The following is a 56,483-nucleotide window of genomic DNA, read 5'->3' on the forward strand; positions in this document are numbered from 1 at the left end:
CCGACGGGGATCGGAACGTCGCGCGGTATTTCAGGTTTCAGGAATTGGCATCAGATTCCGTTCCTGAACGGTATGCCCGACCGCAAGCTTGATGCGATGGGTGATCTTATGTCTCATTGGGTAGGCGAAGGCGATTACGTGTGCGAGACGGGCTGGCCGAATATGCGGCTGACGATCACCGCCGACGGTTGGATGGGAATTGCCCCCCCGAACAAAGAGGTGCTTTTACGCAGCCTTGATTTTTGGCGGCTAGAAAATGGTCTAGTCCGCGAAAACTGGGTGTTGGTTGATCTGTTGGACCTCTACAATCAGGTTGGTGTCGACGTTCTGGGCCGCATGCGTGAATTTAATAAGGCGCGGAATGTAGGCGCTGTCGCTGTGCCTAGTGGTATGTCCTAATAGGCAGACGATCTTCGTCCAGAAACTATGCTTAGACATCACCGACTTAAACATTAAGGTGTCTCAAAATGACGGAGACAGCTGGTGACAATTCCAAATCACGTCCGCAAAATGGTGCAATCCGTGCGGGACAAATTCGAACTGAAACCGCTTCAGGATCGGATGTTGCCCAGCGACGATGACTTCACGACGTTGCGCCCGGTTCGCAAAACAACGCAGGCGTCGATCGCGAGATATTGGGCAAGGCTGATGTCGGACAGCTCTGCGACCGACGCGGACAAAGCGGCAATGCAGACCGGTTTTGATGCGGATAGGCCGGATATCTTCAATGGCAATATCGAGAATTTTATCGGGACAGTAAACGTCCCCGTCGGCATCATTGGTCCCCTTCGGATCAATGGTTTGAACGCGCATGGCGACTATCATGTCCCGATGGCCACAACCGAAGCGGCGCTTGTCGCGTCTTATGCGCGGGGGGCTTATGCGGCCACAAAGGCCGGTGGAATCAGTACCGCCATGCTGTACGAAGGGGTAATCCGTTCGCCCGCGTTCGTCTTGGGGTCATTGCTGGATTCGGGTCGCTTTGTTGAATGGATTGTCAACAATGTCGACGACCTTAAGGCCGAGGCGGAAAGCACCACGCGATACGGAAAATTGTCTTCTATTGAACCTATGGTCGATAATAATGTGGTATTTTTAGTTTGCCGTTACACAACTGGCGATGCTGCAGGCCAGAACATGGTGACGATCGCGACGGATGCGCTGTGTCGCATGATCATAGATCGTTGCGACGTTCCAATTGCACACTGGTACATCGAAGGAAACTTTTCGGGTGACAAAAAGGCGTCATTTTTGGGTCTCGTGACAGGGCGCGGGCGCAAGGTCAGCGCCTCTGTCACGCTGTCGGCTGAGGTTGTCGAAAAAACGCTCGGCACGACGGTGGAGGATATGCTTGCTTACGGGCAGGTCGCTAATCTTGGGTCGCACTTGTCGGGCCAGATGGGGGCGCAGGCGCATTTTGCCAATGGTCTTGCCGCGCTATACATCGCGACCGGTCAAGACGCGGCTTGTGTAGCTGAAAGCGCGATGGGCATCACGCGGATGGAACCGCGGGGCGATGATCTGTTCTGCAGTGTCACCATGCCCAATATCTTGGTAGGGTCTGTTGGTGGTGGGACAGGTTTGCCGAGCCAGTCTGCTGGGCTGAACGTGCTGGGACTAAAAGGCGAAGGAAAAGCCGCAGCGTTGGCAGAAGTCGCCGCGGCAACCTGTCTGTGCGGCGAGATCTCGATTGTTGCTGCCATCGCCGCAGGGGATTTTACCCGTGCACATGAATCATTGGCACGACACCGATGACACAATCTCGCCTGAAGCGGATGTGGATCTATCAGTCTGAACGCTTCCCTTTGAAAAAAACGGCCCCGCTCTTGGGTATCTTTTCGGCTGCCAGTATTTGCGCGTCAGCCACGTTAAGCGGGCGGGAGATTCCTGACTTTGGCGTCTTCGTCGTAGGTTTCATTGTAGCGATGGCGTTGTTTTTCCAGATGCGGGTTTGCGACGAGATTAAGGATTTGGATGACGACCGACGGTTTCGTCCCGACCGTCCAATCCCGCGCGGGCTGGTGTCGCTGCGCGGCGTAATACAGGTCGGGCTTGCGACCTTGCCCATTGCCGTTTTAGCGGTTTGGGCTTGGCATCCACCCGTTCTGTGGCTGCTTCTTCTTGTCTGGTTATGGTTAACGGCGATGACCTTTGAATTCGGTGTGCCGGTCTTTTTGAAAGCGCGTCCGGTTCTTTACCTGCTCAGCCACATGGCGATTATGCCGCTGATTGATGTGCTGCTTACCGGACTTGAATGGGTACCGGGAGGTGGGGCGTCACCGTTCCTGTGGTTGTTTATTGCATTGTCGTTTGTGAATGGCTGCATTCTTGAAATCGGACGCAAGCTGTGGGCACCCGAAAGCGAAATCGATGGCGTCGACACCTATTCTGGTCTGTGGGGCGCGCGGCGCGCAAGCGCCATTTGGCTTGCATGTGTAGGCGTCGCATTTGGCCTGCTTTGGGGGATCGGGGGCGTGACGCAATCAGGGTGGTTGGTCGCACCTATGGGGGCGGTTATGGTTGGGCTTTGCGTTGTACGCGCGCTTGCCTATCGCGATGAACCAACAGCAAAGGCAGCAGAAGGCATGGATACAATTGCAGGCCTGTGGGTGTTTACATGTTACGCCACCGCGGGCTTTGTACCGCTAGCGCTGAGGGCCTTATGAGTTTTATTGTTGAACAAGATCAGTCGGTTGACGCTAATGTCGTGGGGGGGAAAGCCGCCGCGTTGTCTGCGTTGGCCCGTCTGGGTTTCAATCCGCCGCCATTTTTTGTGATCAAGCCCGCCGCATTTGATGACGGTGCGATGGATGACAAGCTTGTTCCTGAACTTGAAACTGCATTAAACACCTTAGGCTCCGGTCCATTTGCGGTACGCAGTTCTGGTCGCGCGGAGGATGGCGTCGCGCATAGCCACGCTGGGCAGTTCGAAACAGTGTTAAATGTCGATCAAGCCGACGTAGAAAACGCGGCTTTGACGGTCTGGCAATCGGGTTTTTCTGATACGGTAAAAACCTATCTCAACGCGACATCAGGGGGAACGTCCGAAGCCCCCGCAATCATCGTCCAACGTATGATTAATGCGGATTTCGCGGGCGTTGCGTTTTCGGCCGACCCCGTTTCGGGACAGCGTGATCGCGTCGTAATCTCGGCTGTGGCGGGGTTAGGCGACGCGCTGGTCGCGGGCGAAGTTGATGGTGAAAGTTGGTTAATCGACGCGGAGGGAAACATCATCACGACACCGCGTGATGCCGTCTTGTCGCAGCAGCAAGCGCTAGAAATTGCGGGGCTCTCGCGGCGCGCTGAAACAGTCTTCGGATGTCCGCAAGATATCGAATGGGCGATTGATCGCGATGGGCTGCACATTCTGCAAGCTCGCCCGATCACCACACCGTTGTTGCCGAAACCTGCTGTCGATCAGGCGCTGACAATTTTTGATAACTCGAACATCGTGGAAAGCTATCCAGGGATGGTCAGCCCGCTGACCTATTCGTTTGCCGTTCATGTTTATGATCGGGTTTATCGGGCGTTCGTCGACTTATTAGGAGTGCCGGATGCGACGACCCAAACGAACGGCGCTGTGTTCGCGAATATGCTGGGCCGGCTTGATGGGCGCGTCTACTACAATCTTGTGAATTGGTATCGCGCTTTGGCGCTGTTGCCCGGATTTTCGCTCAACCGCGCGTACATGGAAACGATGATGGGGGTGTCCGAACCCTTGCCTGACGAAGTGACCGACGCGATTGGGCCGCCGCCAGCGACGGGAATTGCGCGTTATGTCGAATACCTGAAATTGCTACGGGTTGGGGCCGGACTTGCGTGGCAGGCAATGATCTTGCCCCGCACGCGACGTCGATTTTATGCGCGGTTGAATGCCGCGTTGCATGATGATTTCGACATCGCAACGGCAAACCCCACCGTATTGGCTGCACAATACCGCAAGATCGAAAGCACGCTTTTAGATCGCTGGGATGCGCCTTTGGTCAATGATTTCCTATGCATGATCGCTTTTGGTGCGTCGCGGAATTTGATGCAGAAATGGTTGGGCGACCGCGGTTTGACCCTGCATAATGATGTGATGATCGGGCAGGGTGACATCGTGTCCGCAGAGCCTGCCCAGCGTATCGCAACGATGGCCGCGATGGCGCGTGAGGCTGGGGTGACAGATCCCGCTGGCCTGCAAAAGAGACCAGAAATAGCTGCTGAAATTGAAAGCTATCTTGCGAAATTCGGTGATCGATGCACTGGAGAGTTGAAGCTGGAGAGCATTCCGTTGACGAACGATCCGCGACCGCTTGTGAATGCGATTGCGGCACAAGCATCTTTGTCTAAGCGAACGAAGCAGGCCGACCAAGCGCCTGATTGGGAGACGCTTTTTCAGGGTCATCCAGTCAGAAAGAGGGTTGCAAAAGCCGTCATTAGCTGGACCAAATCCCGCGTGCGTGATCGTGAAAACCTACGCTTTGAACGGACGCGGTTATTTGGCTACGCGCGGCGCGTGTTTCTGAGGCTTGGTCGCGAATTTGCGGCGCGCGGGATCATTGCTACGCCCCGCGATATCTTTTTCCTGACCAAAGACGAAGTGTTAGGTGCTGTCGAAGGCGCGGGTATATCACATGATCTGAAAGCAATCGTCACGATGCGGCAAGCAGAAGATCGCGCTGCGCAGGATCGTCCTGATCCACCTGAACGCGTATCTCTGCGTGGACCAGCGATTGCGCCAGTCTGGCAGGCGGATACGGCGACCTCTGTGACCTCGGATATGGTGCAAACTGCGACCGGATGTGCCGCAGGGCAAGTGACGGCGACAGCGCGCGTGATCCGTGATCCGCGCACACAAACGCTGGCCCCCGGAGAGATTTTGGTCGCGCGCCACACTGACCCCGGTTGGATCGCGGTCTTTGCGCAAGCGTCGGCCATCGTGGTCGAAAGGGGATCGTTGTTGTCGCATTCAGCGATTGTGGCAAGAGAATTGGGTATCCCCTGCGTCGTCGGTCTGAAAGGTGCAACGCAGTGGATCGCGGATGGGCAAGAAATCTCGGTAGATGGTGCAACGGGGAGGGTAGAAAAGCATGACCCAAAGCTCTGAAATCGCAGAAAAAGCGGCGTTTGATTACATCCGCTACGCCCAGCTTTGGGAAGACGCTGATGTTTTGACGGCAGCGTTGGGTGATGTGACGGGCGGAACGCTGGTTTCCATTTGTTCCGCTGGGGATAACGCATTGGCGATGCTCACCTTGGATCCTGCAAAGGTAGTCGTCGTCGACCTATCGCCTGCGCAAATCGCCTGCCTGCATTTACGGATTGGCGCGTTCCGAAACTTGTCGCATCCAGAATTTCTTGAACTTATGGGGGCCGTACAAAGCGACCGGCGCGCTGCATTGTTGGAGCGTGCAATTGCGAATTTGGACGCTGTTACGATAGCATTCTGGGCTTCGCTTTCGGATGACGTAGCGCAGCACGGCGCAGGCGGTGTTGGTAAGTTCGAACGCTATTTCCGCATTTTCCGGACCCGCCTTTTGCCACTGGTCCACAGTCGTCGCACAATTGACGACACTTTTGTTTCCCGCCCGAAAGCTGAGCGTCAAAAGTTCCTTGATACGCGTTTCAATACATGGCGCTGGCGGCTGCTGTTGAACGTGTTTTTCTCGCGCTTTGTGATGGGGCGCATGGGGCGCGACAAAGCCTTTTTTGATCATGTCGACGGCAGCCCAGCACAGCATGTCGCGCAGCGTATCCGGCATGCGGCTGTTGACTGCGATCCGGCAGAAAACCCCTACCTGCACTGGATATTAAAGGGCAGACACGGTGCTGCCCTTCCGATGGCATGGCGTGCGGAGCATTATGACGTGATCCGGTCGCGATTGGATCGGTTGGATATTCGGTCAGGATCGTTAGAGGCTTTTGTGTCTACAGGCGAAAAGGCCGATGGTTTTAACCTGTCTGACATTTTCGAATATATGTCGCCCGATGTTTTTGCGCAGGTTTATGAAAGTATCCTGTTGGCCGCGTCACCGCATGCACGGCTGGTTTATTGGAATATGATGGCGCCACGCCGTGTGCCGTCTGACTTGCAACACCGTGTGAATACACTGACCGACGTTGAAGCGGCACAGAAACGGCACGACAAAGCCTTTTTCTATTCAGACTTCGTAGTCGAGGAAGTCGGCCCGTGACCGTTGTTACGCAGATGGTCCTCGCATTCGGGTCGGTCTGCGTGCTGCTTGGTCTCATGGCCGTCGTGAAACGTATGGCCGGCGCTTATGGCCTGTCGGCGGAAATACAGCGCAAGATGGTTCACATCGGGACTGGTATGTATGCGTTAACCTTACCTTGGCTGTTTCCTGATCGTTGGCCCGTATACGTGTTGGTTGGTGTGACCCTGATTGTGATGCTGGCGCTGCGATTGCCACGCGTGGCGTCGGGCGGGTTGGGATCAACGCTACACGGCGTGGACAGGCAAACCTACGGTGACATTCTGCTCGCGATTGCCGTTGGGCTGTGCTTGTTCCTATCAGAAGATCAACTGGTTTTGTACGTTCTCCCTATTGCGTTGCTGACGCTCGCGGATGCGGCCGCCGCACTGGCTGGAACGACCTATGGCCGCCGCTTTTTCAGGGTCGAGGATGGCCAGAAAAGCCTTGAGGGCTGCGTTGTTTTCTTTGCGGTCGCATTGTTGTTGTCGATGGGATGCTTGATGGCGATGACACCTTTTCCGCCCAGCAACGTTATCCTGCTTTCGCTGATGGTGGCAGGCTTTGGGACCTTGGTCGAAGCGGTCAGTTGGCGTGGTTTTGACAACCTTTTCCTACCGCTTGGAATTATGGTTTTCCTCGCCAGTCACGGTGATCGCGATATTGGCGCGTTGATTTCCCTAGCAGTTCTATTCGCAGCAACGCTCATCGGGTTCCGCGCGGTGGCGCCGCTTGTTGGTCTGACCAATCATGCTGGTCGGGTATACGTGACAACCGTCTTTTTGCTGTTGGCGGTCACGTCTGTCCACAATGCATTGCTGCCGATATCTGTTTTTCTGGCCCACGCATGGAGCAGATCGACGAACCCTGACAAAAGCGCCTATCCTGATCTGGATGTCGTTGCTGGGATCGTCATTCTTAGCCTTTTCTGGCTCACGCTAGGAAATGCCACGACGTGGAATGCCGTGTCTTTTTACGGGATTAGTGCGATGGGGATGTCCTTAGGTTTTTGCGTCATCGCGTTGATACCTGCGCCCGCAAGAGTGCGTCTATTCGGGGCCTTCTGCGTCGTCGCCGCGCTTGTTGTGCTACGGATTGTGAGTGTGACGCTGAACGATCCGGTTCAAAACTGGAACGGTCCGATGTGGGGCGTCGTTATGGTAAATTTGATCTTTATTTCCACTATGACATCTAGATTTACTTACCTATTCAGTCGTTTCAGGGTGACTTTACTGGCCGTTGTGTCGACTATGACCCCAGTAATAGTGTATTGTGTTGAGACTGACTTGGGAGGGTTACTGTGACGGCCCCGACGCTTTTTAAATCGGCGGATGCGAAGATATCTGTCTACCTTGATGGCCCGCAATGGTCGGGCGAAAGAACGGCCGCTGTAGGCCAGTTTTCGTGCAAAACGAAAGAAGCAGGTGCCGAAGTCTTAACCAGCGCATTAGATTTTATTCGCTCGAAGAATATTCGCCGCGTGATTGGCCCGATGGATGGGGACACTTGGCATAGCTACCGGTTTGTAACTGAAACCGATGACAGTCCGACGTTCATGTTGGAACCTTCCAATCCGCAGACAAATGTCGACGTGTTTGTTGCTGCGGGTTTCCAATCGGTCAGCGACTACTTTTCAGCACGGGTTGCGCTGAAAGACACAGCGACGACCGCACCACCACCCTCTGAGGATCTGTATGTCGAACAGTGGGATGGCGAAGATCCCGAAGAGCTGTTTCAGCAGGTCTACGGGTTATCGATCGCGGCGTTTGAAAAGAACGCGTTTTACAAACCTGTATCGCTCGATGTTTTTCTGCAAATGTATATGCCGGTGCTGCCAGTCCTGAAGAAAGAACTCATCTTTTTTGCACGGACTTCTGCAGGGCGTCTGGCTGGCTTTCTGTTTGCGATTCCCAATTATAACGAAGGCCCTGCGCCGAAGACTGTCATTCTCAAAACCTATGCGAGTTTGCACAAGGGTGCAGGTCAAATGTTGGCGCATGCCTTCCACGAAACGGCCCGTGAACTTGGTTATGAAACAGCTGTTCACGCGTTGATTCACAACGACAACCTGTCGGCGGTGCGAAGTGCCGCCGAGGGGGCAGAGATTTTCCGAAGATATACGTTGTTCGGCCTCAAATTAGATGGCTGATCTGATCAGTCATTTTACGCGGACGGTCGCCGCATATCCGGATCGCGCGGCTATCGTGAACGCTGACGGATCGTCTGCATCTTTTGCCGCCCTTCACGCACGCGCGGCAAAGTTGGCCAATACATGGGCCAAGGCTGGCATCGGTCAGGGCGACCGCGTTCTGGTGGCCATGGGGATCAGCAGCGATCTATACGCGACCCTTGCCGCACTTTGGTCGCTTGGTGCGACTGTTGTCCTGCCAGAACCAGCATTGGGATTGGCAGGTGTGCGGCACGCGGTGAAGACCGCAAATGTAACGGCCTTTTGCGCGACGGGATGGTATGTCGGGCTTCGGGTGGTCGTGCCCGAATTGTGGTTCATCCAGCGATTAGCGCTGCGCGAAGGCGATCATGGTGAGTTACGCAACGCCAATAACCCAACCGATATCGCATTGATTTCATTCACGTCAGGCACAACGGGAGCGCCGAAAGCGATCCCGCGCAGTCATGCGTTTTTGATGGCGCAGCATGACGCGGTCGCCCCTCTATTAGAAAGCGATATGCAAGAGCGGGACTTGGTCGCCTTTCCGGTTTTTGCGCTGATCAATTTAGCGGCTGGCCGCACATCTGTTCTCCCAAATTGGAAAATGTCGCGTCTTGCTGATCTGGGCTCTGATCAGCTGGCAGATTGGATCAAAGATCAAAACGTCAGCCGTGCATTGCTGCCGCCCGCGTTGTGTACGACGTTGTCACAAACGCAACGCCTGCCGTCCTTAAGAAAGATTTTTACCGGTGGCGGTCCGGTGTTTCCTGACATGGTTGCGGCCCTGCGTCAGGCGCATCCTGATGTGCGCGTTACATGTGTGTATGGGTCTACCGAAGCGGAACCGATTGCGCATCTTGATCAGGTGCAGGTTAGTGATGCCGATCAGGCGGCCATGCAAGTGGGGCAGGGGCTATTGGTTGGGAAACCTGCTGCGACGACTTCGGTTCGGATTGTTGAAGACGAAATTTTGGTCGCGGGCGATCACGTGAACCAAGGATACCTTGATCCGCGACACGACGCCGAAAACAAGCTGCATGAGAATGGCCAGATTTGGCACCGCACCGGTGACGCTGGCCGGTATGATGATCATGGCCGGCTTTGGTTGTTGGGTCGCATAGGAACCGACGTTTGCCTGAAGGGGCAGCCCACTTTTCCGTTTTCGGTGGAGGTCGCGGTGCGGCAATGGCCCGGCGTTGAATCCTGCGCATTGATGAGCGCAAATGGAACGCCGACGCTTGTTATCTGCGGGGACAAAACAGATTTTCAGGCGTGGGTAACGTCTGCTAGCGCTTTAAGAATCTCCGAGATCAGGCACGTGACAGCGATCCCCATGGATCAGCGCCACGCATCAAAGGTGGATCGAAAAGCACTTTTGCTTCAATTGAAGGCATAAATCGGGCGGTTCAACGGCTGATCAGACATTGCCGCCAGTGGCGGGGTGTGGCATCACCAACCTTGACATATTTCAAGAGAAGAGTGTTCCCCGTGGTAGACTACAGCAACCGCCGCACGATGATGGTCGACACACAAGTCCGCCCATCAGACGTCACAAAGTTCCCAATCATCGACGCGATGTTGTCCGTTCCGCGCGAGGTTTACGTGCCAGATCAACTGCGCGAAGCAGCCTACATGGGCGAACATGTTGTGCTAAGCGCCGATCGGGTTGTGTTGGAACCACGGACATTCGCGAAGATGCTGGAAGTACTTGATGTCCAGCCAGACCACACAGTGTTGGATCTGGGTTGCGGTCTTGGGTATTCCACAGCGGTTCTGGCGCGATTAGCAGATTTTGTTGCTGGCGTTGAAGACGATGAAGATCTGGCGAACGAAGCTCAGTCCATTTTGTCAGAAAACGGTGTCGACAACGCAGCCGTGATGGCCGGTGACCTGACAAAAGGTGCAGCTAAATCTGGCCCTTACGATATCATCATCGCGCAAGGTGCTGTCGAAGAAATTCCTGCAACGATCCTTGACCAATTGCGCGACGGTGGGCGAATTGCGGCCATCTTTGCTGAAGGGTCGCTTGGCGTTGTGCGGGTCGGTTACAAGTCAAACGGTGTTGTAAGTTGGCGCTTCGCCTTTAATGCGACGGCGCCGACACTATCTGGTTTTAAGAAGGCCGCCGCGTTCAGCTTGTGAACCGCGTTCGGTCCGATCTTCGGCGAGCGCAGAAAGCGCAAAGGGAGCGATCTTAATGAAGAATTTTGCGGTACAATTGAAAACCATTGCTGCTGTTTGCTTTGTTGCATTTGCCCCTGCGGCTTCTGCCGAAACGCTTGCTGACGCATTGACGCATGCCTACGATCATTCTGGACTGCTTGAACAGAACAGGGCGCTTTTGCGTGCGGCAGACGAAGACGTCGCACAGGCTGTTGCGTCACTTATGCCGGTGATCAACTGGTCCGCGACGGCATCGTCGTCCGCACCACGGGCACCCGGTGCCGATCTGATTTCCGCAAACGCAAGTATTTCTGCAAGTTTGACGATCTACGATTCCGGCGCGACGCAATTTGCAATTGATGCGCAAAAGGAACTCGTTCTGGGGACACGTCAGTCGTTGGTTGGTGTCGAACAGCAGGTGCTTTTGCGCGCAGTCGAAGCCTACATGAACGTACGTCGCGACAGCGAGTTCTTGGCATTGCGGCAAAACAACGTGCGCGTCATCACGCAAGAATTCCGTGCAGCCCAAGACCGTTTCGAAGTCGGCGAAGTGACCCGCACCGATGTATCACTCGCCGAAGCACGATTGGCAGCGGCGCGCAGCTTGTTGGCATCCGCGCAAGGCAGTCTTGCCCAGTCGCAAGAAGAATTCCGCGCAGCCGTAGGGCGCGCACCGGGCCAACTTCAACCGGTATCGCCTGCACCTGCGTCCCGCAGCGTTGCAGAAGCAAAAGCCTACGCCGTCCGCAACCACCCGACGATGCGTGAAGCCCAGCATGGCGTATCCGCCGCTGAATTGAATATCCGGCGCGCCGAAGCCGCGAACAACCCGACTGTCAGTTTAAGTGCGCAAGTTGGCGTCGATGACGAAATCAATTTTGGCCGCCAAGTCGGCGTAACTGTCTCTGGTCCGATTTACCAGGGTGGTCGGCTGTCTAGTCAGGTCCGTCAGTTCATGGCGCGCCGTGACGCTGCCCGTGCTGGACTGCATGTGACCCGTCATGGGCTAGAGCAACAGGTTGGTAACGCTTATTCTTTCCTCGAAGTCGCGCGTGCGTCACGTCAAGCATCCGAAGAACAGATTCGTGCATCGACCGTTGCATTCCGCGGTGTCCGTGAAGAAGCGACATTGGGCGCACGGACGACTTTGGATGTTCTAAACGCTGAGCAGGAATTGCTGAACGCGCGTGCAAACCAAATCTCTGCGCAAGCCGATGAAGTGATTGCATCTTACACGTTGTTGTCTGCGACGGGCCTTTTGACTGCCGAACACCTGCGCTTGCCTGTGCAGCAGTATGACCCTGCCGCATACTACAATCTGGTCAAGGATGCGCCGACGTCGACATCTGATCAAGGCGCTGCATTGGATCGTGTTTTGCGGGCCATCGGCGATTAACGCCGAGTTGATCCAACATGTTGTTTGATCGGGCCTGAGTGGTTACACTGTGGCTGAGGCGAAAACAGGAACTTTCAATGTCCGATCCGGTCAGCAATCACGATATCGAGGATGTACTTTCCTCCATCCGCAGGCTTGTTGCGCAAGGCAATCAAGAGATTAAGCCGGAAATAGTTGAAAAACCGCTGCGTTCAGTCGAATCCGAACCGATTGATCGGTTGGTTTTGACCCCGGCATTCCGCGTACCTGACACGGTTACCGATTCGCCAGAATCCGACGTTTTGAAGATGCCGCCCGATTTCACACCGCAGGACGACACACAGAACGACAAAACCGTGCCGGGTTTAAGCACGCTAGATTTTCCGACAACACTCCAGCCAAGCATGCACGCTGAAGACACCGTCGACCGCGCAAGTTTGGAAGCAACAATTGCCGAACTCGAAGCCGCCGTCACCGAAGCCGAAGACGAATGGGAACCCGACGGAAGCGAAACGCTGATGGAAAGCAGCGTGACATCAGCGTTTCTGCACAAGCTGGACGCGCGACAGTCCAAATCGCCAGAGGACACCGTCACGGATGCAGTTACCGATCACATCGCAGACACGATCGCTGATGAAGTGGCGCAAGGGCTAGCCGATCAAGCGGAGCCGGTTGAACTGACTGTTGATGTCGATGCCGTTGATGATGTGGCCGTTGCGGAGGACGATGTGACTTTTAGTCATACGCGTTTTGACGAAGTCTACGATCCGGTCGCAGAAGCGACAGCAGATGCTGCCGAAAAAGAACCTGGTGATGTGTTCGGGGATGAATTGGCCCCAGACGTTGACCCAACTTTTGGTGCGGTCGCGACGCCAGCAAATGGTCAGTTGGTTGATCCTGACGCATTACGCGCGTTGGTCGGTGAAATGATCCGCGAAGAACTGCAGGGCGAAATGGGCGAACGCATCACGCGCAATGTGCGCAAACTGGTGCGTCGTGAAATCAACCGCGTGATTACAGAACAAGACGTCTGATCAGACTTCAGCAGCGCAGCTCAGAATCGTATCGACATCCATGTGTGTCTCGAGATGATCGGCAAGCGCGTCTAACGTGCGCTCAACGCTGTCTTCGTAGCCATACGTTGCAGGCGCTGCACCCAAAGTGGTTAAGAATGCGGTGCGAAACGCATCTGCGCTGAACAATCCGTGCAGATAACACCCCTGAATGCGCCCGTCGGCGCTGGCCGCACCTTCGCGACGGCCCGCAACGTCAAGCCATGCGTTGTCGGTATCCGGACCATCAGTGACACCGATGTGGATTTCGTAACCTTGCAGCGTCGATCCTGTGTCCAAATGCGTTGCGGTCACTTCGGTTAATCGTTTGTCATCTTGCATCGTTGTGACGACATTCAACAGTCCAAGACCTGCAACACGGCTTGGCGGGCCTTCGATCCCCTCGTCATCGATGATTTCAGTGCCAAGCATCTGATAACCGCCACAAATCCCCAAAACAAGTCCACCGCGTCTGACGTGCGCCAACAGGTCAATATCCCAGCCCTGCGCCCTGAAATGCGCAAGGTCCGCGATTGTAGATTTTGATCCTGGGATCAGGACCAAATCCGCGTCACCGGGTAAAGGACGGCCCGCTTCCACGATTTCAACGGTCACTTCCGGTGTTGCAGATAGCGGGTCTAGATCGTCAAAATTAGCGATCCGATTGAGTTTTGGCACCGCGATCTTTATCGGGCCGCCTTTACGGGATGCGATGTCCATGACATCTTCGGCCGGTAATCGCCACGCATCTGCGAACCAAGGGATAATGCCGCAGGGTGCCCATCCTGTTTTGTCAGCAATGATGTCCATACCTTCGGAGAACAGAGTCGTTTCACCGCGAAATTTGTTGATCGCAAAGGCTTTGATCAGTGCATTGTCGCCGTCGGGCAAGACCGCATGCGTACCCACCAATTGTGCTATCACGCCACCGCGGTCAATATCACCGATCAGCGCGACAGGGACACCAGCAGCAGCGGCAAAGCCCATGTTCGCGATGTCACCAGTACGGAGATTCACCTCAGCTGGGCTGCCCGCGCCTTCAACAATGATCAGGTCTGCTTGTGTTTTCAAACGATCAAAGCTTTCCAAAACGGCGGGTAGCAAGGTCGCTTTCATCTTGCCATAGTCGCGGGCTTTCATCGTTGTCAGCCTTTTGCCGTGCACAACGACTTGGGCGCCAACTTCAGATTCCGGCTTGAGGAGAACGGGATTCATATCGGTATGTGGTTGAAGCCTACAGGCTCGGGCTTGTAGCGCCTGCGCACGCCCAATTTCACCGCCGTCGCGTGTAACGGCTGCGTTGTTCGACATGTTCTGAGGTTTGAACGGAGCGACGGACAAGCCGCGACGGGTCGCGGAGCGCGCGAGACCCGCAACCAAAATGGATTTGCCAACGTTTGAGCCAGCCCCTTGGATCATGATCGCCTTGGTCATCGCGTCCTCCTGCGCTACGTGTCTAGAAGCACTTGTGGCGCAGGGGAAGAGCATGAACACACCAGCCCATTTGATTTTTGGCCTAACAGCGTTTGGGCGGGTGAATAGACCGGCTGTCACCTGCGCTGCCTTGGCAGGTGCGATCATCCCTGATTTGTCATTGTATCTGATGGCTGGCGCACATCTCATTGTGCTTGGGACCGATCCCCAGATTGTATTTGGTCAACTCTACTATTCGGACGCGTGGCAAAGCATATTCCGGATCGATAATTCGATGATCTTTTGGGGCATCGCGCTGGTGCTCGGGATTATGGCGCGATCACAAGTGGTTATCGCCTTGTGTGGGGCGGCCTTGTTGCACTTGGTTCTCGATTTTGCCTTCCATCACAACGACGGGCGTGCGCATTTTTGGCCCATCTCAAATTGGATATTTGAAAGTCCGCTGAGCTACTGGGACCCAAGTCATTATGGTAATCTCGTTGGTCCGATTGAAGTATTGGCGTCGTTGGCATGCTGCATAGTGCTGTGGCGGCGGTTCGTTGGAAAATGGATGCGCATCTTCATTGTCGCCTTGGCTGGAATGGAAGCACTGCCGGGGATCGTTTTTGCAATTATGTTTGCTACAAACGGATCGCCATGAAAAAACGCCGCCCCGAGCAGAGGACGGCGTTCTGAAAAGTCGGCCTGGCAGGGCCAACATAACTTTTGGTCTGGTCGTTTAAGCGGCGCGTGCTTCTTGCTCGGCTGCGTTGCGACGTTCGCTTTCCTCGCGGGACAGCGCGACAGAGGTGCGGACACCTTTGCCAACAAATTCCATCAAGCCTTCGACCACACGTTCGTTCGGGTCGATGCCAGCGCATGACAACACTTCGCGCCCATCGCGCGAACGTGCCCAGCGGGCGATTTGTTCAGGACCGTTACCATACTTCTTATCGTCCGCGATAGCGTCGTCCAAAGCGGCGAGGACGACTGCAGCAAATAACTTGCGGGCGCGGTTGCCCTGTTCGTTGTTAAAAGCTGTTCCGTCGACAAAATCACGCATCGTGCATCCTTTTGGTTTTTGGTCTTGTAGTTCTCGCGTTCGACTGGTTATGCCCGATTGAATCCGATTCGGGTGGTCTCTTTTGGAATGGCAGCCATGCAATTTCCGCATGGCTGAAACAATCAATTGGGCTTATGTAGTCATCTTGCAAGGGTTCCTTCACCCAGATATAGGGTCCTTCAAGGTTTCATCAACCTTTTGCCGCAATTCTGACACGAAGAGAATCATGCCAAAAATTAACGGAAACGAAATTCGTCCAAGCAACGTATTGGAACATGATGGCGGTCTTTGGGCAGCTGTGAAGGTAGATCACGTAAAACCGGGCAAAGGTGGGGCATTCGCGCAGGTTGAGCTTAAAAACCTACGTGATGGTCGCAAACTGAACGAACGGTTCCGGTCTGCCGATAAAGTAGAACGCGTGCGCTTGGAACAGAAGGATCAACAGTTCCTGTTTGAAGCAGACGATATGCTTACTTTCATGGACAATGAGACCTACGATCAGATTGCACTTCCAGCTGACATCTTGGGCGATCTGCGCCCATTCTTGCAGGACGGCATGATCGTTAAGATCGAATACTATGAGGAAGAAGCGCTGAACGTGACGCTTCCGACCCGTGTCATCTGCAAAGTCGCCGAGACTGAGCCTGTTGTGAAGGGCCAGACCGCCGCGAACAGCTTTAAGCCTGCGACATTGGACAACGGCGTTCGCGTCATGATCCCACCGTTTGTTGGCCAAGACGAAGATATCGTCGTGAGCACGGAAACGATGGAATACGTCGAACGCGCGTAAACGAGCGTTAGAATTAGAAAAGCCGGCCCACTGTGGCTGGCTTTTGTGTGTCTGGTCATCAGATAGGTATTTTAGGCCGACGAAACGGGCGCGGTATCCAGTAGAGTAAGCGTCGCGTTCTGCGTCGCCATGTCCTTTGCGCGGTCGAACCGCAAATAAGCCAAGCCAGTATCACCTGCCACGCTGTGGAGCGTTCCGGCGGGTTTGCCGTTGCTCGTGATTTCATCGCCGGGCCGCGCGGACCCGTCAATTGCGACCTGCGCCAGCCCTTTTTTCAATTTGGTTTTGTGTTTCATGCGGGCCGCGATTTCTTGGCCGACGTAGCATCCCTTTTTGAAATCGATGCCGTTCAGCCGTTCAAACCCCGCCTCAAGAATATAGCTATCCGGCAGCAGTTCGACGCCAGTTTCTGGGACCATGTTTTGAACCCGCAGCGCGGTCCAGTCCGTTTCGTCGTTGACATCCGTGTCGCTGTAGACCCGCCAGCCTAGGTCTGGATGACGTGGATCAGGCAGGGCACCATCTGGTGCAACTGTCGTCCCAGTTGAAACGACCAATGGCGTTTCGGTCAATTGCACATCCGCGCGCAGCCGATACATGTTTAATCGTTGCGACAGTGCTGCCGCATGGCTGGTCGCGACATCAATCAACAGCTCTTCGGCGCGGCCAATGACAAAGAAGTCTGCGATAAATTTGCCTTGGGGGGTCAAGAGAGCGGCGTAAACGATTCCGTTTTGCGCTTTATCGACGTCATTGGTGATCAATCCTTGCAGGAATGACACGCGGTCCGTTCCGGTCACCGAGAAAACTGTGCGGGGCTGGGTCATTTTGTGGCCTGTGATTGCGCAAACTGGAGATTGTATAGATCGGCATAAAGACCGCCACGTTCAAGAAGCGCGTCATGTGTCCCTTGATCCACAACGCGCCCTTGATCCATGACGATAATGCTATCGGCGTTGCGGACGGTTGATAGACGGTGTGCGATGACAAGCGTCGTCCGGCCGACCGATAGCTTTTCGAGCGCGGCTTGCACAACGGCCTCTGATTTCGTGTCGAGCGCGCTTGTCGCTTCATCAAGCAACAGAATTGGCGTGTCGCGCAATAGCGCACGGGCAATTGCGACGCGTTGGCGTTGTCCGCCTGACAGGTTCGACCCACGCGGTCCTGCTGCACTGTTTAGCCCATCAGGCAGTTTCGCAAGGAAATCGCTGACGTGTGCGGCATCTAAAACCTGCTTCAGGTCCTGATCTGATAGGTCGGTGCGTCCTAGCAAAATGTTGTCGCGCAGACTTTCATCAAAGAGTGCCGCGTCCTGCGCCACAACCGAAAACAGGCTGCGCAGATCGGACAGGGATAGGTCTGCCGCAGGGGTGTCGCCAATGGTGACGGTGCCGTCTTTGGGATCGACGAGCCGCGTGAGCACGTTGAAGATTGTGCTTTTGCCCGCACCCGACGCCCCGACAAGGGCGGTTGTTTTGCCTGCTTCGGCTCTAAACGTGGTGCCGCGCAGAACCGGAAGATCGCCGTAATCAAGGGTAACGTCGGAAAAGGAAATCGCAGGCGCACCCGTCGGCACGGGCCGCGGTGACGCAGGTGACGTTAGGGTTGGCGTTACGTTCAGAATGGCTTGGATGCGGTCAATAGATGCGGCAGCGGCCTGCCACTGGCCGCTCATCGCGCCAAGGCGGCGCAGCGGTTCAAAGGTCAGCGACATCGCGGTGAAGAACGACATGAACTGGCCAACCGTTTTTTCGCCTGCAATGATCTCGGAGCCGCCGAAAACCAAAACGCCCAAGAAACCGATGCCAGTCATGATGTCGATCAATGCCGGCACCGCTGCCTTGCCTGTGGCTGATTTGACCTCTGCTGACACGCGATCTTTTTGCAGGGCAGCATATTGGTTCGACTGATAGCTCTCGAGTGCGTTGAGCTTGATCGGGTTAATCCCGTGAAACACTTCGTCCAGACGGGTGGACATACGCCCCGCTAATTCGCGGGCGACACCTGTTCTTTTACGCACGTACGCTTGGGCGGCAAAGGACGGCAAAACCAAGAACGGAATGCCGACCAAGGCGATCAAGGTCCATTGCCAATCAACAGAGATTGCGACGCCGAACAGCGCAACAAGCGCAATCAGATCTCGTCCCAATCCTGTCGCGATACCCGCCCAGATTTGGTTCACGGCAGTCACATCACCCTGAACACGTTCAATCAACTGGCCGGGAGGGTTTGACTGGTGGTAACTGCTGTCCAAGTCCATCACGTGGCGCAGCAAATGGTTGCGCATTTCTGCTGCAGATAGCTGGGTTAGTTTCGTCATCAGAATTTTTTGTCCAGTGCCGCTGATCGCGCGGACAAAAAAGATGATCATGATGCCAATGCCGACCCACCACAATGTGCTGGCTTTGCCTTCAACAAACACATCGTCGAACATGGGCTGGATCATCCAGCTCAGGAACCCAAGCATCGATCCTTCGATCGCCATCAAGGCCAACGCCCCAATAAATAGGGCCTTATGCGGGCGGAGGTAGTCGCGCCAAAGCCAGGCGAACAATCGGGATGCTGATGTTTCGGACACTGGGGAATTCCTGTAGTTGCCCAACTGATCTAAGCCGGAAGTGGGGACGGGGCAAGGCAAGCGCTTGACCTCTTTGATGATGGGCGTAGGGTTCGCGCATTACTGTCTCACCGCGAAAGTGTTCTCATGTCTCTTGCAAATGGCCGCGCCTATCTGGCGATCCCTGGTCCTTCTGTCATGCCTGATGCTGTGCTTCAGGCCATGCATCGGGCGTCACCGAATATTTACGAAGGTGAATTGCACGATCTGACTTATTCGCTTTTCCCCGACCTGAAATCTATCGCGGGCACTGCCCATAACGTTGCCATCTACATTGGCAACGGTCACGCCGCATGGGAGGCGGCGCTCGCCAATGTTCTCAATCGCGGCGATACAGTGCTGGTGCTTGCGACCGGGCGGTTCTGCGTAGGCTGGGGCGAAATGGCGACCGGTCTGGACGTCAACGTTCAAACCATCGACTATGGAGACAAAGACCCCGTCGATCTTGACCAATTAGCCACAACGCTACGGGCGGACACGGATCACAAGATCAAGGCGGTTCTGGCCGTGCATGTGGATACTTCGACTAGTGTGAAGAACGAAGTGCCGGGGATGCGGCGTGTATTGGACGAGGTCGAACATCCTGCACTGCTGATGGTGGATTGCATCGCTTCATTCGGGTGCGATCGTTTCGAGATGGATGCTTGGGGCGTGGACGTGATGGTAACGGCTTGCCAAAAGGGGCTGATGACGCCTGCAGGCATTTCGTTTGTCTATTTCAACGAAAAGGCTAATGCGGCACGGGGCGATTGTGTCACGGGGTATTGGGATTGGCGGCCGCGCATTAATCCCGAAGTCTATTATATGAACTTCTATGGGACAGCGCCAACGCATCACCTTTACGGGCTGCGGGCTGCGCTTGATATGATCCTCGCTGAAGGGATCGAGGCCGTTTGGGCACGCCATGCAACTTTGGCTCAAGCCGTCTGGGCGGCTTTCGACGCGTGGTCGGTGCCGGGGGGGATCGGTCTGAACATTGCCGATCCGGATCATAGATCCCATGCAGTTACGTCGTGTTTTGCGGAATCTCCTGACGGGGACCGTTTGCAAAATTGGTGCGAACACCAAGCGGGTTTGACGCTGGGCATCGGTTTGGGGCGTACGCCTGCGGATGCCTATTTCCGGATTGGGCATATGGGGCACGTGAATGCACATATGATCATGGGTGTACTGGGTACTATCGATGCGGGTCTAAAGGCGCTTGATATCCCGCATGGCGATGGCGCCTTATCAGCTGCCGCGACCGTGATTGCAAAAGCTACTCGCGGCGGGGCGTGAAACGGGACAGGCCTTTGTCACAGACATAGGCCGACCCGATCGCCCAAAGAAACCCGAACACAATGCTGATCGTCCACAGCATGATAAACACGAGCACCCCGAAACTGACGAGAAAAGCGCTCGTGAAGTCTTGAACGCGTCCGGGGGGCTGGTGCTGGCTCATGCTGGGAATGCAGTTTCCGCAGCTTGTAGTGCCGCGGGCAGCGCTCGAGCAAAGGCCAGCATGTCAACCGTCGGGCCGCAGCTGACACGGATGCAGCGGTTTTGAGGTGCAACAAAAGGCATACGAACAAAGATATCGCGCGCGGACAACGCTTCAAGTAACGCTTTCGCGAACTCGCCGTCGCGCCCGCAATCTATCGTAACAAAATTGGTTGCTGATTCCAACGGAATAAGACCGTTATCCAGTGCGGCCGCGGCGATTGCTGCCCGCGAATCTGCGACCATTTCACGTACCGAAGCGATGTAGTCCTGATCCTGTATCGCGGCCAAAGCACCTGCTTGCGCGATGCGGGACATTCCGAAATGATTGCGGACCCTGTTGAAGGCGTCAATCACGGCAGGATGCCCGATAGCATAGCCGACCCGGGCACCAGCCATGCCGTAAGCCTTTGAAAATGTGCGCATCCGGATGACGCGAGGGTCGTCTGGGTCAATTTCGGCAAAAGCGGTTTCAGGAGCCAGTTCTATGTATGCTTCATCCAAGACCAGCAATGTACCGTCCGGTACGGAACTGACCATGCGTTTGATGGTCTTCGCGTCGTGGCAGCTGCCCATCGGATTGTCAGGGTTTGAGATATAGACCAGTTTTGCGTTCACTTCGGCAGCCTTGACGATCAAGCGTTCCGGGTCTTCGAAATCACCGGTGTAAGGAATTGTGTGCAATTCACCGCCGAAACCTGCGACATGGTAGTTGAACGTCGGATACGCGCCAGCAGAGGTGACAACTGGATCACCTTTGTCGACGTAAAGCCGCACGACGAGGCCAAGCAGCGTGTCGATACCTTCACCAACCATGATATGTTTCGGATCCACATCGTGGTGGGCTGCAATCGCTTCGCGCAGATCGTGATTTTCAGGATCGGCGTACATCCACGCCTCTGACGCGGCCTGCTTCATCGCGTCAATCGCGTTGGGCGACGGGCCAAACCCACTTTCGTTTGCCCCCAGACGGGCGACAAATTTTGCACCGCGTGCACGTTCCTGTGCTTCGGGCCCGACGAACGGAACGGTTGCGGGCAGGCTTGCGGCGAGGGCGGTAAGGCGAGGATCATGTGTCATACCAATAGTTACGCGTGCAGGGACGCCCCTTGCAATCGTCTTTTTCATGATTACATGAGAATGGTTCGCAACTATTTAAGAGGTTCGCAGATGAAGCTAAGTAGACGTGGATTTTTGGCAAGCGCCGGTGCGGCGACGGTCATCCGTGCGGTGCCAGTTGTTCAAACAACAGGTGGGCGCCGGATTTTGACGCTAGTCTATGACAAAACGCTCGGGATGATGCGCGCCGTGGAACGGGTCGTCTATTAATACGGTTTTGTCGCCAGAGGCATCTTTTCAGGATGCCCCGGCGGGAGTTTTTTGGCTCAGAAAATCAGCCTAGTTCTTGGAGCCGCGCGATTGCCGCGTTCAGCTGTGCTTCTTCGTCTTCGCGCAGGCGTAGGTTTTCGCGGGTTTCCGCGATCACCTCTTCAGGAGCGGATTCCACGAATTTCGGATTCTTAAGGCGTCCACGCAGGCCGCCCAGTTCTTTCCCCAATTTTCCTAGCGATTTTTCCAAACGCGCGATTTCAGATGGCACGTCGATCAACCCTTCCAGCGGAATGCCGAAGGTGCCGCCGTCCATTGGGATCGTGACGCAACCTTTCGGGAAATCCGTGACCGCTTCAAGGCTTTCGATCCGCGCGAGCCGTTGGATCAACACCTGATTGTTGTCCCATGCGGACTGACCTTTGGCGTCCAGTCCTTGCACCAACAGCGGTACTTTTGCCCCCGCAGGGACGTGAACTTGGGCGCGGTTGGACCGCACGGTTTCAATCAGGTTGATCACCCAGTTCATTTCGCGATCGGCGTCAGCATCAACCAGATCAGCCGCCGTGTAGGTCGGCCAGTCGGCGTGGACCAACATTTTGGCGCGGCTGTCGGCGAGGCCCCACAGTTCTTCGGTGATGAACGGTTTGATTGGGTGCAGCAGGATCAAGCATTGGTCGAGAACCCAGCGTAGGGTTTTCTGTGTTTCCTCTTTCGCGGCTGCGTCGTCGCCCTGTAGGATCGGTTTAGAGAATTCCAGATACCAGTCGCAGACCTTGCCCCATGTGAATGCATAAAGTGCATTGGCCGCGTCGTTGAACCGGTAGTCCGTCAACGCTTGGTCCACGGTTTCGCGCACCTTCGCCGTCTCGCCGATGATCCATTTGTTGAGCGTCTGGGACGCCTCCGGCATCGGTGCATCGCCGGGGTTCGGAATCTCGTAATGTTCGGCAAAGCTGAACGCGTTCCAAAGTTTGGTACCGAAGTTGCGATAGCCTTTGATCCGGTCCTCGGACAGTTTCAGCACGCCGCCAATCGCCGCCATCTGCGCCATGGTAAAGCGCAGGGCGTCGGCCCCGAATTCATCGACAACCACCAGCGGGTCCACGACGTTGCCTTTGGTCTTCGACATCTTCTCGCCCTTCTCGTCGCGGACGAGTTGGTGGAGGTAGACGGTGTGGAACGGGTTTTCGCCCTCAACCGCTTGCGACATCATCATCATGCGTGCGACCCAGAAGAACAGGATGTCTTGGCCGGTAACGAGAACATCGCCGGGGAAGTATTTCGCCAGTTCGTCGGTCTGTTCCGGCCAACCAAGCGTGCCGAATGGCCACAGGCCGGAAGAGAACCAAGTGTCGAGGACGTCGGGGTCGCGGTATAATACGACTTCATCGCCATCGGAGATATCGTCTTCGTCCGTCGACACGCGCACCGGTAAGTCGTAGTGCGCAGCTGCCATTGTGACGATTTCGGCTTCAGTTGCGGCACAGAAAACCTTGTTGTTGCCGGGTTCGTAGGACGCGTCGATCCGAACTACACCAGCATCGTCAATCGCACCGGTCGCAGTTGCTGGACCATACCAAACCGGAATTTGATGCCCCCACCACAATTGCCGCGAGATGCACCATGGCTCGATGTTTTCAAGCCAGTGGTAAAACACTTTCTCGCCGCTTTCCGGCATAATCGTCACGTCGCCGTTTTTCACCGCGTCCAAGGCAGGCCCGACGATTTTGTCGGTGTCCACGAACCATTGGTCGGTCAGGGCAGGTTCGATCACGACCTTTGATCTGTCGCCGAACGGCTGCATGATCTTTTTGGCTTCGACCAGTGGGACCAGTTCGTCTGCGTCTGTCCGTGCCTCGCCGCCTTCTTCAGGGGCGAGTGGGGCTTTGACCGCAGCCTTTCCGAGCCGCGCATCAGTGGCGACGGTCATGATCGCCAGCCCTTCGGCGGTGATGTCGGCCACGACCTTCTTGCGCGCCTCGAACCGATCAAGGCCGCGGTATTCTTCGGGCACGAGGTTCATCGCGGCGATTTTCGCTTCGCCAAAGGTTTCTTCACCATTCGCGATGGCCTGCGCGGTCGCGGCTTCTTCGGCGTAGGGGCGTCCGTCTGCGCGCATCGCCCCTTTGGTATCCATGAGGGAATACATCGGGATGCCGCCGCGTTTGGCGACTTGGTAATCGTTGAAGTCATGCGCGCCGGTGATTTTAACCGCACCAGAGCCGAAGTCTTTGTCCGGGTATTCATCCGTGATGATTGGGATTAGACGGCGCTGCGCCTTGGGACCCACAGGAATTTCGCAAAGCATCCCGACGATAGGGGCGTAACGTTCGTCGGACGGGTGCACCGCAACCGCACCGTCGCCGAGCATGGTTTCGGGGCGTGTTGTGGCGATAGAGATGTAATCGCGCTCTTCCTCCAGCGTGACATTGCCGTCTTCGTCTTTTTCGACGTATGTATAGGTCGCACCGCCCGCGAGCGGGTATTTGAAGTGCCACATGTGGCCGTCAACTTCGATGTTCTCAACCTCAAGATCGGAAATCGCCGTTTCAAAATGTGGATCCCAGTTCACAAGGCGTTTGCCGCGATAGATCAGACCGTCTTCGTACATTTTGACGAAAACCTTGATCACGGCGTCGTGGAAGTTGCCTTCTTCACCTTCGGGGGCGTTCGGCGCACCGGACATTGTAAAGGCGTTACGTGACCAATCACAGGACGCGCCGAGGCGTTTCAACTGCTCAATAATCGTGCCGCCAGATTCCGCTTTCCATTCCCAGACTTTATCCAAGAATGCGTCGCGCCCCATTTCAGCGCGCTTTGGCATGCCATCCGCAGCGAGTTTTTTCTCGACCATCAGCTGGGTGGCGATGCCTGCGTGGTCTTGGCCGGGCTGCCAGAGCGTGTCGTAACCCTGCATGCGTTTCCAACGGATCAGAATATCTTGCAGCGTGTTGTTGAAGGCGTGACCGACGTGCAGGACACCTGTGACGTTGGGCGGTGGGATCATGATGGTGAATGTTTCATCGCGGGACTTGTTGGCCCCAGCTTTGAATGCGCCAGATGCTTCCCACGCCGCGTAGATGCGGGCTTCTGCGGATTTCGCGTCGAATGTCTTGTCCATCGCCATAATCGGTGTCCTTTTATCCTAGGCACGTCTTATCCAAAGGGGCGATGGGCGAAAAGGGCTAATGCCCAGGTTATCAACGGTTCCTTCGGGCTTGCGCGGGATTGATTGAACACACTGGCATTGTGGCTTGGTCCGGCCTAGGTCATCATGCGGGAAGCCATTCGAAGGATGATCAAACATGGAAAAATTCGGTCGCAGCCAATCGGTGAAACGAGTCGAAGATCTGCGGTTCTTGACGGGACATGGCAGATACGTTGAAGACATCGCACCTGCGGGCGCGCTTCATGCGTTTTTCCTGCGGTCATATGCTGCCCATGCTGATATTTCCGAGCTTGATGTTGCGGATGCACGTGCGCTTGAGGGCGTCGCACTTGTTCTGACGGCTGAAGATCTCGAAACCGCGGGCGTGAAGCTGTCGATGAAGCCATCGATCATCAAGAACATTGATGGCACCAAGGCTGCTGATCCCGCACGTCCGTTGTTGGCAAAAGGGCGCGTGCGTCATGTGGGCGAAGCAATTGCGGTTGTGATTGCAGACACTGTCGAGACCGCGAAAGATGCGGCCGAGATGATCGGTCTGGTGCTGGACGATCTTGATGTTCACCTCGACCTTGCGACTGGTGGGGCCGAAATTCATCCGGAAGCCCCGCAGAACCTGTCATTTACTTATGGAAATGGCGCAGAGGCGGAAACCAAAGCGGCAATAAAGGCTGCAGCACATGTTGTGACCGTCGATGTCCCCGACAACCGCGTCATTGCTGCGTCGATGGAACCACGCGGCTGCTTTGCCGAGATTACCGACGGGCGGTTGCATGTTGCTGTGAACGGCCAAGGCGTGTGGGGGCCGAAGTCTGATTTGGCCTATCATCTTGGTCTGGATAAGACGGACATCCGCGTCACGAACCCCGACACCGGCGGTGGTTTTGGGATGAAGGCCATGATGTATCCCGAGACGATTGTGGTGGCGCATGCGGCACGCCTTTTGGGGAAACCCGTGCGGTGGATGTCGGAGCGGACAGAGGCGATGCTGACCGACAACGCAGGCCGCGATCTGACGACAACGGCGACACTGGCCTTGGATGCGGATTACAAGATTACGGGTTATCACCTTGATAGCGTTTGTAATCTGGGGGCCTATAACTCTGGCTATGCACAATTTATTCAGACGGATCTGTTTTCCAAAGTCCTGATGGGGACCTATGACGTGCAAGCAGCCTACATGCGCACCATCGGGGTATATACGAACACGACGCCTGTTGATGCCTATCGCGGCGCTGGGCGGCCCGAAGCGATTTTTGTGCTGGAACGTGTCATGGACGAAGCGGCGCGGCAGCTTGGTATTGATGCGTGGGATTTGCGGCGCAAGAACTTCATTGCGCCTGATCAATTTCCGTACACGACGGCGACGGGCGTGACCTATGACGTGGGCGAATTCGCAAACCTGCTGACGCGGGCAGGGGATGAGGCAGACGTTGCCGGATTCGCGGGGCGCAAGGCCACATCAGCAGCGCAAGGCAAACTGCGTGGTCACGGGCTTTGTTATTACATCGAGAGCATCCTTGGGGCGCCAACCGAAACGGCGCGTGTTGATTTCGCGGAAGATGGTGCGCTGATCTTCGTAGGCACACAGTCAAACGGGCAGGGGCACGAAACTGTCTTTGCACAGTTCCTTGCGGACCAAACGGGCATACCTGCGGATCAAGTGCGCGTGATCCAAGGTGATAGTGATCTTATTCCAACGGGTGGCGGGACAGGCGGATCGCGGTCTGTGACGGTTCAAAACACGGCGACGCTGGCAACTGTCGAGAAAATCACGACGGCTTTCGCTACGTTTCTTTCAGATACGGAAGGCGTTCCCGCGACTGAAATCAGTTTTGATGACGAACGGTTCCGCATTCCCGGGTCGAACCTGACGCCTACAATGCTGGATGTGGCGGACATGGCCCGTGACGCGGGACGTGACGATCTTTTGTCCCACACTGCGACAATTACCTTGGAAAACCGGAGCTTTCCGAACGGGGCGCATGTCGCGGAAGTGGAAATTGATCCGGACACTGGTGTGCTCGAGGTGACAAACTACAGCGTCGTTGATGACTTTGGTAACCTTATCAACCCTATGCTGGTGGCGGGTCAGGTGCACGGCGGTGTTGCGCAGGGTATCGGACAGGCCGTTACCGAACGGGTCGTCTTTGATGACTACGGTCAACTGCTCACGGCAAGTTTTATGGATTATGGCATGCCACGGGCCGATGATGTTCCTATGATTAAATTTGCGACCCAAGGCACACCGTCAAAATATAACCCCATGGGCATGAAAGGCTGTGGGGAAGCGGGCACAGTCGGTGCGTTGGCCGCAGTGACTAATGCGGTTGTCGATGCGTTGTGGGATCAAGGTGTGCGGGACGCGACGATGCCGTTCACTCCGCACCGGATTTGGACGATGTTGCAGAAGGCGAAGGAAAATAGTGCAGCTGCGTGATTGGATATTTGGGTTATTTGGTGCGCGGGCGCAGACGGCTGAAGGACAGCCGCGTCATCGCGGGCAAGCGACCCATGTGATCATTCTAGATGGGACCGCTTCATCGCTGAAAGACGGCTGCGAAACCCACGCTGGGATGACTTACAAGTTGCTGAACGAAGTGGGGCATCAGGCAAACCTGACGGTCCATTACGAGGCCGGAATCCAGTGGCGCGATTGGCGCGGCACATGGGACGTCATGACGGGCAAAGGGATCAACAAGCAAATCGAGCGGGCATATGGTGTGCTTGCGTCCCGATATCGGCTTGGCGACAAAATCGTCCTGATTGGATATTCACGTGGCGCTTATGCGGTGCGGTCCCTTGCGGGTGTGATCGAAATTGTAGGCCTCGTGAAAAACGACTTCGCAACAGTCCGGACCATTCGGACGGCATATCGCCACTATCGAACCGGCGGACGCAGTAAATTTGCGGAACGGTTCCGGGCAGAGCATTGCCATCCCCGTACAGAGACCAGCATCGAGGCAGTCGCCGTTTGGGATACGGTCAAAGCGCTGGGCATGCGGGTTCCGATTATCTGGCGCTGGATGAATCCGGCTCAACCGTTTCACAACCACACGCTCGGGCCACAAGTTCGCAATGGGTTCCATGCCCTTGCGCTTGATGAAACGCGCGAAGCTTACGCACCGGTGCTTTGGACGTCACCGACAGGCTGGACAGGCAACATGGAACAGGTTTGGTTTCGTGGTGCACATAGCGACATCGGTGGTCAGATTGGGATCTTCCCACCAGCACGACCACTGGCGAACATTCCATTGGTCTGGATGTTGAAACGACTGGAAATGTGCGGTGTTCCGTTGCCTTCGGATTGGGGCGCGCGGTTTGAAACGGATGTAAACGCGCCGTCCTTTGGATCTTGGCGCGGTTGGGGCAAAGTGTTTTGGGGGCGCAGGCGGCGATTGGTCGGCATGGACCCATCCGAACGCCTACACGTCACTGTTGATCCGGCACGGTATCGCAAAGTGTTCGTTCGGGATTTTCAGCAAACGCAGCCGGAACGGGCTAGTCCGCAATCTTCATAATCAGACATGTGGTTGATCCAGTTGCGTAGAGTTTTCCGTCTTGGGTACCGCGAATTTCGCCGCTCGCCACGCCGGTCGTCCGGCCCGCATGATCAATCGTGCCGATAGCAATGATTTCCGTGCCTAGTGGAATGTTGCGCGTCAAATTTACCTTGTATTCCAATGTCGTATAGATCGACCCTTTTGGAACTTTGGTCATGACGGCGCAAGCCATACAGCTGTCGAGCAGGGTTCCGTACCAACCGCCATGGACAGTCCCCATCGGGTTTGTGTGATCAAATTCGGGTGTACCACGAAACACAACTTTGCCCTCTTCGACACTATCCAAGGAATAGTTCAGGACCGCAGAAATTGGCGGTCGGGCGACGGTCCCTGCGATGACACCTTGCATGAATTCTAAACCTGACATTGCCAACGTTTCATCATGTGTCGGCAAATCATCTGGCGTTGTGGCTGTGAACATGCGGCGTCCCCTTTGGTGGTTCTGCCGCAACTTGTCGGGTCAGGCCACGTTTTGCAATTGCGCTTTCGGGGTGACGCCAAGAGCATGGCAGACGTCACGCGTCAATTCGGGGCGGTTCAACGTGTAAAAATGCAAATCTTCGACGCCACCCGTCAACAAATCATCACAAAGCTCGGTCGCTAAGGCCGTGGCCAACAAGTCTGCGGTGCCGTCGCGTGTCGCGTTTGCAAAACCGTCGCTGACGACCTGTGGAATGGATGTACCGCAGCGTCGCGCGAATTTCTCGGCACCTGACCAGTTTTCGATTGGCAAGATACCCGGAATGATCGGCGCATCTATGCCCGCTTTTACACAAGCATCGCGGAACCGGAAAAATGTTTCGGCTTCGAAAAAGAACTGTGTGATCGCTGACGTCGCACCAGCGTCGAATTTGCGTTTTAAGAACGCAATATCAGCAGCTTGATCACGTGCTTCGGGATGCTTCTCCGGGTAGGCGCCGACACGGATGTTGAACTGACCCGTTTCAGCAAGCCCGGCGATTAGGTCAATGGATGAGCCATATCCTTCCGGATGCGGCGTGAATTTTTCAGCCCCTTGAGGCGCGTCGCCCCGCAGGGCCACAATATCGGTCACACCGTTGTCGGCATAGGATTGCGCGATTTCCAGCGTCTCTGCCTTCGTTGCATCTACGCATGTCAAATGGGCGGCAACATTCATGCCGCTCGTTTTGTGGATCGTGGTGACGGCATCGTGGGTCAGTTGACGTGTCGTGCCGCCAGCCCCGTAAGTGACTGAAACAAATGTAGGATCAAGCGGGGCCAGCGTGTTGACGCAGTCCCAAAGCCGGAAAGAACCGGCAAGTGATTTAGGCGGAAAGAACTCGAAAGATACATTTGGCAAAGTCATGAGACGGATCCTCTTGGGTTAATCGCTTGTCTCATTTTGCGGTACATGAGACAATTTCATAACTTTCACCAAGATGATGAGTTGTACTCACAATGCATATCGAGTTCCGCCACCTGCGCACGATCAAAGCCATTCACGATTCCGGTGGTCTCGCGCGCGCTGCCGATCAGCTCAACATTACGCAGTCTGCCTTATCGCATCAGATCAAAGGAATCGAAGATCAAGCTGGGGTGGAGCTGTTCGTGCGGCGCTCAAAGCCACTAAAGCTGTCAGCCGCAGGCATGCGTTTGCTTGTGGCAGCTGAAAACATATTACCGCAAGTCGCCGCGTTGGAGTTGGAATTCGAAGGGCTGATCGCGGGCAAATCTGGACGTCTTCATATCGCGATTGAATGTCATGCCTGCTTTGAATGGCTGTTTCCTGTTTTGGAAGAGTTCCGCAAGGCGTGGCCTGACGTTGATGTCGATATCAGACCGGGGCTTGCGTTTGACGCGTTGCCTGCGTTGCGAAAAGAAGAAGTGGATTTGGTTGTTTCTTCTGATCCCGAAGATTTACCAGGCACAGACTTTACGCCGCTTTTTGACTACGAACCGGTCTTCGTGGCTGCGTCCAATCATCCCCTAGCACAAAAGAATTTCGTAGAAGCATCTGATTTCGCGGGGGAAACGTTGATTACCTATCCAGTGGACCGCGAACGTTTGGATGTTTTTAGTCAACTGCTTATTCCCAATGGTGTTGAGCCAAAAGCGATCAGGCAGGTCGAATTGACGGCCGTCATTTTGCTGTTGGTTGCTTCAAATAGAGGGGTCGCAGTTCTGCCAGACTGGGTTGTGCGGCAAGTCCGTTACAATTCCGATTATGTCACATTGCCGCTGACAAAGAATGGTGTGACGCGGCGCCTGTATGCGGCGACGCGGACGGAAGAAACAAGTCTGCCGTTCATGTCGCATTTGATCCGTCTAGCACGACAAGAAGCGGTTAAATTGCAGCGCAATTAAGCTGCGTCACTCGACCCTTCCGCAGATTTTTGGGTGTTAGTGAAAGGAACGCCAAGGGTGTGCTGCCGCCATAGCGCATTGCGCGCCTCCTTGCTGGGCATCGCTGGACTGTAGTAAAACCCTTGGCACACAGAACACCCCATTTCGCGTAGCAGCGTTCTTTGCGTTTCGGTTTCAACGCCTTCCGCAATAACCTTGACGCCCAACCCCTTACCAATTCCAAGAAACCCTGCGACAAGTACTTCCGCGGCTTTGTCATGACCCAGTCCGCGCACAAATCCGGTATCAAGCTTCAATTCGTCAAATTCGAGTTCGCGTAAATGTTTGAACGACGCGAATCCTGTTCCAAAATCGTCGAGCGAAATGCGGATTCCTGCTTGTCGAAATGCGGCGATGGATTCTTGGATGAGGTTTCCGGACCTCGTAATAAAAACGTCCTCGGTGACCTCAAAAGTTAATTTTGCACGCGCACGTGGAAATTTTTCGATAAGGTCCATGACAGCCGCTCTACCAGATAGCGTTGCAAGCGTGACTTCTGGTAAATTGACAGATACTTCGCCGGGATCGAAACCCTGCTCTAGCCAGTCTTCAATTTGCTGCAAGACCAGACCTGTCGTGCGCATCAGAAAATCAGTTTGAAGCCCTAGTTCATTGATATATGGTAAAAATTTTCCGGGGAGAAGAAGGCCGCGTGTTGGATGACGCCAACGGGACAACGCTTCGAAACCTTCAATGAAGCCGGTATCCAGATTGATCTTGGGCTGGTAATACGGGGCAATGTTTTGTTTTTGCATCGCACGCAGGATGGTGACGCGGTCATCCAACGATGCACGCACAGGAAAGCTGTCCCTATCATAAACAAAAGCCACCTGTCCGGGATCGCCTTTGGCCTTGTACATCGCTTGATCGGCGCCAGAAGCAATGCCTGCCAAACTGTCTTGCGTCGACGTGGTAAGCGCAACGCCGACGCTTGCGCCGACTTCCAGGCGTTTGTGGTCCACGATGATCGGTTGCTTTATGAGCGTTGCAATTTCGTTGGCGAGCCGCAACGCTTGGGCGGCGTTGCGAACCCCTGAAATGGCGGTCGCAAATTCGTCTCCGCCCAATCTCGCGACGACCCCGCTGTTACCGACAAACTTGGTTAACCGTTCTGCAACCGTCACCAAAACAGCGTCACCTGCTTTGTGGCTGTAGCTATCGTTGATCGGTTTGAACCCATCCAAATCGATCAGAAAATAACCTAACTGGTTGCGGTCACGATTGCTGCGCCTTGGCAACAACGCTGTTGCGGCTTCTTCGAATGCGCGTCTGTTCATGAGGCCGGTCAAGTGGTCATGCCGTGTGAGAAATTCCAACTCTGACAGGCGTTTGTCAGCGTCTTTGCGCGCTTCTGCCAACTTCACCAGCGTGTCCTTTTGCGCGGACATCGTTTGCAGCGTATTGCCAGCATAGACTAAAAGCATCGCGGTCGCCGCGCACCATTCTAGCAATGTCGACGCGATAGACGGGGCCATATAGGCTTGCCAAAACATGATCGCTGTCATGGCAAATGCGGGGATCATCAAGCTCCAATTGAAGAATGGCAGCGCTGCATATGAGTTCGAAATATGAACATGAATTCCGAATACCCAGAGTAAACTCGCGACCAACAATGCGTCGGATCCATGCCCAGCGAGAACGACCGCAGGAACAAGCATGGGCCAAAGCGTCAGCCAATTGACCGCCCAGATCGCGAGACAAATGCCAAAGGGCAGCGGCGGTCCGGTTAACGAAACGCGGCGATTTACGATTCGCCCCAATAGTTCCGAACAGACGATCACGGCAGACCAGAATACCGCAGCCCTTTGATCACCAAATAACCAGCAGACGGTCATGATCATCATCGCCGCGAAAAGCCGTTTCAGCGCGTCACGATTGTTTACATGCACAGCGACACGGGTTTGGTAAGAAAAATGGTCAACAAGTGATAAAGACATTGGTGTCCCGCGCTATTTCTGCCGAATACACCACGCAGCTCTCAATTTTGCGTTAAGCCGTCCCCAACAAAATCGACCTCTGCTCTTGTTCCGAAAAGCGTTGCAGCCTATAGCCCCGTTTCATCCTGCAATCGGAGGCCCCCATGTCAGGCAGTGCGAATCTCAACGTGATGATGAAAACGGCGCGCAAGGTGGGCCGGACGTTGCTGAAAGACTTTACCGAAGTTGAACAGCTTCAGGTCAGCACCAAGGGGCCGGGTGACTTTGTCACGCGCGCGGACAAACAGGCTGAAGAGACTATTCGTGAAGACCTGATGGAAGCCCGTCCAAGTTACGGCTTTCTGGGTGAGGAAGGGTCCAGCATCGAAGGCGAAGATCCGACGCGCCGTTGGATCGTTGACCCGCTGGATGGGACAACCAATTTCCTTCACGGTTTGCCGCATTGGGCCGTTTCCATTGCGTTGGAACACAAAGGTCAAATCGTTGCTGGCGTCATCTATGATCCTGTGAAGGACGAAATGTTCTATGCCGAAAAAGGGCAGGGTGCATTCATGAATGAAAGCCGGATGCGGGTATCCGCACGTCACCGGATGAACGAATGCCTTTTCTCTACGGGTCTGCCATTCGCCGGGCGCGCCGATTTGCCAGAAACGTTGCAAGACCTTGCGCGTATTTTGCCCGCAACCGCTGGTGTACGCCGGTTTGGTGCGGCGTCTCTTGATCTCGCTTATGTTGCGGCTGGTCGTTACGATGGGTTCTGGGAACGGCGCCTAAAGGTTTGGGATATTGCCGCTGGCATTATCATCGTCAAAGAAGCTGGCGGTCTGCTGGAACCAATGGACCCTGAAGGCGACGAACTGAACGACGGCGCGTTGATCGCAGCAAACGAAGCTGTTTTCTCGACTTTCGCAAAAGTCGTTCGCAACGGTTAATCAGCGTCGTTTGACGACCGGAATAGTCGATTTCTGAAAACGATACTGGGCGTCGGGATGTGGCGGATGACCATCTGTTGCGTCCCAATATCCTGCTGCACCGCGTTTCAGCCACATCGGTAGGGTCAGCACGAACCCGATGATAAACCCGCCTGCATGTGCCCAGTAAGCGACCCCGCCGCCATTTGGATCGGCCCCAACGCCGCCGACCAGCTGTAGCAGGAACCAAAGCCCAAGCATGATCCATGACGGCACCGGGAATATCTTGAAGAACACAATCAGGATCAGCAAAATATCGACTTTGGCCTTCGGGAACATCAACAGATAGCCGCCCATCACGCCTGCAATCGCGCCAGATGCGCCAACAGTGGCGACCTGTGACGTTGGCCCCGATGCGTATTGCGCCAGATCAGCGCCGACACCGGACAATAGATAGAAGGCAAGGAATGGGATCGGTCCCATTTCTTCTTCCATGTTGTCGCCAAAAATCCAAAGAAACAGCATATTCCCAGCAAGGTGCATAAAGCCCGCATGCATAAAGATCGACGTCACTAACGATGGATAGTTTTCGCCTGCGTTAATCCGTGCAGGGATCATCGCGTAATCATAGTAGAAACGATTCAAGGTCGCATCGTCCGTCAACGCCACAAGGCCATACAGATAGACGATCACGTTGATCGCGATAAGGGCGTAGGTCACGTAAGGTGTGGATTCAGACGGGTTGTGATCGCGAATTGGAAACATGTGCCGACGTTCGGCGAATGGGGCAGCAAGGTCAAGCGCGGCATTGTGACTTGACGGATTTGGTCAGCGCAACAGATCATAAGGTATGAAATGGATCATCTTTTGCAGCCTCTTGGCCACGCCCGCGTTTGCTGAAACCTGCCCTGCCGTGGCAGATCATTCAGTGCGGCAAGCGGAAATTATTGCTTCCCTACAGGCGCTTCCGGACGGAATCGGCGCGCGACCGTTAACGCAGGAGTTGTGGAATCTGTGGACCGACGCACCTGATGCGCGCGCCCAAGAATTGCTGGATCGTGGGATGCGTCAACGGGAAGGGTACGACTTTCTAGGATCGCGCGACACGCTGGACCAGTTGATTGAATACTGCCCTGATTACGCTGAGGGCTATAACCAACGCGCATTTTCAAGCTTTCTACGGCAAGATTTTGACGCGGCTTTGTACGATCTGGACGCAGCTTTAGCGATCATGCCGGCACATATCGCGGCTTTGTCTGGCAAAGCGCTGACGCTGATGGGCATGGGCCGCGTAGAAGAAGCACAGGTGATTTTGCGAGAGGCACTGGCGCTGAATCCGTGGCTTGCCGAACGCAGTCTTATTGTTGAACCAGATGGCGAGGAAATCTAGCGCACGACCCTTGCCCCTGCGCAAATGACCGCATAGACAAAAGCCATTCAAGCACGTGCCCGCGTGGTGGAATGGTAGACATCGGAGACTTAAAATCTCTTGGCCGAAAGGCCGTGCCGGTTCGAGTCCGGCCGCGGGTACCACCTTCCCAATCTCAGTATTTTGGCAGTTCGGTCAGCGCACACATCTGTTGATCCGGATTTTCGCAGCACGACTTGATGTCAGCAACAGAGGTGCTGTGAAATGTGCTCCACGCGGCGCGCGTGAGGCCGTGTTCGGGAGGCATCGCATGTGACAGCGGGTATTGTTGCGCCAGAGGATCGGCCCCTTCAGGCACTGTGGCACCTGTCATCCAGTCCGTCAGCGTGTCGCAGGTTGTCTGCCGCCCGATCCGGTGGCAGCCAAGACAGGTATTGTCCCGCAAATCAAACGTCTTGGTCGGCCATTGATCAAAGCCGAATTCAGCACCGACATGGTAATAGGGTCCTAGCGGATTGGCTGGTATTTCGTTCCAGACCTGACCGACGAACGGTGAATACATGAACGGATCGTTGTCATGGCAATTTCCGCAGCCGTCAGTGACCAATGCGTCGGGATCAGCCCAGATCGCAGGTGCTGCGGGATTGGTTGGCGACACAACCTGCGTCCCGTCAATCGGTGCGTCGGGATCATCGGCTTTTGCTTGGAACCAGCAGGTCGCCCCTGTGCTGGGATTATGGGCGATAATGTCGATTTCATCGTAAGCGAATTCATTGGCAGGGCGGTTGTGTTTCTGTCTGCACATCGCTGAAATTTGCGCGGTATCAGTGGAAAGGTTCAGAATGCGTGACCCCGGCACACACTGCCCGTCAGAACCATGCCCGTTGCTGAGCAGTGCTGGCCGGTCACAGTCCATACCCTCCTGAAATGTATCGTATGTGACAGGTTGACCATTAACCGTCACGGGCACCACTTCGCCATCGCCGCAAGAAAAATCCGGGATATCCGCGATCTGTTCGACGCATTGCAAAACATAGATTTCGTGCTCTTCACTTTCGAAGGCCCAAATGGCGGTGACCGTCAGTAAAAGAGCCGCAAGCGCGGCAAGGATCACAGACTTCATTGCGCGGTCTCCCCGTTGATCACGGCCATAGCTGTTTCACGCAAGGCTTCTTGGTAGCGGACGTAACCGGTGCAGCGACAAATATGATCACCGATCGCGTTTTCGATTGCTGCGTCTAATTCGTCCTCGGTCACTGGTGCGGTCGCAAGCCAGTCGAGGAAAATTTGGGACGCCATAACGAACCCGGGTGTGCAGTATCCACATTGAAATGAAAAATGTTTGAGAAACGCCGTTTGAATGGGCAGCAAGGCATCGCCGTCCGACACGCCTTCGATTGTTGTGATATCGGCACCGTTCAATGTGGCAAGGGCGGTGGAACAACTGACGATGGGTTCCGCGTTTGGGTTCGGGGCCTTGGTCATCGACACGGTGCAGGCGCGACAAATTCCCATACCGCAGCAAAATTTGGTGCCGGTCAGGCTGGGCGTCATCATCTCGTGCATGTAGTCAAGCAGCTTGATGTCACCTGCGTCATCCTGAACAGACTGCGGCTGCCCATTGATCGTGAAGGAAATGGTCATGACTGTAATCCTTCCAAGACTTTTTCGGATGTGATGGGCAAAGACGTAAGGCGCACGCCTATGGCGTCCTTGATCGCGTTTGAAATCGCGGGCGGGATCGAACACATGACAGCCTCGGCGATGCCGCGACCCTGTCCATTATCGCCGGGCGTTTCAGGTATAATGTGCAGTTCTTGTGATCGTTCGCCTTCAACGTAAGATGTTTTGATTGGCACATCCTGAAAACGGGCGACATGATATCGGTTCAGGTTCCATGTGCCATTTGCGGGACCCGCCATGCCGGGCGGTAGGTCTTCGTGTAGTGTGTAGCTTATCGCCATTGCGACGCCGCCTTGGCTTTGGCCTGATACCAATTCGCGCACATGCACGCGGCCGGCATTCAAAACGCTGACTACGTTTTCGACTTGGACCCGACCTGTGTCGGTATCCACGGTCACGGCGACAATGTTGACGCAAGGAGCCCAAACAAAACGGGAGAACGCTTTGGTATGCGCTTGTGGCCCGAACCCTTTTTGCCGTTTGATCGGTTGGGCTTGTGTGTCACCATCCAGATAAACGGCAAGACCGTCCAAGATCAAATGTTCGGTACCGCCGCCAATTTCATAGTCACCTTCGGCCCATGTATTCTGGAAATAGGCATGGCCGAGCGTACCACGCGGCAGGTTCATCTCCCCCGCAATTTTCGCGATATCGGTCAACGTGATCGGGTCGGTTGCGCCATTTACGAGCGTAAGCGCGCCGTCGATCCAAGTGACGTCCGTCGATGTTAGGTCTGGCAGGCCCCAGACCTGTCGGGCAACCGGCAACACAGTCGCAAGAAAGAAGGCTTTCGCCGTTTGCTGAACCACGTGCACTTGATGCAATGCGGTTAGGCAGGCGGATGACGATCCCACGCCCTTTGCCGTCCAACTTGGATTGTCCCAACGCAGGCCGTCAGGGTCATCGTTCGTAAGGCCGGTTTGCCCAAACAATGTATACCCCCCCATATCAACCTGCGTGGCATTTGACCCTAGGATATCGCCAATGACGACGCCAAGGGTCGTTGCTGATCCATTGCCCATGTCGACGGCATCGGACTGCACGCAGAACGTACCGTCGTCTTGCAGTATTACAGCAGCTACTGTGCCATCGCCCGACGTGCCGTAGGCCTGCAACGACATTGCCATTCCCGTCCCATAGGATTTGCCAACCGTCTCATTCTTGAGTTTTAAGTCCGCGCGATCACGCCAAAGAGGATGTTGCTCCGCGACATCCAGCATCTGACTGAGCTGCAGTTCCTGATCAATCGGTCCACCAACGACCGTTGTTTCACCTTTTTTGATGATGTTCTTGCGACGCAACGCAATCGGATCCCATTCTTGACTACGTGCGATATCGTCGAGCGCCGTTTCAATCGCAAAGAATGCCTGCGGACCACCGAAGCCGCGCTGTGACCCACCCGAGATATTTTCGGAATGGATCGCATCCGCATAGATATTCGCCATCGGAGTCTTGTAGGCGCCTCCAGCGCAAAGGGCGGCAAGGCTGGCGACATAAGGGCTTAGGTTTTTGCGTCCACCCCCATCAAACTGCATCGTCATTGCGATATTCTGCAGCATCATGTCCGGTCCGACCGACACCTGTCCCTCCAGCGTTGCGGCGTGTCGTTTCAGGCCAACGCGGAACTGTTCGAACCGATCATACATCAGTTTTACGGGGCGCCCGTCCGTGAAGGCGGCCGTTAATGCCAGCATCAACGAAAACGGAGATTTATCGCGGCCGCCAAATCCTCCGCCCGGATAGCAACTGGTCAGTTCGACTGCGCTTAATTTAAGCGGGGCGTCATCTTCTTCATTATACATCGACAATATGTCTTTGACATCGCCATCAGGAGATTGCGTGCCGAGAACCAATCGCAACTTTTTTTCAGTTGTGGTTTCGTCCAGCCAAGCAAGTCCTGCCTCAGGTTCCATGAACATCGGATCCATGGCCCGCATGTCGCAGGCTAAGTCTTGTTGGATCAGGCCATCAATTTCAGAAAGGCGATCGTCAATCTTTTGGCGGTATCCGTTGACTTCGTAAGGATATGTGTAGGCGTTGGCCGTTGCGGAATCGAATGTCTCGCCGTCCAAGGCGTATTTGACGTAGGTCGTCTTGGGGTCGAATGCGACACCTTTTGGGGGCAAAGGCCCCTCGGGATCGCCGTAGGACTGGAATTGGTTGTCTTGGAATTGCATCGCTGTGCGGGCGGCATGATAACTTGGAAAGTCATCGAAGATCAGCAAAGCCACGGCTTGCCCAAGGAAGTCCGGCACATTGCCGGGCTGAACGATCAGATCGTAAACAACTGCGCTGGGACGATCAAAACCTTCGGGGTCGGGTGCGATGCTGGCCAGCGCTTCGATCTGTTCGTCGATATGTAAATCACGCGCAGAACTGATTTGCGGAGATCGCTGGGCGTCGCTGAGTTGGTCGCCAAGGATCAGCTTGCCCTTTTGGGCAGCGGGCGGCAGTGCGTAGGACTTGATCCCCAGAAAGACCTGTTCAGTCGTAAGCGCACGCAAGAACATCGCATAGCATTGCTTCGTCGGCCAGGGCGTGCCCATATCGGCGGCGCTGAAATCACGCGCGTAGACCTTTTGTCCCGTCACCTTCGCGACACCATCAATCCGTTGTGTCGCAACACCGGGTGAAGATGATGCAGTATTCCCGATCTGGACCTGACTTGCCTGTCCGGCAGAACTGGGCGGGGGCAAGAAAGACGCGGCAACGATACCTGCCGATGTTTGCAAGAAACGCCTGCGGCTGATGTGGGATGACCGTGCTGACGGTATGTGTTTCATCTAAGTGCTTCCAACGTTGATTGATTTGGAAAACAGCAACTCTGTATTCAACCAAAGCATGTGCGAAGTTGACCTAACGGTATGTCGCATAGCTTACACTTGGGGCTGACAATGCCCCTAGATCGTGCGAATTCCCGAGTGGGATGGTACAAAACTACGTCCAATTGCGGCAAGTATAATACAAATTTGCCATAATTGGGGTATTTTGGAATGCCACCAAAAATTTAATGCATAAATTAACTCAATAAACTCAAGGGTTGTAAGCCTCTGACGCCCCGTCAGACGCAAACTGGTGAACAATCTGTGAAATCGACGAGAACTGGTCTCATTTTGTACGCAATTGGTACCCAACACTATGTCTCATTGCCGGGCTACCGGTCGAAACCAAGACGACACAATATGTGAATTCATCACAACGTTGTCTGGTGGGTAAATCTTGTGAGGAGACAAACAATGAAGAACTCAGGTTTTTCTATCAAGGCAGGTGCATTCTGCATTCTATCTATCGTAGGCGCAGCGGTTCTACCGACCAACGTCATGGCTGGCGACGTTACACTGAAGTCCGCCGATGGTACTGTGAACTTGACCGGCGAATTTCTGGCATTTGAAGACAACAGCTACATGGTACGCACACCACTGGGTGACCTGCGGATCGCAGCGACCCGGGTGACGTGTGAAGGCGAATCTTGCCCCGTTTTCGAAGTCGAAAGCGCAGATGTACAAATCGCAGGGTCCGATACGCTGGGTAGCGGCCTTGTCCCTCTGCTTTTGGAAGGCTACGCGGGTAACATCCAAGCCGCGGCCACAATCAGTGCTGGTGCAGACAATAACATCGTTGCTGAATTGATCGGTGATGACGGTTACGGCGATGATCTGGGATCTTATCTCGTCAAATCGGCTGGCTCCAACGATGCGTTCAGCACATTGCTTGAAAACGAAGCACACATCGGGATGTCATCCCGCCGTATTCGCCCAGATGAGGCCCGTGCATTGCGCGACGCTGGTGCGGGCAACATGGTGAGCCCATCGCAAGAACATATCGTCGCGGTCGATAGCCTTGTCGTGATTACGCACCCAAGCAACCCAATTGACACGTTGACAACTGAACAGCTGGGCAAAATCTATTCCGGTGAAATCAAAGATTGGTCCGAAGTCGGCGGTAATCCAGGCAAAATTCTGGTTGTAGATCGTCCAGAAGGGTCCGGTACGCGGGCTGTGTTTGCCAACGCAATCTTCGGTGACAAGCCAGAGCTTGAGTTGGCTCCGATTGAAGTTCGTATCGCGAACGACAACAGCAAAGTATCAGAACTGGTCAATGAGCACGAAAATGCAATTGGTTTTGTTGGTTACGCCTTCCAACGTGGTGCCAAGCCGCTGACGTTGATCAACGAATGTGGTCTTTCGATCCGCGCCGACGCGTTCTCTGCACGGACAGAAGAATATGCGCTGCAGCGTCGCTTGTACCTTTATAACCGCGCAGATGCGGATTCAGAGCAGATGTCTGACTTCCTGACATACGCAACGTCGCCCGCGGCCGATGCTGTCATCTCGAAGTCGGGTTTCATCGGCCTGAGCATTGATCGCCGGATTCAATCTTTGGACAGTGATCGTGGACGGGCCCTGCTTGATACGAATGTCGATGCTTACGAAGGCGCATTCATGCGGGATATGCTGGCGAAAATGGTCGAATATGACCGTCTATCCACAACTTTCCGTTTCCGGACTGGATCATCCGCATTGGATGAACGTGGTTTGGTCGATATGCAGCGCTTGGCTGATTACTTGAAAGCCGAACCTGACGCAGAAGTTCTGTTCGTTGGCTTCACAGATGATGTTGGCGCATTTGATAGCAACCGCAAATTGTCTGAGGATCGTGCAAACCAAGCGTTGGCACAATTCGAACAATTCCTTGGTGATGACATTGCCGGATATACGCTCGATTCAGCTGGCTACGGCGAAATTGCGCCATCGGGTTGTAACGTGTCCAGCGAAGGCCGTCGCATCAACCGTCGTGTGGAAGTTTGGGTGAAAACAGCTGGCTAAGCCACGCTATTCCCCCAATTCCAGACTGTTCCAGAGCCGCAATTTGGCTGTGAACAGTCTTAGACAAAGGAAACAATATGTTTGAAAAAACCACATCAGAAGGTGCGACGTCACACGTCAAGTTGGCTCATGTCTTTAAAGGTGCCGTAGCAGCGATCAGCCTAGTGGCCGCATCTCCGGCCATGTCTGCGGACATCACAAAAGACGTCGGTTCAAGTGAAAGGGTCAACCTTTCCGGTCAACTGGGCACGTTGTCTGAACGCATCACGGCTGCGGCTTGCAATCTGAGCGCTGGCGTTGCCACAACCGAAGCTGCTGCAGTGCTGCATATCTCGACGCATCACTTCAGCCGCATCAACCAAGCGCTTCTGGCGGGCAACCGTGGCTTTGGTATCTTGGGCGAAGAAACGCGTCCGCGGACCTTGCGTGCGATCGAAGATCTCAACGCGAAATGGGAACCATTGCAAGAGCTTGCCAATGGCCTAGAAGCCGCATCGAATGATATCGGTGCCGTGGAAAGCCTTGCTGAGCAAAGTGATCCATTGCAGCGAGAAGCCCAAATTCTCGTGTCAGAGATTACGGGCCAATACGCTGATCCGGTCGCCTTGCTACATGCTGATGCCTTGCTGTTGGAAATCGCAGGCCGCCAGCGGATGCTGTCCAACCGGATGTCGAAGAACGTATGTCTGATCGCATCAGACGTGCACGACGAAGAAGCCATGGCTGAATTGAGCGAGACGATTACATTGTTTGAAATCTCGCTTGGTGCATTGCAAAACGGCATGGAAAGCGTGGGCGTTCGTCCACCGCCAAACGATGCCATTGCTGCTGGTCTTCAGGTTGTTGCTGACGAATGGGCGACGATCCGTCCTGTTCTGGACGCAACACTCGGTGGTGCAGAACTGACTGACGAGATGCGTGCAGAGGTCTTCCTTGCTTTCCTTGGCATGGAAGGCCGCATGAACAATGTAGTGACGCAATACATGAAGAACTCGAAGCAAGTCTTCGGTTAAAGTTCGAAAAGTTAAAACGAAAACGGCGGCGCAGATGATGCGCCGCCGTTTTGCATTGGATTTCTTCAATTTACCCGTCGATGCGCACAGCCGACAATGCAATTGCTTTCTGGTAAACCGTCGCAGCATTCCATTCATTTAGAACGCGGAAGTTTTGTGTCCCTTCCTGATATGGCTGACCTGGCTGCCATCCTTTTTGACGCAAGAAATTGGCGGTGGATGCAAGCGAATCCGAAATAGAATAGAGATCAACGCGGCCGTTACGATCTGCGTCAACACCGTAGGTCAATGCGTTGCCAGGCAGGAACTGTGTATGTCCCATTTCGCCGTGAGCAGCACCGCGTTGATTGGGCGCAAGGCCCCCGCGATCAACCAGCTTGAGCGCTGCAATTGCATGCGGCACAAAAAACGCAGAGCGGCGGCAGTCGTAGGCGACCGTCGTGATCGAATCGACGACAGGGGTGTTGCCAAGGTTGCGACCAAATCCTGTTTCCATGCCGTGAATAGCCAGCAAAATGCCCGCAGGAACGCCGTAAACCTGTTCGAGGGACGCGTAGAACGCCGGATTTTGCGACTTCACGCGGCGGGCTTGCCCTGCGAAGCTATCAAGCGATCCTAGACGGATGCGAATGAAATCATCGAGCGCATATTTCACACCGCGCTGGTTCCGGTCTGCGGCAATTGTAGACGTAGAATAGGATGCGTTTGCAAGGGCTTGCAGACCAGCCTGACCAACGCCGTTGGCAGCGGCTTCGGCGGCAAAGGCCTGTTTCCAAGCAGCAAATCCGCTCGCGTCGTTCCCGCAAGTTGCTGCGATAGCTGTGCTTGCCATGAGCGCAATGCCGACGGCGGTCGAAAGTGTCTTAAACATAAATATCGTTCCCCAACTCAGTAAAGTTGGGCGAACTCTATCACGTAGGGGCAGGGTGCCAAGGTCAGGCTTTCCCTATCATTCCCCGTTAATCGCGTGTGCCAGCAAAGCGTTCGGCCCATTCTGCGCGTTCATCGTCCGTGATCTTGCGGAACAGGTTTTCAGGCACATCGAACGCATGCCCGACCGGTAGGGCATTGAGCGCGACTGTCATGTCTGTTGGCCAAGCGTCATCTTCCGTCTTCATGGCCGTCAACATCGCAGCACTTGCGTCCGGAATGAACGGTTTCGACAGGATCGCGTAGATGCGGATCAGGTTCAGGCCCACACGGACCTGCATCGCTGCCGTTTCTGGTTCGGTTTTGAACGTGGTCCACGGCGCGTTGGCTTGTAGGTATTCGTTACCCAGCACCCAGATCGCACGCAATTCAGCTGCGGCTTTGCGGACTTCAACGGTGTCCATGTACCCTTCATAGGCTTGCACACGTGCGGTCAGATCGGCGATCAATTGCTCCTCTGCTGGCCCAAAGGCGACGCCATCAGGCACGGCTTCAGAGAATTTCGAGCGGCAAAATTTGGTGATCCGACTGACAAAGTTGCCAAGCACATCTGAAAGGTCTTTGTTGGTATCGGTTTGGAACTGGTCCCACGTGAATTCCGCGTCAGACGATTCTGGTGCGTGCGACAAAAGCCACCAGCGCCAGTAGTCGGACGGCAGCAATTCGAGCGCCTGATCCATAAACACACCACGCCCGCGCGAGGTCGAAAATTGGCCGCCATCATAGTTCAAATAGTTGAAAGATTTGATGTAATCGACCAGCTTCCAGTCCTGATCCATGCCCATGATCGTGGCCGGAAACGACAGCGTGTGGAATGGCACGTTATCTTTGCCCATGAATTGGGTGTAGGTCACGTCGTCCGCACCTTTGTCAGTGCGCCACCAGCTTTCCCAATCGCTGCCTTTGCCCGCATCAACCCATTCTTGGGCGCAGGCGATGTATTCGATTGGCGCATCAAACCACACGTAGAAGACTTTGCCTTCCATGCCTGGCCAATCCTCTGTCCCGTTTTTGACGGGAACGCCCCAATCAAGATCGCGTGTGATCCCGCGGTCTTGCAACCCGTCGCCGTCGTTGAGCCATTTCTTCGCAATAGACGTCGTCAGGACAGGCCAGTCTTTCTTGCTTTCGATCCAATCGGCCAATGCGCCTTTCAGTTCTGACTGACGCAGGTAAAGGTGTTTGGTTGTCCGGACTTCCAGATCAGTCGATCCAGAAATTGTGGAATGGGCATCAATCAGATCGGTCGGGTCCAATTGCTTCGTGCAATTGTCACATTGATCGCCACGCGCACTGTCAAAGCCGCAATTCGGGCAGGTGCCTTCGATATAGCGATCCGGCAGGAAACGGCCATCAGCGATGGAATACACCTGTTCTTCGGTCACTTCGCGGATCAACCCTTGTTCGGCCAAGCGACCGGCAAAAGCCTGTGTCAGCGCGTGATTTTGCGATGATGAAGACCGGCCAAAATGATCGAACGACAGACCAAAACCATCTGCAATCTTGGCCTGGACATCGTGCATTTCAGCACAATACTCCGCGACGGGCTTGCCCGCTTTTGCGGCGGCTAGTTCTGCGGGCGTGCCATGTTCGTCGGTTGCACACAAAAACAACACCTCATGGCCGCGTCCGCGCAAGTAGCGGGCGAACAAATCTGCAGGCAATTGACTGCCGACAAGGTTACCAAGGTGCTTGATCCCGTTGATGTAAGGAATAGCTGAAGTGATCAGATGACGGGCCATAATTCGTGTCCTTTGCGGTCTTGAAGGACTTCTAACCGCGTCGGCGCGTAGATGCCAGTCGGATGCCATACTGTCGTGCAGTTTCGCAAATGTCGGAGGTGTCGCTTTTCATTTTGATCTTCGCGGGATTATATGACCCCAAATCCATTGCAGGAGATGATCAATGAAAATCCAAGCAGTTTTGGCCGCAGTCGCAATTTCCTTGGCAGCACCGGTCGCTGCCCAAGACCTTTATGTCGGGGCAGGGCTTGATTACGGCTACCCACATTCAGGTGACAAAGAATTCTTCGGATCTTTGATGGCGGGCGTAGTTTTTGATGTTGGCCCTGTGGGCATTGGCATCGAAGGGGACACGGGCCACCAGTTTGGCGACGGCGACGGGCGCGAAACATCGCGGGTCCGTGGCCTTGTGACCTATGACTTTGGGCGGTTTACGGGGATCGCAAGTGCGGGCGCCGTTCAATACAAGATCGGCAATAGCGTCATGGACGGTGAAACTTACGGCTTGGGCGCGCAGATGCCTGTGACGGATCGTTTTGACGGACGTTTTGAGATGATCCGCGATTTTGTTGGCGGTGATTTTGGAACCGATGTGACAACGACGCGGTTGTCGATGTTGTACAAGTTCTAATTGGACCTCGGAAAAGGACGCTCCCCTCTTATGAAAATGCTTAAGCTTGGCCGCACCGATATTGAAGTTAGCGATTGGTGTCTCGGCACGATGACCTACGGCAACCAAACGCCTGAAATCGACGCACATCAGCAAATGGATATGGCCTTGGACGCCGGTATCAATTTCTTTGACACTGCCGAGGCGTATCCGGTGAACCCGATTTCTGCGGAAACGGCGGGGCTGTCAGAAAGCATTGTTGGTAATTGGATCAAATCAAGTGGGCGACGCGACGACGTTGTAATCGCCACGAAAGTTTCCGGACCAAATCCGGGATGGGTGCGTGACGGCCGTGGCTACGATGGTGAGGTGATCAGAGAGGCGGTTGATGCGTCGCTGAAGCGTCTCCAATCGGACGTCATCGACTTGTATCAGATGCATTGGCCGGTCCGTGGGTCTTATATGTTCCGCCAAAACTGGACGTATGATCCGTCGGGTCAGGATCGCGCGCAGACCATGGACCACATGATGGACGTGCTAACCGCACTTGGTGACATGGTGAAGGCGGGCAAAATTCGCAGCATTGGCATGTCGAACGAATCCGCGTGGGGCATGACGCAATGGACCCGTCTGGCAGAAGAAAACAACTTGCCGCGCATGGCGTCCGTGCAAAACGAATATTCCTTGATGTGCCGGCTTTACGATACCGACATGGCGGAAATGGCCGTGAACGAAGATGTGACGTTGTTGTCGTTTTCACCGCTAGCTTGCGGGCTTTTGTCCGGCAAATATCAAGGCGGCGCTGTGCCTGATGCCAGCCGCTTGTCCTTGAATGGTGATCTGGGCGGGCGCATGACGGATCGCACTTTGCCAGTCACACAGGTCTATCTTGATCTTGCCGCGAGACATGGGTTGGACCCAATGCATATGGCAATGGCGTGGCAACGGACACGACCGTTCCCCGTTTCTGCGATTTTTGGCACGACGACGACGGCACAATTGAGCCACCTGCTTGATGGGCTGTCATTGAACTTGTCAGATGAGGTTTGCCAAGAAATTGATGCGACGCATCGCGCGCATCCGATGCCCTACTGATCACCCGTCAACGGCGCATGTTTTTCACCAAGCGATAACCGCAGATCCGGGCACGTTTCCCGCTTGTCACGCGCGTTGAAATCGCGGACGGTCATCCCAACAAAAGTGGGAGACATTGCATGCCGTTAGAGATGAACCGTGAGGTGTTTATCACCTGTGCCGTGACAGGGTCGGGCAGCACGCAGGATCGCAGCCCCCATGTGCCGCGGTCGCCTGAACAAATTGCGGCAAGCGCCATTGATGCCGCCAAGGCGGGGGCCGCAGTGGTTCATTGTCATGTGCGTGATCCGGAAACCGGTGTGCCGTCCCGCGATTTGGCGCTGTATCGCGAGGTGACTGATCGCATTCGCGATGCAGAAGTCGACGTTGTGCTGAACCTGACTGCGGGTATGGGCGGCGACATCGTATTTGGTGGAACGGACGCGCCGTTGCCGCCCGTTGCTGGCACCGACATGGTGGGTGCCGCCGAGCGTGTCGCGCACGTCGCCGAATGCTTGCCAGAAATCTGCACGCTTGATTGCGGCACAATGAACTTTGCAGAAGCCGACTATGTCATGACCAACACGCCCGGCATGTTGACTGCCATGGGGCGGATGATGACGGAACTGGGCGTCAAACCCGAAATCGAAGCCTTCGACACCGGACATCTTTGGTACGCCAAACAACTGGTCAAAGACGGTGTGCTGGCGCCTGATGCCTTGGTGCAGCTTTGCATGGGGGTGCCTTGGGGCGCGCCCGATGATCTGAATACGTTCATGGCGATGGTCAATAACGTACTTGATTCGTGGACATTTTCAGCCTTTGGGTTGGGACGATCACAGATGCCTTATGTCGCGGCCTCTGTTCTTGCAGGTGGGAATGTCCGTGTCGGTTTGGAGGATAACCTGATGCTCGATCGCGGCGTTCTCGCGACCAATGCGCAATTGGTTGAGAAGGCAGTAGGCATCGTCGAGAACCTTGGTGCACGGATCATCGGCCCTGACGAGGTACGCAAAAAGTTGGGGCTGACAAAACAGGCCCCACGTTCATGAAGCGTCTTCTATTCGCAATTGCTTTGGCCGGATGTTCGGCCCCGTTACCCGACGAACCCGTTGGTGGACTGTTCGAAGTCTATCGCGATACAGACGTGCAAATCGCATCAAAGGCGCTGTTCGAACCTGAAAAATACCTCGGTACTTGGTACGAAGTTGCACGGTTTCCCGTGCCATTCGAACGCGGTTGCACAGGCGTGACGGCGGAATACGGACAGGGCGATAATGGCCAGATCACGGTTTTGAACACCTGCCGCAATCTTGACGGCACTGTCCGGTCGACGATTTCAGGCTTTGCGGACATCGTCGGGCCGGGGCGGCTTGCTGTGACGTTCCCGACATTGCCATTCGGCGCGTCCGATTATTGGGTTTTGTGGACCGACGATGGATACCGCACAGCCGTTGTCGGTGCGCCCGATGGCAGGTCCGGGTGGATCCTGAATAGGGATCCTGACATCCCTGCGGATCGCTTGAATGCCGCGCGAGAAGTACTTGATTTTAATGGATATGACTTGTCGCGACTTGTCATGGTACCGCAAGGAAATGTGGAATGACACGCATAGCAGCAATTATTGGTGGGGGTGTTATTGGCGGCGGATGGGCTGCGCGATTCCTGCTGATGGGATGGGACGTACAGGTCTTTGATCCCGATCCGGAAGCCAAGCGCAAGATCGACGAAGTTCTCGCGAACGCGCGGCGTTCATTGCCGGGCTTGTCTGATGTGGCACTGCCCGACGAAGGGCAGCTTAGCTACCATGATAATGTCCAAGACGCGGTTCGGGGCGCATGCTGGATTCAGGAAAGCGTGCCAGAGCGGTTGCCGTTAAAACATAAGGTCTACCAGTCTCTTCAAGAACACTGCGAAGGCGACGCAATCATCGGGTCATCGACGAGCGGGTTCAAGCCCTCCGAATTGCAAGAAGGGGCAACGCGGCCGGCACAGATCGTGGTCACGCACCCTTTCAATCCCGTCTATTTGCTGCCGTTGATTGAATTGGTCCCATCGGATCAGAACTCGCCTGAACTGATTGATAAGGCGAAAGAAATCATGACCGGAATTGGGATGTACCCGTTACATGTGCGCGCGGAAATTGACGCGCATATCGCGGACCGCTTTCTAGAGGCTGTCTGGCGCGAGGCGCTTTGGCTAATCAAGGACGGCGTGGCAACGACGGAAGAAATTGATAACGCGATCCGTTACGGTTTTGGTCTGCGTTGGGCGCAAATGGGTCTGTTCGAAACCTATCGCATTGCCGGTGGCGAAGCAGGCATGCGTCATTTCATTGAACAGTTCGGCCCGTGTTTGTCATGGCCTTGGACGAAGCTGATGGATGTGCCTGACCTTACGGACGACCTGATTGATCAGATAGCATCGCAGTCTGAGGATCAGTCAGGCCATCACACCATCCGTGATCTTGAACGCATTCGTGACAACAATCTGGTGACGATTTTACGGGGCCTCAAGGCGCAGGATTATGGCGCTGGAACGCTGCTGAAAGCGCAAGATGCGCACATGAACACCTTGGCGCAAAGTATTGATGATATTGCTGAATTGACCGAACTTGTTACGACCGTGGAGCGTGCTGTTCCGCTCGATTGGACAGACTACAATGGGCACATGAACGAAGCGCGGTACTTGCAAGCGTTCGGGGACGCCACGGATCAGCTGATGCACATCATTGGCTGCGACACTGATTATATCGCATCTGGCGGAAGCTATTTCACTGCGGAAACGCACATTCGTCATATTGATGAAGTGCATGCAGGCACGAAGATTAAGGTCGAGACGCAAGTCCTTTCTGGTGAAGGGAAAAAGCTTCATTTGTTCCACCGTATGATGGACGGTGATCGGCTGATCGCCACGGGTGAACATATGCTCATTCATGTCAGTCTTGAGACACGCAAAGCCAGCTTGCCTGACGCGCGGGTTTCAGTCCCGTTGGCAAAACTTGCGGCAGTGCATGCTGACCTGCCGTTGCCTAAAGGTGCAGGGGCAGCAGTTGGTGTGCGCTGATGACAAGCACTGATCTTGCCCACTTTGGTGTGATAGCGTGATCGCAACTTGGGTATGGATCACGTGCCTCGCCGCGTTTTCGCAAGCGCTGCGGTTCATGTTTCAAAAGCAATTAAAGGTCGCGGGGCTTTCGACGGCGGGTGCTACCTTTGCGAGGTTCTTCTTTGCAGCACCCTTTGTGGTCGCCATTGCCGTTGCATATGCGTCGGCGACCGGACAAGGTTTGCCGGAGGTGCCGGATGTTTTCTGGTTACACGTCATGGTGGGCGGGGCGTCGCAAATTCTTGCAACGATGTGTGTCGTCGCATTGTTCTCGCATCGGAATTTTGCAGTCGGAATTACGTTCAAGAAGACCGAAGTTCTGCTAAGCGTTCTTATCGGGTTCATCATTCTTGGCGACGTGGTCACACTGCCTGCGTTGATCGCAGTTCTCATCGGGCTTGGCGGCGTATTGCTATTGGCTGACCCGCCAGAGGCAACCGGCCCATGGCGCAAACGCATTCTGAATAGAGCAGTCTTATTGGGGCTGACGTCGGGTCTGTTTTTTGGACTGTCTGGCGTCAGCTACAGAGGGGCGTCATTGTCCATTGCGGAAGGTGACACCTTTTACCGCGCAATTGTCGCGATGGCCTTCGTCGTTGTTTTTCAATTTCTTGCTATGACTTTGTGGCTCAGGTTGCGCGAAACGGGACAAATCAGGGCTGTGCTACGTGCGTGGCGTGTCGTCAGTCTTGTTGGTCTTACGAGCATGATCGGCACAATGTGTTGGTTTTCGGCTTTCACATTGCAATCCGCCGGATACGTGAACGCGGTCGGACAAATCGAATTGTTGTTTTCAATCGCAATCGGTGCGCTTGTCTTTGGGGAGCGAATTTCGCGTCGGGAATGGCAGGGACTGATTTTGCTGACAGGCAGTATCGTGATGTTGGTCTTGGTGGCCTAGAGCGGGTCAGCGTGGCCTAATCTGGAAATCAGGTGTGCTTCGTCATCGTTGCGAAAGAAAGGGACTGATGCGATGGGGCCGTCTCGGTCAATGTGATCAATCAATTCAGCCAGAACAACTTTCGTGATGAAGGGTAGGTCAAACCGTCGCGCATCTTTTAGTGGGACCCATTGCAGATGGGACAATTCATCTTCAGCGGTCGAAAAATCATCCGGATCAGATGCGAGTGCGGCCGCATCGGCAAGGAAAAAGCGGGCGTCAAAACGACGGGGCCGACCATGCGGCGTGACCGCACGGAAAAAGAATGACAGCGGAGATGGATCAGGTCGAAAGCCTGTCTTGGCAAAGTCTGCCCAGTCCGCTGGCACATCATCCCAAGGTCCCGATGTCCCCAAAATCTGACCGGTTTCTTCCCAAAGCTCACGAATGGCCGCCGCCGTTAAGGCCGTCGCGGGTAAGTCAGATTCGGATTGAAGGCGGTTTTCACACGTTGGATTTAATGGCGGCAAAGTGAGGTGCGCGTCACCTGGATCAACAGCGCCTCCCGGAAAGACAAACTTACCGGGCATAAACGCCGCTGAACTGCCGCGCTGTCCCATTAGAACGGACGTCCGATCCCGCAAAACGATGACCGTAGCCGCATCACGGAGCGCCGATTTATCCATCATTTACTCCGCCTGACCGAATCCATGCATCCGTTTGGCCCATTGAATGCCGACAATCATGCCTTTCAGGCGCGGAAGCAGATAGAGCGACAGCGCAACGCTACCGACCGTAAAAATCGTGGCCATCACCAATGGTTCGGGACGAAACCACGACCAAACAAAGTGAATGCCAAAACCCAAAATATGCGCGACGATCAGAATGGTCAGATATGCAGGGCCGTCGTCAGCACGGTGGTGCGACAGTGTTTCAGAGCAGACCGGACATTGATCCGCGACCTTAAGATAGCCGTCAAACATATGTCCTTCGCCGCAATTTGGGCATTTGCGCTGCAGTCCGCGCCACATCGCAGGCTTCATCGGGCGATCGGCCATGTCGGTCGTTTGAGCAATGTCAGTCATCTGATTTCCTTTTCACACACTACATGCGCCTTTGTTCGACGTTTGAAAAGGGACGGAAGCCCTTATGCGGCAGGATGCCTCGGGTCAGTGAAAAAAGTGAAAAAGTTGCGACGGAAGTTTTTTGTGCAGTCGTTTGAAAGACAGATCCGGCGGTAATCCGGCAATGACTGAAAAGGAAAAGTTATGAAAACTCCAGTATTGATGGCAGCAATCGTTGCAGGCTTTGGTTTGGTTGCAACTGGTGCGCATGCACAGGAACGCCCCGATTTTGCGACATTGGACACAAACGGTGATGGCTCAATTACAGTGGAAGAACTGGCAGCACAGGGCGAACAACGCTTTGCGACAGCCGACACTGATGGCAATGGTGCCCTGTCCGAAGCAGAGCTTCTGGCGCGTGCGTCGGAACGTTCAGAAGGGCGCGCAGCACAGATGGTTGAACGTATGTTGGAACGCCTTGACGAAAACGGCGACGGCGAAATCCAGCAGTCCGAATTGCCAGAACGTGATGGTAATCGTGCCGAGCGGGCATTTGAACGTGCCGATTCTGATGATGACGGCGTGATCAGCGAAGATGAATTCGAAGCCGCCTCTGAACGTGGTGGTCGCGGTGGTCGTGGCGAACGCGGTGGCAAAAATGGCGGGCGTCATGGTCACGGCGGTGGTCGCGGCTGATCTGAACGCAAAGAGGGGTTGTTTGTGCCGATAAAATGATGTGGCCTCACACCTGATGACAGACACGATCAATCCCTCGATGCCAGATGCGGCATTGCTTGCGGCTTATGCGGCAGGCGATTCCGGTGCGGCGCAGGCCCTAGCGTCCCGGCTGTTGCCAGGAGTTTTAGGGCAGGCGACGCGCATGCTATCTGATCGGATGGAAGCCGAAGACGTTGCTCAAGAGGCGATGATGCGACTTTGGAAAATCGCGCCAGATTGGCGTGATGGCGAAGCGCAAATTTCGACTTGGCTGTACCGTGTGGTGGCCAATCTTTGTACGGATCGCCTGCGTAAAAGGAACAGAGGCGCGTCCGTTGGGATGGATCAGATCGCAGAACCGGCTGATCCAACACCGGGGGTGGCCGATCAACTACAAACCAGCGCGCGGATGGCTGCCCTATCCGATGCGATGGCACAATTGCCGGAACGACAAGCGCAAGCCGTGTCATTGCGGCATCTCGAAGGGCTCGCGAACCCTGAAATCGCGCAGATCATGGACATTAGCGTGCGGTCCGTGGAAAGTTTAACAGCACGTGGAAAGCGGGCTCTTGCTGGTCTTTTGGCAGGACGCCGCGCAACACTGGGGTACGACGATGACTGATCAGAATCAGACCGAACTTGATGATTTGCTGGGACAAACGGCGCAGATCAAACCGACCGTTCCCTCAGATTTGATGGCAAGGGTCTTGATCGATGCTGCGCAAGTACAACCGCGCAACATTGCGCCCTCGCAGCAAACGCTTTGGGGCGCGGTTCTTGATACGATCGGCGGCTGGCCAGCAATCGGTGGGATCGCCATGGCGGGTGTTGCAGGGCTCTGGATCGGTGTTGCGCCGCCTGTTGGGTTGGAAAATATGGCGACGACCGTGCTTGGTTCAACGCAAACTGTCGATTTGTTCGGCGGCGATATGTTGGGTAGCTTCAGTGATGGAGTGGATCGGTAACATGCAGCAGCAGGCGAAACCACGTCGCGTTTGGCGCATCGTTCTTGTGATGTCGCTGGCGGTAAACCTACTGATGGTTGGGTTGATCGGTGGCGCGTTCTTGCGGAGCGGCGGGTCGCCGCCCGGTGCATTCGACGTGCGGCTAGGCGCCTTTGCCGCTGCTCTATCGCCAAAAGATCGGCGCGAGATCGGGGATCAGTTGCGGCGCGGTGACGGCAAGATTGGGCAATCGCGCGCGGAACGCCGCAAAGCCTTCGAAGACTTGATCTTGGTGCTCGAGAGCCAGCCATTCGATCCAGAGGCATTGTCGCGCATTTTTCAAAGCCAGCAGGAACGCCAATTTGAACTTCAGGGCAAGGCACTAGCAGCGTTCGTCGTGCGCGTATCTGAAATGACCTTGGAAGAACGTACTGCCTTCGCAGGGCGCCTGCGTGAAAGCAGTGAACGCCGCGGAAATCGCGATGATCGGCGACCGCCGCCGCCTAACTCAGGCGGCTGAGTGGGCTAGTGAAACGCGGTCGCGGCCGGATGACTTTGCAACATACAGGGCACCGTCCGCTTGGTGACACATGTCGTCCGCTCCTATGATGTCGGTGCTTTCGACGCAGCCGACGGCGACGCCGACGGAAATGGTAACGCGCAATGGGTGCCTATTCGCCCCGACGCTGAAGTGTTTTTGATTGACCAAGCGACACAGACGGTTTGCGGCAGTCTGCGCTTGCTCTGGCGTGCTATGGGGAAGTGCGACCAGAAATTCTTCGCCGCCGACGCGCGCAATCAAATCAATTGCGCGTAGGTTGTTGCGCAAACGATCGGCAAGTTCGACTAGTACGGCGTCACCTGCCGCGTGCCCGTGTGTGTCATTGATGGCTTTGAAGTGATCGATATCGATCATCATTACCGCGAATTCCTGTCCTGTCTTTTTCGACTGCTTGGCAATTTCAGTCAGGTAAGGGGTCGCATACCTGCGGTTGTACAGGCCAGTTAACGGATCAGTGACCGCCGCTTTAAGCCCATCCCGAACGGTGGTGCGCAATTGTTCCTGTTGCCGCTTGCGTCGGGCCAGCGCGACACACCGAATGCCCAATTCATCAGACGCAACACTTGTTGTGATGACATCGTCCGCGCCAAGATCCAACGCCATAGCGGCTGTTTCGACGGCATCGGATGATAAGCTAACAAGTTGGGAAATATGGCGTGTTTGATCACGTGATCGCAGGTCTGCAACAAGACGGAACAAGTCCTCGCGCGGGTTGCGCATGGTCGTACTATCAATGACGAACAAGTCTGGATTCTGTGAGATTGCGGTCGTTCTTAGAACTTCATCAATGCCAAGGACCGTTACGCCCAACGAATTGATGCGGTAAAGGCGCGCTGTCAATCCTGTGCTGAGCACGGGGTTTGCGGTAACCAATGTGATACGTGGTGGGCGTTCGAAGCCTGCAACAACTTCTTCAAAGCCCAATGCGCGTTGTGTCCCTTCGCGCATCCAAAGTTCAGTAGGCGTGTGCCGCTTTCGTAGTAAACTGCGAATACGCGCGTGCAGCAACGCATCGTTGATTGGGCTGGGTAGAATATCATCTGCGCCTGCGTCCAGTGCTGCAAATCTGGCACGTGCGGTGTCGGCAATGCCCGTCCCGACGATGGAAATATCAGAAGTATCAGGGCAATTTTTCAGCGCCCGACAAAAAGCGTGGTGATCTTCGACATGATCAGCAAGATTGATGACAATCAGATCTGGGCGTTGTTCGATAAATGATGCTTTGGCTTCGTCTTGGGTTGCGCAAGCGACAACATCATATTGCGCCGAAAGAAGTTTCACTTTCATCACGATACGATTAGTCGCGACCGTATCGATAATCAGTATTCTACCTGACATCGTATTTCCTTTATCAAGGGCTTGTTCCACCCGGCCCCTGCGGTCAATTTGATCCGGAATAGTTAAAATATTGTTGCCAACAAAAGTGAGCACTGAAAATGAGCCCAGACACCGCAGAAATGATTGCTTTACAGGCGCTTGGGTGGCTTGTCGGGAACGAAGACCTGTGCCCCACGTTTCTGGGCGCGACAGGAAGCTCTGTCGACGATCTAAAGGCAAGAGCAACGGATCCAGCCTTTCAAGCTTCGGTTCTTGAATTCATTACAATGGATGATTCTTGGGTCATGGCGTTCTGTGACACGATCAATTTGCCTTATGATCAACCCCTTATGGCACGATATGCTTTACCAGGCGCGGAGGCCGTCCATTGGACCTGAATGTAGCTGGCATCATTTTTGACAAGGACGGCACCCTTTTTGACTTCAATAAAACGTGGGGCGCGATCACGAAGGCATTGATCGAAAATGAATGTGCCCATGATCCGTCTCAGACATCTGCATTGGCCGATGCACTAGGGTTCGATCAGGACAGCGCTGTTTTCCTCCCCGGAAGCATCGTAATTGCATCGACGGCAGAAACCGTAGCCGAAGCAATCCTTCCGTTCACGTTGGATAAAGACAAAGACGATTTGATCGACCGGATGACACAGGCAACATCGGACACGCCTCAGGTGCAAGTTACTGACCTGCAAAAACTATTCTCTGATCTGCGTCACCGCGATTTGAAGCTGGGAATCGCGACCAACGATGGTGAAGTACCCGCGCGGGCAAATCTTGCTCAGGCAAATGTAACTGACTTTTTCGGGTTCATTGCTGGGTATGATAGCGGTTTTGGGGAAAAACCCGCACCTGGGCAGCTACTGGCGTTTTGCGAACGTGAAAATCTACAGCCCGCCGAATGTGTGATGGTCGGTGACAGTTTGCACGATTTGCAAGCTGGTCGCGCTGCAGGCATGCGAACCGTTGGTGTCTTGACTGGCCCCGCGCTGCACGCGGAGCTGTCGCCGTTCGCGGATATCGTGCTCGCTTCTATCG

General features: G+C 54.8%; 55 protein-coding genes and 1 tRNA gene (2 of these 56 cut by a window edge). 35 read left to right on the forward strand and 21 right to left on the reverse strand.

What is annotated here, in order from left to right; translation table 11 throughout:
* From AC0L7R_RS05790 to AC0L7R_RS05840, 11 genes are all read left to right on the forward strand, one after another.
* On the forward strand, positions 1-399 hold the 3' portion of the coding sequence (locus tag AC0L7R_RS05790; RefSeq protein WP_473659498.1) for an ester cyclase. It extends 639 nt beyond the left edge of the window; the window shows 399 of its 1,038 coding nt (coding positions 640-1,038); its start codon lies beyond the left edge, outside the window; it ends in the stop codon at positions 397-399.
* Between the two features lie 84 nt (positions 400-483).
* Positions 484-1,755 (forward strand): hydroxymethylglutaryl-CoA reductase, encoded by a 1,272-nt coding sequence (locus AC0L7R_RS05795; RefSeq protein WP_473659500.1) that lies wholly within the window; start codon positions 484-486, stop codon positions 1,753-1,755.
* Entirely contained in the window at positions 1,752-2,666 is a 915-nt protein-coding gene (locus AC0L7R_RS05800) for a UbiA family prenyltransferase (protein ID WP_473659502.1), read from the forward strand. Before AC0L7R_RS05795 ends, AC0L7R_RS05800 begins: the two co-directional genes overlap by 4 nt.
* Positions 2,663-5,089: a PEP/pyruvate-binding domain-containing protein gene (locus tag AC0L7R_RS05805; RefSeq protein WP_473659503.1), complete on the forward strand. Its 2,427-nt coding sequence runs from the start codon at positions 2,663-2,665 to the stop codon at positions 5,087-5,089. The genes AC0L7R_RS05800 and AC0L7R_RS05805 overlap by 4 nt, the downstream gene beginning before the upstream one ends.
* Entirely contained in the window at positions 5,073-6,176 is a 1,104-nt protein-coding gene (locus tag AC0L7R_RS05810; protein ID WP_473659505.1) for a DUF3419 family protein, read from the forward strand. The genes AC0L7R_RS05805 and AC0L7R_RS05810 overlap by 17 nt, the downstream gene beginning before the upstream one ends.
* Positions 6,173-7,498: a hypothetical protein gene (locus tag AC0L7R_RS05815; RefSeq protein ID WP_473659506.1), complete on the forward strand. Its 1,326-nt coding sequence runs from the start codon at positions 6,173-6,175 to the stop codon at positions 7,496-7,498. Before AC0L7R_RS05810 ends, AC0L7R_RS05815 begins: the two co-directional genes overlap by 4 nt.
* A complete protein-coding gene (locus AC0L7R_RS05820; RefSeq protein WP_473659508.1) occupies positions 7,495-8,343 on the forward strand; it encodes a GNAT family N-acetyltransferase in 849 nt (282 codons plus the stop codon). The genes AC0L7R_RS05815 and AC0L7R_RS05820 overlap by 4 nt, the downstream gene beginning before the upstream one ends.
* On the forward strand, positions 8,336-9,760 hold the full coding sequence (locus AC0L7R_RS05825; RefSeq protein ID WP_473659510.1) for an AMP-binding protein: 1,425 nt from the start codon (positions 8,336-8,338) through the stop codon (positions 9,758-9,760). The genes AC0L7R_RS05820 and AC0L7R_RS05825 overlap by 8 nt, the downstream gene beginning before the upstream one ends.
* Positions 9,761-9,852: 92 nt before the next feature.
* Positions 9,853-10,506 carry a methyltransferase domain-containing protein gene (locus tag AC0L7R_RS05830; RefSeq protein WP_473659512.1) on the forward strand — a complete coding sequence of 218 codons (654 nt, stop codon included), beginning with the start codon at positions 9,853-9,855 and terminating at the stop codon, positions 10,504-10,506.
* Positions 10,507-10,561: 55 nt separating this feature from the next.
* A complete protein-coding gene (locus AC0L7R_RS05835) occupies positions 10,562-11,923 on the forward strand; it encodes a TolC family outer membrane protein (RefSeq protein ID WP_247129064.1) in 1,362 nt (453 codons plus the stop codon).
* Between the two features lie 77 nt (positions 11,924-12,000).
* Positions 12,001-12,936, forward strand: coding sequence for a hypothetical protein (locus AC0L7R_RS05840; protein WP_473659514.1), 936 nt, complete (start codon positions 12,001-12,003; stop codon positions 12,934-12,936).
* Here AC0L7R_RS05840 and AC0L7R_RS05845 read toward each other — a convergent pair whose 3' ends face one another.
* Positions 12,937-14,388 (reverse strand): cobyric acid synthase, encoded by a 1,452-nt coding sequence (locus AC0L7R_RS05845; RefSeq protein WP_473659516.1) that lies wholly within the window; start codon positions 14,386-14,388, stop codon positions 12,937-12,939.
* Between the two features lie 52 nt (positions 14,389-14,440).
* On the opposite strand from AC0L7R_RS05845, the gene AC0L7R_RS05850 reads away from it, so the two are divergent.
* The gene (locus tag AC0L7R_RS05850) at positions 14,441-15,028 is read left to right on the forward strand and encodes a cobalamin biosynthesis protein CobQ (RefSeq protein WP_473659517.1); all 588 of its coding nucleotides are present in this window, start codon (positions 14,441-14,443) and stop codon (positions 15,026-15,028) included.
* A 78-nt stretch (positions 15,029-15,106) separates the two neighbouring features.
* Here the strand turns inward: AC0L7R_RS05850 and AC0L7R_RS05855 are convergent, their stop codons facing one another.
* The gene (locus tag AC0L7R_RS05855) at positions 15,107-15,430 is read right to left on the reverse strand and encodes a DUF6280 family protein (RefSeq protein ID WP_045998630.1); all 324 of its coding nucleotides are present in this window, start codon (positions 15,428-15,430) and stop codon (positions 15,107-15,109) included.
* A 226-nt stretch (positions 15,431-15,656) separates the two neighbouring features.
* Here AC0L7R_RS05855 and efp point away from each other — a divergent pair, with 226 nt between their 5' ends.
* A complete protein-coding gene (efp, locus tag AC0L7R_RS05860) occupies positions 15,657-16,220 on the forward strand; it encodes an elongation factor P (RefSeq protein WP_247129060.1) in 564 nt (187 codons plus the stop codon).
* 71 nt (positions 16,221-16,291) lie between these two features.
* On the opposite strand, the gene ygfZ is transcribed toward efp, so the two are convergent.
* Both ygfZ and AC0L7R_RS05870 read right to left on the reverse strand, forming a co-directional pair.
* Complete coding sequence (gene ygfZ, locus AC0L7R_RS05865) at positions 16,292-17,047, reverse strand: CAF17-like 4Fe-4S cluster assembly/insertion protein YgfZ (RefSeq protein ID WP_473659520.1); 756 nt, start codon at positions 17,045-17,047, stop codon at positions 16,292-16,294.
* The gene (locus AC0L7R_RS05870) at positions 17,044-18,798 is read right to left on the reverse strand and encodes an ABC transporter transmembrane domain-containing protein (RefSeq protein WP_473659522.1); all 1,755 of its coding nucleotides are present in this window, start codon (positions 18,796-18,798) and stop codon (positions 17,044-17,046) included. Before AC0L7R_RS05870 ends, ygfZ begins: the two co-directional genes overlap by 4 nt.
* A 126-nt stretch (positions 18,799-18,924) precedes the next feature.
* On the opposite strand from AC0L7R_RS05870, the gene AC0L7R_RS05875 reads away from it, so the two are divergent.
* A complete protein-coding gene (locus tag AC0L7R_RS05875) occupies positions 18,925-20,115 on the forward strand; it encodes an aminotransferase class V-fold PLP-dependent enzyme (protein ID WP_473659524.1) in 1,191 nt (396 codons plus the stop codon).
* Here AC0L7R_RS05875 and AC0L7R_RS05880 read toward each other — a convergent pair.
* Together AC0L7R_RS05880 and AC0L7R_RS05885 are read right to left on the reverse strand one after the other, a co-directional pair.
* Positions 20,096-20,278: a hypothetical protein gene (locus tag AC0L7R_RS05880; protein WP_473659525.1), complete on the reverse strand. Its 183-nt coding sequence runs from the start codon at positions 20,276-20,278 to the stop codon at positions 20,096-20,098. The genes AC0L7R_RS05875 and AC0L7R_RS05880 overlap by 20 nt on opposite strands.
* On the reverse strand, positions 20,275-21,396 hold the full coding sequence (locus AC0L7R_RS05885; protein ID WP_473659527.1) for a pyridoxal phosphate-dependent aminotransferase: 1,122 nt from the start codon (positions 21,394-21,396) through the stop codon (positions 20,275-20,277). Before AC0L7R_RS05885 ends, AC0L7R_RS05880 begins: the two co-directional genes overlap by 4 nt.
* Before the next feature lie 90 nt (positions 21,397-21,486).
* Between AC0L7R_RS05885 and AC0L7R_RS05890 the strand changes: the two genes are divergently transcribed.
* Positions 21,487-21,645, forward strand: a complete 159-nt coding sequence (locus AC0L7R_RS05890; protein ID WP_473659529.1) for a Tat pathway signal protein — start codon at positions 21,487-21,489, stop codon at positions 21,643-21,645.
* A gap of 64 nt (positions 21,646-21,709) precedes the next feature.
* On the opposite strand, the gene AC0L7R_RS05895 is transcribed toward AC0L7R_RS05890, so the two are convergent.
* Positions 21,710-24,775 carry a valine--tRNA ligase gene (locus tag AC0L7R_RS05895; RefSeq protein WP_473659531.1) on the reverse strand — a complete coding sequence of 1,022 codons (3,066 nt, stop codon included), beginning with the start codon at positions 24,773-24,775 and terminating at the stop codon, positions 21,710-21,712.
* 178 nt (positions 24,776-24,953) lie between these two features.
* Between AC0L7R_RS05895 and AC0L7R_RS05900 the strand changes: the two genes are divergently transcribed.
* Both AC0L7R_RS05900 and AC0L7R_RS05905 read left to right on the forward strand, forming a co-directional pair.
* Complete coding sequence (locus tag AC0L7R_RS05900) at positions 24,954-27,254, forward strand: molybdopterin cofactor-binding domain-containing protein (protein WP_473659533.1); 2,301 nt, start codon at positions 24,954-24,956, stop codon at positions 27,252-27,254.
* Positions 27,241-28,335, forward strand: a complete 1,095-nt coding sequence (locus AC0L7R_RS05905) for a DUF2235 domain-containing protein (protein ID WP_473659535.1) — start codon at positions 27,241-27,243, stop codon at positions 28,333-28,335. Before AC0L7R_RS05900 ends, AC0L7R_RS05905 begins: the two co-directional genes overlap by 14 nt.
* On the opposite strand, the gene AC0L7R_RS05910 is transcribed toward AC0L7R_RS05905, so the two are convergent.
* Both AC0L7R_RS05910 and metF read right to left on the reverse strand, forming a co-directional pair.
* Complete coding sequence (locus AC0L7R_RS05910) at positions 28,316-28,798, reverse strand: hotdog fold thioesterase (protein ID WP_473659537.1); 483 nt, start codon at positions 28,796-28,798, stop codon at positions 28,316-28,318. The genes AC0L7R_RS05905 and AC0L7R_RS05910 overlap by 20 nt on opposite strands.
* 39 nt (positions 28,799-28,837) lie before the next feature.
* Complete coding sequence (gene metF / locus AC0L7R_RS05915; protein ID WP_348108891.1) at positions 28,838-29,704, reverse strand: methylenetetrahydrofolate reductase [NAD(P)H]; 867 nt, start codon at positions 29,702-29,704, stop codon at positions 28,838-28,840.
* A gap of 92 nt (positions 29,705-29,796) precedes the next feature.
* Here metF and AC0L7R_RS05920 point away from each other — a divergent pair, with 92 nt between their 5' ends.
* A complete protein-coding gene (locus tag AC0L7R_RS05920; protein ID WP_473659540.1) occupies positions 29,797-30,702 on the forward strand; it encodes a LysR substrate-binding domain-containing protein in 906 nt (301 codons plus the stop codon).
* Here AC0L7R_RS05920 and AC0L7R_RS05925 read toward each other — a convergent pair.
* A complete protein-coding gene (locus AC0L7R_RS05925; protein WP_473659542.1) occupies positions 30,699-32,678 on the reverse strand; it encodes an EAL domain-containing protein in 1,980 nt (659 codons plus the stop codon). The genes AC0L7R_RS05920 and AC0L7R_RS05925 overlap by 4 nt on opposite strands.
* Before the next feature lie 143 nt (positions 32,679-32,821).
* Between AC0L7R_RS05925 and AC0L7R_RS05930 the strand changes: the two genes are divergently transcribed.
* Positions 32,822-33,610, forward strand: a complete 789-nt coding sequence (locus AC0L7R_RS05930; protein WP_348108888.1) for an inositol monophosphatase family protein — start codon at positions 32,822-32,824, stop codon at positions 33,608-33,610.
* Here the strand turns inward: AC0L7R_RS05930 and AC0L7R_RS05935 are convergent, their stop codons facing one another.
* On the reverse strand, positions 33,611-34,354 hold the full coding sequence (locus AC0L7R_RS05935) for a rhomboid family intramembrane serine protease (protein WP_473659544.1): 744 nt from the start codon (positions 34,352-34,354) through the stop codon (positions 33,611-33,613).
* A gap of 85 nt (positions 34,355-34,439) precedes the next feature.
* On the opposite strand from AC0L7R_RS05935, the gene AC0L7R_RS05940 reads away from it, so the two are divergent.
* Positions 34,440-34,979 (forward strand): tetratricopeptide repeat protein, encoded by a 540-nt coding sequence (locus AC0L7R_RS05940; RefSeq protein WP_473659546.1) that lies wholly within the window; start codon positions 34,440-34,442, stop codon positions 34,977-34,979.
* A 57-nt stretch (positions 34,980-35,036) separates the two neighbouring features.
* A tRNA-Leu gene (locus AC0L7R_RS05945) sits at positions 35,037-35,122 on the forward strand.
* A gap of 11 nt (positions 35,123-35,133) precedes the next feature.
* Here the strand turns inward: AC0L7R_RS05945 and AC0L7R_RS05950 are convergent.
* The 3 genes from AC0L7R_RS05950 to AC0L7R_RS05960 are packed head-to-tail and all read right to left on the reverse strand — an operon-like array spanning position 35,134 to position 39,424.
* Positions 35,134-36,081, reverse strand: a complete 948-nt coding sequence (locus tag AC0L7R_RS05950) for a hypothetical protein (protein WP_473659548.1) — start codon at positions 36,079-36,081, stop codon at positions 35,134-35,136.
* Positions 36,078-36,602 carry a 2Fe-2S iron-sulfur cluster-binding protein gene (locus AC0L7R_RS05955; RefSeq protein ID WP_473659550.1) on the reverse strand — a complete coding sequence of 175 codons (525 nt, stop codon included), beginning with the start codon at positions 36,600-36,602 and terminating at the stop codon, positions 36,078-36,080. The genes AC0L7R_RS05950 and AC0L7R_RS05955 overlap by 4 nt, the downstream gene beginning before the upstream one ends.
* Positions 36,599-39,424, reverse strand: coding sequence for a molybdopterin cofactor-binding domain-containing protein (locus AC0L7R_RS05960; RefSeq protein WP_473659552.1), 2,826 nt, complete (start codon positions 39,422-39,424; stop codon positions 36,599-36,601). Before AC0L7R_RS05960 ends, AC0L7R_RS05955 begins: the two co-directional genes overlap by 4 nt.
* A gap of 453 nt (positions 39,425-39,877) precedes the next feature.
* Here AC0L7R_RS05960 and AC0L7R_RS05965 point away from each other — a divergent pair, with 453 nt between their 5' ends.
* Positions 39,878-41,467, forward strand: a complete 1,590-nt coding sequence (locus tag AC0L7R_RS05965; RefSeq protein WP_348108883.1) for a phosphate ABC transporter substrate-binding/OmpA family protein — start codon at positions 39,878-39,880, stop codon at positions 41,465-41,467.
* 77 nt (positions 41,468-41,544) lie between these two features.
* Positions 41,545-42,480 (forward strand): type IV pili methyl-accepting chemotaxis transducer N-terminal domain-containing protein, encoded by a 936-nt coding sequence (locus AC0L7R_RS05970; protein ID WP_473659554.1) that lies wholly within the window; start codon positions 41,545-41,547, stop codon positions 42,478-42,480.
* Between the two features lie 70 nt (positions 42,481-42,550).
* Here the strand turns inward: AC0L7R_RS05970 and AC0L7R_RS05975 are convergent, their stop codons facing one another.
* Together AC0L7R_RS05975 and metG are read right to left on the reverse strand one after the other, a co-directional pair.
* Positions 42,551-43,351: a lytic murein transglycosylase gene (locus tag AC0L7R_RS05975; RefSeq protein ID WP_473659556.1), complete on the reverse strand. Its 801-nt coding sequence runs from the start codon at positions 43,349-43,351 to the stop codon at positions 42,551-42,553.
* Positions 43,352-43,439: 88 nt separating this feature from the next.
* Entirely contained in the window at positions 43,440-45,152 is a 1,713-nt protein-coding gene (gene metG / locus AC0L7R_RS05980; RefSeq protein WP_473659558.1) for a methionine--tRNA ligase, read from the reverse strand.
* Positions 45,153-45,315: 163 nt separating this feature from the next.
* Here metG and AC0L7R_RS05985 point away from each other — a divergent pair, with 163 nt between their 5' ends.
* Together AC0L7R_RS05985 and AC0L7R_RS05990 are read left to right on the forward strand one after the other, a co-directional pair.
* Positions 45,316-45,783: a hypothetical protein gene (locus tag AC0L7R_RS05985; RefSeq protein WP_473659560.1), complete on the forward strand. Its 468-nt coding sequence runs from the start codon at positions 45,316-45,318 to the stop codon at positions 45,781-45,783.
* Positions 45,784-45,813: 30 nt separating this feature from the next.
* Positions 45,814-46,857 carry an aldo/keto reductase gene (locus AC0L7R_RS05990; RefSeq protein ID WP_473659562.1) on the forward strand — a complete coding sequence of 348 codons (1,044 nt, stop codon included), beginning with the start codon at positions 45,814-45,816 and terminating at the stop codon, positions 46,855-46,857.
* On the opposite strand, the gene AC0L7R_RS05995 is transcribed toward AC0L7R_RS05990, so the two are convergent.
* Positions 46,851-46,973 (reverse strand): hypothetical protein, encoded by a 123-nt coding sequence (locus tag AC0L7R_RS05995; RefSeq protein WP_473659564.1) that lies wholly within the window; start codon positions 46,971-46,973, stop codon positions 46,851-46,853. The genes AC0L7R_RS05990 and AC0L7R_RS05995 overlap by 7 nt on opposite strands.
* 3 nt (positions 46,974-46,976) lie before the next feature.
* Between AC0L7R_RS05995 and bcoG the strand changes: the two genes are divergently transcribed.
* Genes bcoG through AC0L7R_RS06015 form a run of 4 tightly spaced genes read left to right on the forward strand, consistent with a single transcriptional unit; the run spans position 46,977 to position 50,845 of the window.
* Positions 46,977-47,888: a 3-dehydrocarnitine:acetyl-CoA trimethylamine transferase BcoG gene (bcoG, locus tag AC0L7R_RS06000; RefSeq protein ID WP_473659566.1), complete on the forward strand. Its 912-nt coding sequence runs from the start codon at positions 46,977-46,979 to the stop codon at positions 47,886-47,888.
* The gene (locus AC0L7R_RS06005) at positions 47,885-48,442 is read left to right on the forward strand and encodes a lipocalin family protein (RefSeq protein ID WP_473659568.1); all 558 of its coding nucleotides are present in this window, start codon (positions 47,885-47,887) and stop codon (positions 48,440-48,442) included. The genes bcoG and AC0L7R_RS06005 overlap by 4 nt, the downstream gene beginning before the upstream one ends.
* The gene (locus tag AC0L7R_RS06010; RefSeq protein ID WP_473659570.1) at positions 48,439-49,902 is read left to right on the forward strand and encodes a carnitine 3-dehydrogenase; all 1,464 of its coding nucleotides are present in this window, start codon (positions 48,439-48,441) and stop codon (positions 49,900-49,902) included. The genes AC0L7R_RS06005 and AC0L7R_RS06010 overlap by 4 nt, the downstream gene beginning before the upstream one ends.
* A gap of 37 nt (positions 49,903-49,939) precedes the next feature.
* Positions 49,940-50,845 (forward strand): EamA family transporter, encoded by a 906-nt coding sequence (locus AC0L7R_RS06015; protein WP_473659572.1) that lies wholly within the window; start codon positions 49,940-49,942, stop codon positions 50,843-50,845.
* Here the strand turns inward: AC0L7R_RS06015 and AC0L7R_RS06020 are convergent.
* Both AC0L7R_RS06020 and AC0L7R_RS06025 read right to left on the reverse strand, forming a co-directional pair.
* The gene (locus tag AC0L7R_RS06020; protein ID WP_473659574.1) at positions 50,842-51,513 is read right to left on the reverse strand and encodes an NUDIX domain-containing protein; all 672 of its coding nucleotides are present in this window, start codon (positions 51,511-51,513) and stop codon (positions 50,842-50,844) included. The genes AC0L7R_RS06015 and AC0L7R_RS06020 overlap by 4 nt on opposite strands.
* Positions 51,514-51,909, reverse strand: coding sequence for a DUF983 domain-containing protein (locus tag AC0L7R_RS06025; protein WP_473659576.1), 396 nt, complete (start codon positions 51,907-51,909; stop codon positions 51,514-51,516).
* Positions 51,910-52,092: 183 nt separating this feature from the next.
* Here AC0L7R_RS06025 and AC0L7R_RS06030 point away from each other — a divergent pair, with 183 nt between their 5' ends.
* Genes AC0L7R_RS06030 through AC0L7R_RS06045 form a run of 4 tightly spaced genes read left to right on the forward strand, consistent with a single transcriptional unit; the run spans position 52,093 to position 54,069 of the window.
* On the forward strand, positions 52,093-52,584 hold the full coding sequence (locus AC0L7R_RS06030) for an EF-hand domain-containing protein (RefSeq protein ID WP_473659578.1): 492 nt from the start codon (positions 52,093-52,095) through the stop codon (positions 52,582-52,584).
* Positions 52,585-52,639: 55 nt separating this feature from the next.
* Positions 52,640-53,227 (forward strand): RNA polymerase sigma factor, encoded by a 588-nt coding sequence (locus AC0L7R_RS06035; RefSeq protein ID WP_473659580.1) that lies wholly within the window; start codon positions 52,640-52,642, stop codon positions 53,225-53,227.
* Positions 53,220-53,570: a hypothetical protein gene (locus AC0L7R_RS06040; protein ID WP_473659582.1), complete on the forward strand. Its 351-nt coding sequence runs from the start codon at positions 53,220-53,222 to the stop codon at positions 53,568-53,570. Before AC0L7R_RS06035 ends, AC0L7R_RS06040 begins: the two co-directional genes overlap by 8 nt.
* Positions 53,554-54,069 carry a periplasmic heavy metal sensor gene (locus AC0L7R_RS06045; RefSeq protein ID WP_473659584.1) on the forward strand — a complete coding sequence of 172 codons (516 nt, stop codon included), beginning with the start codon at positions 53,554-53,556 and terminating at the stop codon, positions 54,067-54,069. Before AC0L7R_RS06040 ends, AC0L7R_RS06045 begins: the two co-directional genes overlap by 17 nt.
* Here AC0L7R_RS06045 and AC0L7R_RS06050 read toward each other — a convergent pair.
* Positions 54,058-55,449 carry a diguanylate cyclase gene (locus tag AC0L7R_RS06050; protein ID WP_473659585.1) on the reverse strand — a complete coding sequence of 464 codons (1,392 nt, stop codon included), beginning with the start codon at positions 55,447-55,449 and terminating at the stop codon, positions 54,058-54,060. The genes AC0L7R_RS06045 and AC0L7R_RS06050 overlap by 12 nt on opposite strands.
* Positions 55,450-55,492: 43 nt before the next feature.
* Complete coding sequence (locus AC0L7R_RS06055; protein WP_473659586.1) at positions 55,493-55,624, reverse strand: hypothetical protein; 132 nt, start codon at positions 55,622-55,624, stop codon at positions 55,493-55,495.
* Between AC0L7R_RS06055 and AC0L7R_RS06060 the strand changes: the two genes are divergently transcribed.
* A complete protein-coding gene (locus AC0L7R_RS06060; protein WP_473659588.1) occupies positions 55,569-55,826 on the forward strand; it encodes a DUF3572 family protein in 258 nt (85 codons plus the stop codon). The two genes, AC0L7R_RS06055 and AC0L7R_RS06060, sit on opposite strands and share 56 nt — an antisense overlap.
* On the forward strand, positions 55,817-56,483 hold the 5' portion of the coding sequence (locus AC0L7R_RS06065; RefSeq protein ID WP_473659590.1) for an HAD-IA family hydrolase. The gene runs 41 nt beyond the window's last position; the window shows 667 of its 708 coding nt (coding positions 1-667); it begins with the start codon at positions 55,817-55,819; its stop codon lies off the right edge, out of view. The genes AC0L7R_RS06060 and AC0L7R_RS06065 overlap by 10 nt, the downstream gene beginning before the upstream one ends.

This window comes from Yoonia sp. D2-7, assembly GCF_055809435.1.

Excerpts from the sequence above, each read along its gene's own strand:
- AC0L7R_RS06030 (WP_473659578.1), top strand. The coding sequence starts at position 52,093 with ATGAAAACTCCAGTATTGATGGCAGCAATCGTTGCAGGCTTTGGTTTG.
- metG (WP_473659558.1), bottom strand. The coding sequence starts at position 45,152 with ATGGCCCGTCATCTGATCACTTCAGCTATTCCTTACATCAACGGGATC.
- AC0L7R_RS05960 (WP_473659552.1), bottom strand. The coding sequence starts at position 39,424 with ATGAAACACATACCGTCAGCACGGTCATCCCACATCAGCCGCAGGCGT.
- AC0L7R_RS05910 (WP_473659537.1), bottom strand. The coding sequence starts at position 28,798 with ATGTTCACAGCCACAACGCCAGATGATTTGCCGACACATGATGAAACG.
- AC0L7R_RS05965 (WP_348108883.1), top strand. The coding sequence starts at position 39,878 with ATGAAGAACTCAGGTTTTTCTATCAAGGCAGGTGCATTCTGCATTCTA.
- AC0L7R_RS05995 (WP_473659564.1), bottom strand. The coding sequence starts at position 46,973 with ATGTCTCCCACTTTTGTTGGGATGACCGTCCGCGATTTCAACGCGCGT.
- AC0L7R_RS05835 (WP_247129064.1), top strand. The coding sequence starts at position 10,562 with ATGAAGAATTTTGCGGTACAATTGAAAACCATTGCTGCTGTTTGCTTT.
- AC0L7R_RS05970 (WP_473659554.1), top strand. The coding sequence starts at position 41,545 with ATGTTTGAAAAAACCACATCAGAAGGTGCGACGTCACACGTCAAGTTG.
- AC0L7R_RS05930 (WP_348108888.1), top strand. The coding sequence starts at position 32,822 with ATGTCAGGCAGTGCGAATCTCAACGTGATGATGAAAACGGCGCGCAAG.
- AC0L7R_RS05805 (WP_473659503.1), top strand. The coding sequence starts at position 2,663 with ATGAGTTTTATTGTTGAACAAGATCAGTCGGTTGACGCTAATGTCGTG.
- AC0L7R_RS05850 (WP_473659517.1), top strand. The coding sequence starts at position 14,441 with ATGAACACACCAGCCCATTTGATTTTTGGCCTAACAGCGTTTGGGCGG.
- AC0L7R_RS05955 (WP_473659550.1), bottom strand. The coding sequence starts at position 36,602 with ATGACCATTTCCTTCACGATCAATGGGCAGCCGCAGTCTGTTCAGGAT.
- AC0L7R_RS06025 (WP_473659576.1), bottom strand. The coding sequence starts at position 51,909 with ATGACTGACATTGCTCAAACGACCGACATGGCCGATCGCCCGATGAAG.
- AC0L7R_RS05880 (WP_473659525.1), bottom strand. The coding sequence starts at position 20,278 with ATGAGCCAGCACCAGCCCCCCGGACGCGTTCAAGACTTCACGAGCGCT.
- AC0L7R_RS05925 (WP_473659542.1), bottom strand. The coding sequence starts at position 32,678 with ATGTCTTTATCACTTGTTGACCATTTTTCTTACCAAACCCGTGTCGCT.
- AC0L7R_RS05990 (WP_473659562.1), top strand. The coding sequence starts at position 45,814 with ATGAAAATGCTTAAGCTTGGCCGCACCGATATTGAAGTTAGCGATTGG.
- AC0L7R_RS05810 (WP_473659505.1), top strand. The coding sequence starts at position 5,073 with ATGACCCAAAGCTCTGAAATCGCAGAAAAAGCGGCGTTTGATTACATC.
- AC0L7R_RS06050 (WP_473659585.1), bottom strand. The coding sequence starts at position 55,449 with ATGTCAGGTAGAATACTGATTATCGATACGGTCGCGACTAATCGTATC.
- AC0L7R_RS05855 (WP_045998630.1), bottom strand. The coding sequence starts at position 15,430 with ATGCGTGATTTTGTCGACGGAACAGCTTTTAACAACGAACAGGGCAAC.
- AC0L7R_RS06040 (WP_473659582.1), top strand. The coding sequence starts at position 53,220 with ATGACTGATCAGAATCAGACCGAACTTGATGATTTGCTGGGACAAACG.
- AC0L7R_RS05935 (WP_473659544.1), bottom strand. The coding sequence starts at position 34,354 with ATGTTTCCAATTCGCGATCACAACCCGTCTGAATCCACACCTTACGTG.
- AC0L7R_RS05975 (WP_473659556.1), bottom strand. The coding sequence starts at position 43,351 with ATGTTTAAGACACTTTCGACCGCCGTCGGCATTGCGCTCATGGCAAGC.
- AC0L7R_RS05875 (WP_473659524.1), top strand. The coding sequence starts at position 18,925 with ATGTCTCTTGCAAATGGCCGCGCCTATCTGGCGATCCCTGGTCCTTCT.
- AC0L7R_RS06035 (WP_473659580.1), top strand. The coding sequence starts at position 52,640 with ATGACAGACACGATCAATCCCTCGATGCCAGATGCGGCATTGCTTGCG.
- AC0L7R_RS06060 (WP_473659588.1), top strand. The coding sequence starts at position 55,569 with ATGATTGCTTTACAGGCGCTTGGGTGGCTTGTCGGGAACGAAGACCTG.
- AC0L7R_RS05800 (WP_473659502.1), top strand. The coding sequence starts at position 1,752 with ATGACACAATCTCGCCTGAAGCGGATGTGGATCTATCAGTCTGAACGC.
- efp (WP_247129060.1), top strand. The coding sequence starts at position 15,657 with ATGCCAAAAATTAACGGAAACGAAATTCGTCCAAGCAACGTATTGGAA.
- AC0L7R_RS05920 (WP_473659540.1), top strand. The coding sequence starts at position 29,797 with ATGCATATCGAGTTCCGCCACCTGCGCACGATCAAAGCCATTCACGAT.
- AC0L7R_RS05900 (WP_473659533.1), top strand. The coding sequence starts at position 24,954 with ATGGAAAAATTCGGTCGCAGCCAATCGGTGAAACGAGTCGAAGATCTG.
- metF (WP_348108891.1), bottom strand. The coding sequence starts at position 29,704 with ATGACTTTGCCAAATGTATCTTTCGAGTTCTTTCCGCCTAAATCACTT.
- ygfZ (WP_473659520.1), bottom strand. The coding sequence starts at position 17,047 with ATGACCCAGCCCCGCACAGTTTTCTCGGTGACCGGAACGGACCGCGTG.
- AC0L7R_RS06020 (WP_473659574.1), bottom strand. The coding sequence starts at position 51,513 with ATGATGGATAAATCGGCGCTCCGTGATGCGGCTACGGTCATCGTTTTG.
- AC0L7R_RS05885 (WP_473659527.1), bottom strand. The coding sequence starts at position 21,396 with ATGACACATGATCCTCGCCTTACCGCCCTCGCCGCAAGCCTGCCCGCA.
- AC0L7R_RS06005 (WP_473659568.1), top strand. The coding sequence starts at position 47,885 with ATGAAGCGTCTTCTATTCGCAATTGCTTTGGCCGGATGTTCGGCCCCG.
- AC0L7R_RS06010 (WP_473659570.1), top strand. The coding sequence starts at position 48,439 with ATGACACGCATAGCAGCAATTATTGGTGGGGGTGTTATTGGCGGCGGA.
- AC0L7R_RS05985 (WP_473659560.1), top strand. The coding sequence starts at position 45,316 with ATGAAAATCCAAGCAGTTTTGGCCGCAGTCGCAATTTCCTTGGCAGCA.
- AC0L7R_RS05840 (WP_473659514.1), top strand. The coding sequence starts at position 12,001 with ATGTCCGATCCGGTCAGCAATCACGATATCGAGGATGTACTTTCCTCC.
- AC0L7R_RS05940 (WP_473659546.1), top strand. The coding sequence starts at position 34,440 with ATGAAATGGATCATCTTTTGCAGCCTCTTGGCCACGCCCGCGTTTGCT.
- AC0L7R_RS06045 (WP_473659584.1), top strand. The coding sequence starts at position 53,554 with ATGGAGTGGATCGGTAACATGCAGCAGCAGGCGAAACCACGTCGCGTT.
- AC0L7R_RS05890 (WP_473659529.1), top strand. The coding sequence starts at position 21,487 with ATGAAGCTAAGTAGACGTGGATTTTTGGCAAGCGCCGGTGCGGCGACG.
- AC0L7R_RS05950 (WP_473659548.1), bottom strand. The coding sequence starts at position 36,081 with ATGAAGTCTGTGATCCTTGCCGCGCTTGCGGCTCTTTTACTGACGGTC.
- bcoG (WP_473659566.1), top strand. The coding sequence starts at position 46,977 with ATGCCGTTAGAGATGAACCGTGAGGTGTTTATCACCTGTGCCGTGACA.
- AC0L7R_RS05895 (WP_473659531.1), bottom strand. The coding sequence starts at position 24,775 with ATGGCGATGGACAAGACATTCGACGCGAAATCCGCAGAAGCCCGCATC.
- AC0L7R_RS05825 (WP_473659510.1), top strand. The coding sequence starts at position 8,336 with ATGGCTGATCTGATCAGTCATTTTACGCGGACGGTCGCCGCATATCCG.
- AC0L7R_RS05845 (WP_473659516.1), bottom strand. The coding sequence starts at position 14,388 with ATGACCAAGGCGATCATGATCCAAGGGGCTGGCTCAAACGTTGGCAAA.